We start from the raw sequence: 57671 nt of genomic DNA, 5'->3' as shown, positions 1-57671 counted from the left end.
CCATGCCGAGGCGGGGACTGCCTCCCGCGAAATGGTCATGCGGGTACTTCGTTCGAGGACCCCGATCCGCTACAGGCTCCGCGACGTAGGGCGTTCTATCGTGCACGGGTGGCTCACTACCTGCTCGTCATCGGCGACCGCGAGGCGCTCGGCTGGGTCCTGACCGCGCAGCGTATGGCTTTTCCCGGGTTCGGCCGTGCCGAGATTCGAGCACTCTCGCCCGGCGACGAACTGCTGCTGTACACCACACGCGGGTGCTTCAAGAACCCCACACGGGACCGGGGACGCGTGATCGCGGTGGGCACGGCCCGCACGGCGGTGGCGACGCTGGACGCGCCCGTCGAAATCGCTGGCCGGAGCTTCCCGGTCGGCTGCGATGTCGAGTTCCACACGGCCACGCGCTGGCCCGGCGGCGTGGAGCTTAGTCCCCTGGTCGGTGAGCTGGACGCCTTCGCCGACCTCGGGCGGAGCTGGAGCGTCCGGCTGCGCCGCCCCCTGGCGCGCCTCACCGACGGCGATGCCAAGCTGTTGCGCACGCAGCTCGAAGCGGCGGGTCCAGAGCCGCTCGAGCGAGTGCTCGACCAGTACACCCGCTGGTGGCAACCCGGGCGGTCTCGAACGTGAGGATCGCCTGCGTCAACGGCGTTGCTAGCGGTCCACCACGTCAAGCACCCCGTCAGCCAGCCCGTCACGCAGCTGTGCGCTGAGGACCTCGCTGAGCTCGGTCACCTCCCGGATCGTCGCACCGAATTCCCGCAGGGCACGGAAGGCCTTGCCCAGTCGGCGCTGTTCCTCGATCGGTAGCAACGGCACCCCGACCCGGCGAACGTCCAGCCTCCGTGCCCCCGACAGGGTCGTGCTGGCCGTCTCGACCACGCGGCGCGCGGTGAGCAGCCCGGCGAGGAAGTCGACATCCAACCGCTCCGGTTCCACCCGCAGCAGCGTGAGGTTCGGCCCCAGGAGGAGCCCTGCATGGTCGATGACCCGGATCGCCGACCGGTCCCCGGCCACGATGGTCGGGACGACGAGGTCACCCGGAAGTAGCGGGACGACCTCGCCGCCGGGCTGCCGGACCAGCCGCATGGTCGCGGGAGCCTGCATGGCGACGTCGCGCCCCGTCAGGACACATTCACCGCTCGCATCGGGCGAGTCGTCGAGCTCCAGCTTCGCGGACTGGTGTCGCACGGTGAGCGCACCGGCCTTGGCAAGCTCGCCGATCGTGAGGCTGGGGTGCGACTCCGGCCGTTTCGCCGACACGACGGGGAGAAGGCCCGGCACCGAACGCAGCAGGTGCCCCAGCCGTGCGCGCTGCTCGTCGAGCCTCGCAATGTCCACGGTCACAGGTGGTGCCGGGAGGTGCCGGGCCGGGGTGAGATCGACGTCCTCGTCGAGGAGGTCGATCGCCGGAACGACGTTCTGGCGGCCCGGCACGGTCTCCACGGTGCCGCCCGCGCGGAACGTGCGCCAGGGATCCAGCACCGCCGAGCGCAGCGCGGGCCAGTCGGCATCGCCGCGTTCCCTGCCGCCGTGACCGCTCGCGTCGACAAGGAGGACGGGGCTCCCCGCGTCGGCCTCCGCGGGCGCGCGGAGAAGCCACCCGTGCACCGGTATCCCGCTGGAGGGCAACAGACCCGCAGGCAACGCGAAGATCGCCCGCACCACGCCTCGCCGGATCAGCTCCTTACGGACGAGACGGCCGGAACGACGCGAGGCCACCGCCGCCGGGAGAAGGCAGACCACCACCCCACCCGGGCGGGCATGCGCCAGGCAGTGCTGCACCCACGCCAGCTCCGGCTCGTTCTTCACCGGGAGTCCGTACTCCCACCTCCGGTCGACGCCCAGCTCCTCGTAGCCCCAGTCCCGATAGCCGAAGGGTGGTTCACACAGCACCACGTCTGCCTGCGCCCCCGGATGCCCGTCGGCACGCAGTGCATCGCCGGGCACCACCGTGGCCGATGCATGCAGCCTCAAGCGTCCTTGCGCGAGGCCGGCCAGATCGGGATCGAGTTCCTGGCCGAGCAGCCGCTCCGCCCCGCGGGCGGCCGCTGCCAGCAGGAGGTTGCCCGGACCGCACGCTGGGTCGAGCACCGTCCCGTGCGCGTCCGCCAGCTCGGCCATGAGTTCCGCAAGCTCGACTGCCGTGGCCAGGTGCCGGCGTCCGAGCCGCGCGGCGTGCCGGGCGCACAGTTGCTCGACCACCGCGGCGCGTGAGCCGCCTTCGACGCGGGCGAGGTGTTGGCGCACCGGCTCCGGCAACGGGCCGGACTGGCGGGGATCGTGCAGGCGGACCAGCAGGTCACGGAGGAGTTGCGTGATCTCTTCGTCACCACGCCCGACCGACAACGACCGCCAGAGTGCGTCCTCGTCAGCGGGCGTACGCAACTTGCCCTGCTCGCGAAGCCACTGCTCGACCTCCCCGAGCCGGAACTTGGGGCTGGCCGACGTGCCTCCCGCCGGGTCCGGAAAGTCGGCATGACGGCGCCGCCAGTTGCTGACAGCCGCCCTGCCGACATCCGCCAGCCGCGCGACCTCGGCTGCGCTCACCAGTTGCTCGTCATCGCTCACGGCCTCTCCTTCCTGCCGCTGTGAACATACCATACTCGTGAATACATGTTGACTATGTTCACATCCAGTGCTTGACTCGAGTAGTTCACGGCAGTCCCATCAACGACCCGAGGACGTCCGATGAAGGAGAAGACCCTCGCCGAACTCGTCACCGCCGCTCAGAGCGGAGACGAAGAGGCGACGAACGAGTTGTTCACGAGGCTGTCGCCGATCATCGTTCGCTACTGCCGCGCACGGATCAGTCCGAACGGGCGCGGTCATGCCTCGGCCGACGATGTCGCTCAGGAGGTGTTCCTCGCCGTGTTGAAGGCACTGCCCCGATTCCAGGGCGCCGAGGAGGGCTTCGTGCCGTTCGTGTACGGGATCGCCGCGCACAAGGTCGCCGACCACTACCGGGCCACCGGACGGGACCGGACTCAGTCAGCCACCGAGCCGACCGACGAGCCGGATCCAAGTCCTGGGCCCGAGCAACGTGCGCTGACCAGCGATCTCGGCGCCCGCATGCGTACGCTGCTCGACCAGTTGCCGCCCATACAGCGCGAGATCATCGTGCTCCGGGTCGCGGTCGGCTGGACCTCGACGGAAACGGCCGCTGCCGTGGGCTGGAGTCCCACAGCGGTGCGCGTCGCCCAACACCGCGCCCTCGGGAAGCTGCGGCGCCAGCTCGGCCCCGGCTCGCTCGGAGACTGGTGACTGTGTGCTGACCAGGCCGCAACTTCCCCACACGAGGCCAACACACTCGCCGAACCGATACGTCTGTATGGCTCTACTGGTATGGTTAGCCATATGAAGACGACCGTGAACCTTCCCGACGAGCTCCTGCGGGAGGCTCAGGAGGTCGCGCGCCGCGAGCGCACCACGCTGAGGGAGCTGATCGAGACCGGTCTGCGTACCGTGGTCCAGCAGCGCGCCAGCGACACTCCGTTCACCCTCGAGGACGCCAGTGTCGACGGCCAGGGCCTGCAGCCGGAGTTCCGGGGTGCACGGTGGGAGGACATCAGGGACACGATCTACAGCCATCCGGCATGATCGCGGTCGACACCAACATCCTCGTCTATGCACACCGGCGCGATGCCGAGTTCCATGGTGCGGCGGCAGAGTGCGTGAAAGCGCTGGCGGAAGGGCGATCCGCGTGGGCGATCCCATGGCCGTGCCTGCACGAGTTCTTCGCGATCACCACGCACCCGAAGATCTACGACCCGCCGAGCACCCGGGAACAGGCCACCGCCCAGATCGACGCCTGGCTCGCCTCGCCGACCTTGTCCGTGCTGGGCGAACCCGCAGGCTATTGGCCTGACCTGAAGGCCCTCCTGAGCGCCGGACGCGTGATCGGCCCCATGGTGCACGACGCGCGGGTCGCTGCGCTGTGCGTGGCCCACGGCGTGCGGGAGCTGTGGTCGGCCGACCGGGACTTCAGCCGGTTCACCACCGCACTCCAGGTCAGCAACCCGCTCGTCGCGTAGCGTGCCCGGCCCTCAGGCCGGGGCGACGGACTCGATGTTGGCGACGGTGAAGTCGCGGTCGCCGTTGCGGAGGTAGCACCAGGATTCCAGCCAGCGGCCGAACAGCACACGGGGCTGGATCGCCCGGCGGGTCCGGGTGCCGTTCTTGTCCCGGTACACGATCGCCACGTCCCGCTCCTGATCGAGGGCGTCGGCGAGCAGGGCGAGCTCCGCGGCGCTCAGCCGCGGGTTCAGCTCGGCCAACTGCTCGAACGTCTCCCCCGGCCCGCCGTCCGATACCGTCTCGCCTTCGGGGTCGGCCAGCAGCCGGGCGGCGAGGTTAGTGGCGCTCACCCGGTCACGAGTGGCGCCCGGGCCTGCCCGACGCGAGGCCGCGGCCTCGTGTTCGGCGTTCTCCTCGATGATGACCGCACCCTCGGCGTCCTCGGCGACCGGCGCGAATCCGGCGGCACGCAACGCCGCCAGCACGTTGTCGAGCTCGTAGGGGCTCGAAAGCACCGTGGGCGCGAGCCGCGCCAGGTGGAGCTTGCCCAGCCTGCGCGTGTGCAGAATCTCGGTCACGGTCGCTTCGTCGGCCAGGACGCACGAACGCAGGCCGCGGACCCTGACCTGCCCGTGCCGCCGGGACACGTCGGCGATGAGGTAGTCCAGCGGTTGCGGCAGTGGCCGGTCGGACAGCACGGCAAGCTCCTGCCGCAGACTCTCGGCGTTCCAGCCAGTATCCAGGGCGTGCCGGACGGTCTCCGGAGTGAACCGCCAGATGCTCGCCGTCCCCCGCGTCTCGCACACCGCCGCCGCACCCAGCAACCGTGAGGCGCGCACGGTCAGCTGCCCGGACACCACGGCGGTGAGGTCCGACTGCAACACCACCGTGCACGGCGCCTCCGGCAGCAGCGACGCGACCCGGTCGGCCAGCTCCGCCACCGGATCGTCGGCACTCTCGTCGGCCACCGCCGCCAGCCGCTCACCACAGTCCGTGACGACGTCGCCGGCGAGCACACCGAGCAGGTGACCTTCCCGCACCACTGCCTCGACCTTCTGCCCCACCTCATCGGGCTCGTAGCCGTGCAGGGGACAGAACCAGTCGAGCTGCCGTCCCGCCGCGTCGAACGATCGGCCACCCGCCGCGGCGCGCACCAGCGCCCGGCGGATCATGCCCGCGCCCGACGCGAGCGGCAATGGCGGTGGCACCTCCTTGCCGTCGTCCTGCTCCCGGCTGGTCGGCGCGTGCTCCATGCCGAACCAGGCGGTGGCCAGTTCCGCCCACTGGCGGCTGGGCTCCTCCTCCCGCCACCGCGAAAACGCCTCGGTGGGCGCGTACCCCGCGTCGGTGTGCCCAAGCAGGCCAGCCGCATGCGCGACGTCGATGGCCAACAGCACCGTCTCGGCGGGCAGCGCCAGCCGGGCCGCCAACCGGGTGCGTTCCCGCGCGCCGACCCCGCCCTTCTTCAGCGCGGCGAGGGGCTTCGACCGCGCCGTGTCCAGCACGCTCGTCACCGCCCGCAGCACATCCTGTGCGGCGGCCTGCGCGGTGGCCAGCATCTCGGCGGGTGACATCGCCGCGCTCGGCAGGTCGAGCGGCCCGGTCAGCACCGGCGGCTCGAACTCGGCGAGCCACGCCGCGACCGCCACCTCGCGGGGCACTTCCCAGCGACCGTTGACGTTCAGCGCGAGCCCCGCGGCGGCCAGGAGGCGCTGCGGTCCGGCAGGACGCGGCGCCGGGAGGCTCCAGAAGGCCCCCGGCGAGCCGTGGCTCAGCACGTCGAGGCAGTCACGAGCAGGCCGCGGCAACCCCGCGACGACCCTCGCCACAGCCGGGGTGTCGGCCAGCGCGTCCGCGAGCCGCGCGATCAACTCCGGCTTCCGGAGGCCTTCCGCCTCGGCGCCCAGCGCTGCCGCCGCCACGCGCAGGTCCTCCACCCGCACCGACCGCGCGACGTCGGCGACCGGCCTGCCATCGCCCACCTCCGCGGACCAGTGCGCCGCCAACCGGTCCGGCAGCCGCACGGTCTCGCCGTCCAGCCAGGCCAGCCCGCGCTCGCACAGGTCGGTCACCAGGTCGGCCACGACCGGCTCGGGGGCGCCGAGCAACCGCGCCACCTTCCGGACCGTCGCCTCCCCGCCCAGCGCGGCCACGGCCTGCCCAGTCCGCACGCCGTCACGAGTCAGCTGCCGGAGCGCGAAGGCCAGTGACTCCGCCCCGCCCAGCCGCTCGGCCAGTTGCCCGAAGCCGCGCGGCACAGGCTCGATGCGCACGTCCGGGCGCAGGCGCAACAGCCGTGCCAGCCGTGTTTCGTCCAGGCCCGCCAGGTACTCGGCGAAGGAACCGCTCACCACGGGCCGCATTCTGCCGCAGGCGCGAGGTCAGGAACCTGGCAGCCGTTGCCAGGCCTTGCGCGTGAGGGCGTATTCCACGTCCCCGTGCTCGGCGCCCTCGATGGGCTCGGGCCACGGTTCGAAGAACGTGCGCACCAGGCGCAGGCCGGCCTTCTCCAGCACTCGCCGCGAGGCCGTGTTGATGGTCATCGTGGTCGCCACCACCCGGTCCACGCCGAGATCGGCGAAGGCGTGCCGGACCAGCGCCCGGGCCCCCTCGGTCGCATACCCCCGGCCCCACACGGCGCGGCGGAGGCGGTACCCCAGCTCGATGCCACCGCACAGGCCCACGCTGCTCGCGGGCCGCAGACTGAACCAGCCCAGGAACGACTCCTCGGCCGTCTCCATCGCGGCGTAGCGGCCGAATCCGTCCGGCAGCTCGTCGTAGTCGCGCAGGATCGCGGGGAGAGCGCGCTCCACGACGACGGCACGGGGCACCGGGCGCCCGTCGCCGATGAAGCGCATCACCTCCGGATCGCCGTGCAGGGCGGCCAGGGATTCCGCGTCGGCCTCGGTGAAGCGGCGCAGGCGCATCCGCGCGGTCGTCAGGTCCGGCACCCGGCGATTCCACCGCCGGAACGGTGCCGCCCGCAACCGGGTTCTGGTGCACTCGGCGGCCGCGCCGCACGATGGGTCCTGTGACCACGCCGTGGGAGCGGTACAAGGCCGTGCTGACCCGGTTGCTCGACGAGCACCCGGAGGCGGCGCTCGGCTTCGACGACCCGCGGGTCGATGAGGGCCGCGAACCGCCCTTCTCGCTCTCCCTCGCCGCATGGGCCGTCGACCTGGCCGAGGAGGTGCACGCCCGCTTCGGTGCCGAGGTGGACGTGGGCGTAGGCGCCATGCCGTGCCCCGCGCGCGAGATGCGGTTCGACGTCACGCCGTATCTCGACCCGCCCGCCCCGGTGGCCGCCACGGCGGAGCTCGGGTTCGCGTTGGACGGGCCGCTGTCGCTCCGGTCCGGGCACACCGTCCACCACGGCCTGCGGGTGACGAACCGCACGGGCGCCGAGCTGACGGTGTTCACCAACGGGCAGGTGACGGGGGCCGTGATCGATGCGCCCACCGACCGCGTCGTGGGTGGCTCCGTGGAGTTGCAGACACAGCCGCTCGTCACCTTTCCCACCCCTGCCGGAGCCACCCGGGTGGTCCCGCTCCTCGTCGGCACCGCCAGTTTCGACCCCGTGCTCGGCTACGCCGTCCCACCGGGCGAGTGGGCACTCCGCACGACCGTCGATCTGGGCAACGACCGACACGTGCGCACACCCCTGCTGCCGTTCACCGTCGTCGCCTGACGCCGCACGGCTCACCCGCCGACCCGCCCGCTGCGACCCAGGTCGAGGATGACGTCCGTCATCGCCTGCTCGGCGGGGGTCGCCGCGCGCGAGGCCAGCCGCGCGAGCAGGATGCGGCGGCTCGGTGCGTAGCCGTCGAGGCGCAGCACGCGCACGTCGGCACGCAGGTTGGCCAGCGCCAGCCTCGGCGCCAGCGCGATGCCGAGGCCGACGGCCACCATGGCCTGCGCCTCCTGGTAGTCGTTGGCCTCGAACGCGACCGACGGCTCGAACCCGGCGGCGTGCGCGGTGCGGGACAGCACCTCGGCCACCGGATGGTGGTCGCCGCGGATGATCCAGCTTTCCTCGGCGAGCTCGCTCACGTCCACCGACGTCCGGTCCGCGAGCCGGTGCGACTCCGCCACGACGAGCGAGGTCGGGTCCTCGGTCACCACCTTCAGCTCCAGCGAGTCCGTCGTGATGCGCGACCACTCGTACTCCCACAGGAACGCCAGCTCCACGCTGCGCCGGTCGAGCAGGTCGAGCAGCTGGCTCAGCCGCGCGCTGTGCACGGACAGCCGCACCCCGGGATACGCGCGGCGGTACCCGGTGACCGCGAGCGGCAGCAGCGACGAGGCGACGGTCGGGAACGTGCCGAGCCGCAGCGACCCCTCCCGCAGGCCCGCGATGTCGTCCAGCCGCACCCGCAGCGCCTCCAGATTGCGTTCAATGGCCAGCGCGTGCTCCACGACGACCCGGCCGGCCTCGGTGAGGCTCACGCCCCGGTGGTGCCGGTCGAGCAGCGGCTGCCCGACGTCGCTCTCCAACCGCCGGATCTGCTGCGAGATCGCGGACGGCGTGTAGGCCAGCGCGCTCGCTGCCGAGGTCATCGACCCGTGCCGCGCGACCTCGGCGAGCAGGCGGAGGCGGGTCAGGTCCAGAGTTGCGTGAAGCATGGCTTCATTGTGCATGTACGAATTGGCGCTTGTGCTTACCGCAAGCGCCGGAGAGTATGGCCACGCAAACCGCGTACAAATTGTATTCAATATTTCCCTGTGAGGTGGCCGTGCGTGTTCCGGCAGTGCTGATGCGTGGGGGGACCAGCCGTGGCCTGTTCTTCCACGACCGAGACCTCCCCACGGAGCCGGCCGTCCGCGACGCGTTCATCCTCGCCGCCTACGGCAGTCCCGACACCGACCGCCGCCAGGTCGACGGGATCGGCGGGGCGACGTCGAGCACCAGCAAGGTCGCCATCATCTCCGACGGCAGCCGCCACGGCGTCGACGTGCTCTACGAGTTCGGGCAGGTTGCGATCGACAGGGCACTCATCGACCGCCGCGGCAACTGCGGCAACCTCTCGTCGGGAGTGGGCCCGTTCGCGGTGGACGAGGGACTCGTCGAGCCCACGGAGCCGGTGACGCCCGTGCGGATCCTCAACGTCAACACGGGCAAGGTCATCGTCGCGCACGTGCCGACCCGCAACGGGCGGTTCGATCCCGCGGGGGACTTCACCGTTCCCGGCGTCCCCGGCACCGGCTCGCGGATCCGGCTCGACTACGAGGACCCGGCGGGCGCGGTCACCGGCTCGCTGCTGCCCACGGGCAGCCCGCGGGACGAGCTGACCGTTCCCGAGCTGGGCACGATCCCGGTGTCGCTGGTGGACGCCGCCAACCCGTTGCTGTTCGTGCGGTGGGAGTCGCTCGGTCTCAAAGGGACCGAGAGTCCCGACGAGATCGACTCCGACCCGGCGCTGCTCGCCCGGATCGAGGCGGTGCGCTCGCACGGGTCGGTGCTCGCGGGCATCACGGAGACACCCGAGGAGGCCACCGCGTACACGCCGTCGGTGCCGAAGCTGACCTTCGTCGGCGCGCCGCGAGACTACGTGCTCACCGACGGTGCACTGCAGAACGCCGGGGACACGACCGTGCGAGCCGCGATGATGTCGATGGGTAGGGTGCACCGGTCGTATGCGCTCACCGGTGGCATCTGCACGGCCGTCGCGGCCGGCATCCCCGGAACGCTGGTCGCCGAGGCGGCCGGTGGACCGAGCGGCGAATGCCACATCGGGCACCCCGCCGGGGTGCTGCCGCTGAGCGCCGACGTGCGGCAGGAGGACGGCGGGTGGCGCGTCGCTTCGGTGACCGGATATCGCACGGCCCGGCGGCTCATGGAGGGCACCGTGCTGGTGCCCGGCTCGTGGCTGGACAGCCGGCTCGATGTCGTGACGCAATAAGGAGGCACAGAGGATGAAACGGACAACGACGTTCGGATCCCGGGCCAGGGTCGTGGTGGCGACGATGGCCGCGGTAGGGCTCGCCGCCGGATGCGCGAACCCGCAGGGACTGGGCAGCGGCGGAGGCGAGGCCTCGTCGGAGATGCCGACCAGGACCGAGCTCGTGATCCCGTACTCGGAGGGCGGCGGCACCGACACCTGGGCCCGGTTCCTCGCCCCGTACCTGGAAAAGCACATCGAGGGCAACCCGGCCTTCACGCCGAAGAACGTGCCGGGAGGCGAGAGCATCACCGGCTCCAACCAGTTCGTGCAGAGCGGTGGCACCGACGGCAGCCAGGTGCTGGTCACCTCCGGCACCACGTACTTCCAGGCACTGCTGGGGCGCAGCGAGGTGCAGTTCGACTTCACCACGATGCGCCCGCTCATGCTCAACGGCACCGGCGGCGTCATCTACGCCTCGCCGAGCACCGGCCTCCGGTCGGCCAAGGACCTGGCCAACCCGGAGAAGCCGCTGACCTACGGCGGCATCAGCGCCACGGGCCTCGACCTGACGATGCTGCAGGCCTTCGACGTGCTCGGCACCAAGCTCGACGCCACGTTCGGCTTCGAGGGACGCGGCCCGGCGCGGCTGGCGTTCGAGCGCGGCGAGGTCAATGTGGACTACCAGACCACCTCGGCGTACCTGACGCAGGTCAAGCCGCTCGTCGACGCGGGCAAGGCGGTGCCGCTGATGTCCTTCGGCATGTCGAAGGACGGCAAGATCGTGCGCGACCCGAACGTGCCCGACCTGCCGACGGTGGAGGAGGTCTACCGGCAGCTGCACGGCAAGGCGCCGAGCGGCGAGGCCTACGAGGCCTACCGCGCGTTCCTCATCCCGGGCTACGTCTACCAGAAGGGCCTCTGGGCCAACGAGGGCACGCCCGAGAAGATCGTCCAGTCCTACTGGGACGCCGTCGACAAGATCAGCAAGGACCCGAAGTTCGCCTCCTCCAGCGAGGACGTGCTCGGTGGCTACCCGCTGTACTCGGGCAAGGAGGCCGAACAGGAGCTGCAGGAGGCCTTCCGGATCAAGCCGGAGGTTCGCGAGTACACGTTGGACATGCTGAAGAAGTCCTACGACGTCACGCTCGACGGCAACTGACGCTGCGGCCACCACCGCCGGTGAGCGGCGCCCCGGGCAACCGCCCGCCGCTCACCGGCGTGGCGCGACAGCACCTGTCTTCCCGTAAAGGACACCCGCCATGCTCGACGCGGCACTGAGCGCGCTCGGCGCTCTGCTCGACCCCACCACCCTGGCCTTCCTGGTCGCCGGTGTGCTGGCCGGCCTGGTCATCGGCATCATCCCGGGGCTCGGCGGCACCGGGGCGGTCGCCATCCTGCTCCCGTTCGTCTTCATCATCGAGCCGCACCAGGCACTCGCCCTCATCATCGGCGCGGTCGCGGTGGTGCACACCTCCGACACGATCTCCTCGGTGCTCATCGGCATACCCGGCTCGGCGTCGGCCACGGTGCTCATGCTCGACGGCCACGAGATGGCCAAACGCGGGCAGGGCGCCCGCGCGCTGGCCATCGCCTTCCTGGCCTCGATGGCGGGCGGTCTGCTCGGCGCCGTCGGGCTGACGCTGTCGATCCCGCTGGCCCGCCCGCTGGTGCTGAACTTCGGCTCACCCGAGCTGTTCATGCTGACGGTGCTCGGTATCTCGCTCGCGGCGCTGCTGTCCCGCGGCAACATGCTCAAGGGACTCGTCGCGGGTGCGTTCGGCCTGCTGCTGGGCGAGATCGGCGCGGCGCCCGCCGCCGCCGACTACCGGTTCACCTTCGGCACCCTGTTCCTCAACGAGGGCCTGGACCTCGTGGCCGTGGCGCTCGGGATCTTCGGCATCGCCGAGGTGGTGTCCCTCGTCGCCCGCAAGACCAGCATCGCGTCCGGCTCCGGTATCGGCTCCGGCTGGGGCACGGGCCTGCGGGATGTGCTGCGGCACTGGACGCACGTGCTCCGCGGTGCCTTCGTCGGCATCTGGGCGGGAGTGCTGCCCGGTGTCGGCGCGACGGCAGGCACCTGGATGGCCTACGGGCAGGCGCGGGCCACCGCACGCAGGAAGGGCAAGAACAAGTTCGGCAAGGGCGATCCGCGGGGCATCATCGCGCCGGAGAGCGCCAACAACAGCGTCGAGGCGGGCGATCTCATCCCCACCCTGCTGTTCGGCATCCCCGGTGGCGCCCCCGCGGCACTGCTGCTCGGGGCGCTGCTGGTGTTCGGCATCGAGCCGGGCCCGCGCATGATCACCGACCACCTCGACATCATCTACACCATCGTCTGGTCGTTCGCGCTGGCGAGCGTCATCGGCGCGGCGCTGTGCTTCCTGTGCAGCTTCCCGCTGGCCAAGCTGAGTTTCGTGCGGTTTCCCGTGCTCGCGGGCGGCCTCGTCGTGATCCTGTTCACCAGCGGGTTCCAGGAGTCGCAGCAGATCGCGGTGCTGCAGATCATGCTGGTGCTCGGCGCCATCGGCTGGCTCATGAAGTCGACCGGGTTCCCGCGCGCGCCGTTTCTCATCGGCTTCGTGCTGAGCGTGCCGCTGGAGCGCTACTACTACCTGACCGCGAACCTGTACTCGTTCTCGGACTGGGCGCTACGGCCCGGTGTGCTCGTGATGGCGGCGGTGCTGGTCATCCCGTTGGTGCTGGCCGCCGTGCGCTGGGCGAAGGCCCGCACCGCGCGGACCGCGGCGCGACCGTCGGCAGGCGCGCAGAGCCCGGCCGGGGACACGCCCGCCGACGAGGACGACAGCGACGCCGACGGCACGGCGGCACCCCCGGGGTGGACGGTGGCCGTCACCGGCGGGTTCCTCGTGGTGTTCGTGGGCGGATTCCTGCTGGCCCAGGGCTACAGCGAGAAGGCGCGGCTGGTGCCGACGCTGGTCTGCCTGCTCGGCGCGGCGCTCGCGGCGCTCGCACTCGCGGTCCAGGTGTACCGGCGGCGCGGAACCCCGCCCGACGAGACGCAGGCCAAGGCGTGGCGGGCCGAGCTCGGCTGGGTCGCGCGCGCGTTCGCGTGGCTGGTGGGCTTCGTCGTCCTCGTGTACGTGCTGGGCCTGCTGCTGGCAGCGCTGGTGTTCGTGCCGGTGTTCCTGTGGCGGGTCGCCCAGCTGCGGCCCCACGTCATCGCCACCTACACGGCCGTGCTGCTCGGCGTACTGCTGCTGTTGCAGGGCTTCGCCGACATCGCCCTGCCCGTCGGGTACCTCACGCCCGCGATCCTGGTGGCGTAGCCGGTGAACCGAACGGCAGGACCCGGCTGGTGGGCGGACGCGGGCCGGCTCGCGCAGCTACTGGCCGGTGCGGTCGCCGGTGCGGCGGTGTTCACCCTGCTGCGCATCCCGGCGGCCGTCCTCGTCGGCTCGGTCGTGGGCAGCGCCGTCGCCAACCGCCTCCGGGCTGGCACGTTCCGGCACCGGGCGGTCGGCAAGGGCGTCCGCACGGTGGCGCTCGTCGTGCTCGGCTCGGTGGCGGGCGCGCGGCTCGACGCCGCCACGGTGCACACGATCGGCCACCTCGCGCTGCCGCTGGCCGCCGGGCTCGCGCTGCTGCTGGCGCTGGAGGCCGCGCTCGCGGCCTGGCTCATCGCCCGCTACCGCATCGACCCGGTGACGGCGGTGCTGGCGTGCGCGCCGGGCGGAGTCAGCGAGATCGCGTTGACGGGCGCGGACCTCGGCGCCCGCATGGGCGTCGTGCTCGCCGTGCACCTGACGCGCGTGCTCGCCGTGGTGCTGGTGGTGCTGCCCGTTCTGGTCGCCTGGTCGGGGTCGCCGTGAGTGCCGGGCTGGTGATCGTGCTGCTGTCCGGTGCGGCGGGTGCCGCGCTGGCCCGCCTGCTGCGCCTGCCGTTCTGGCCGCTGATCGGGTCGATCGGCGGCGCGGCCACCGCCCGCCTTCTCGCCGGTGCGGAACTCGGCGTGCCCGTCCCGTGGCAGGTCGCGGCGCAGTTGCTCGCGGGCACGGTCGTCGGCCTGGCGATCCGGCCGGGAGTGCTGCGGGAGCTGCGGACCGTGCTGACGCCCGGGCTGGTCGTGGTGCTCACGGTGATCGGGCTCGGCGTCGGCTGGGGCGTCCTCATCGGACGGCTGAGCACGGCCGACGTCCCCACGGCCGTCTTCGGCATGGTGCCCGGCGGCGTCGGCGAGATGCTGGCGTCGGCGACGGCCGTGGGGGCGGACACGGCCGTCGTGGCGGCCATGCACATCGCGAGGCTCGTGGTGGTGCTGTCCTGCCTGCCGCTGCTGATCCGCCTCGCCAGGGCGTTCGCGAGGCGGTGGCACGATGACGGCTGAGGCCGCGTGGCGCGCGCCGTCACTCCCCCAGCATCACCGCGAGGCGGATCTCCCGTGCCCGCCGCATGTGAGCCTTGGCCACCTGCTCGGCGGCCGCGCCGTCGCGCTGCTCGATGGCGCGCACCACGGCGTCGTGCTCGGAGAGGACCTCGTCGGCCCTGCCGGGATGGCCGAGGGTCGACGAGGGCAGCCGGCGCACCGCGTGCTCCACCTGACCCAGGAACCGGCCCAGGTAGGAGTTACCGGTGGCGTCGCGCAGCGCACGGTGCCACTCCAGGTTCAGCCCGGACAGCCGCGCCGTGTCGGCCTCGGCCGCCGCGGCCTTCATCCTGGAGCCGATCTCGTCGAGCCGCTCCACCAGACCGGCCGGGCACCGGACGGCGGCCAGCCGCGCGGCGAGCCCCTCCAGGTTCTCCCGCACGACGTACAACGCGAGGACGTCCTCCAGCGACAGGGGTGCGACCGTGGTGCCGTGGTGGGCGGTCTTGACGACCAGGCCCTCGTCGGCGAGCCTGCGCATCGCCTCGCGCACCGGGGTGCGGCTCACCTCGAACGCCGCGGCGATCTCGTCCTCGCGCAGCCAGGTCGTGGGGGTCAGGAACCCGTCGAGGATGGCCTCCCGCAGCGCGTCCGTGACCGCGTCGGTCGTTCGCCCCCGGTGCACTCCCGGCCCGAGGTAACGCCGGAGGTCCTTGCCGTGGTTACGCCCCGTGGTCACGTCGACCACGATACCTGGCGCTCTCCGGTCGTCGGCAACTTGAGTACGAAACGTCCATCATTGAATGCAAACTGAATGCGAGGAGTCATGCAGTCTCGGAAGGTGATCGTCGTCGGAGCCGGCAACGCGGCACTCTGCGCGGCTCTCGCGGCGCGCGAGCAGGGGGCCGAGGTGCTCGTGCTGGAGCGGGCGCCGGAGCCGCTGCGCGGCGGCAACACCGCGTTCACGGCGGGCGCGATGCGGGTCGCCTACGACGGGGTCGAGGACCTCCGCCGGCTGATGCCCGACCTCACCGACGAGGAGATCGCCAGGACCGACTTCGGGGCCTACCCCGCCGAGTCCTTTCTGGACGACCTGGCGCGCGTGACCGAGTACCGCACCGATCCGGACCTGGCGGCGCTGCTCGTCGAGCGGAGCATGCCCACCCTGCGCTGGATGGCGGGCAAGGGAGTGCGGTTCGTTCCCATCTACGGCAGGCAGGCCTTCCAGGTCGGGGGCAGGTTCACGTTCTGGGGTGGGCTGACGGTCGAGGCCTCCGGCGGCGGGCCCGGACTGGTGGAGGCGCTGACCAAGGCTGCCGAGCGCGAGGGTGTGCGCATCGAGTACGGCGCGAGGGCGATGTCGCTGCTGCACGACAGCGGCGGCGTGCATGGCGTCACGGTCCGGCAGGACGGGCCGACCCGCGACGAGCGAGCCGACGCGGTGGTGCTGGCCAGCGGCGGTTTCCAGGCCAACACCGAGATGCGCACCAAGTACCTCGGGCCCGCCTGGGACCTGGCGAAGGTGCGCGGCACCAAGTTCAACACCGGTGACGGCATCCGCATGGCACTGGAGGCCGGGGCCAGCCCGGTCGGCAACTGGTCCGGCTGCCACGCCGTCGGGTGGGAGCTCAACGCGCCCGAGTTCGGCGATCTCTCGGTCGGCGACAACTTCCAGAAGCACAGCTATCCGTGGGGCATCATGGTCAACGCCAACGGCAGGCGCTTCGTCGACGAGGGCGCCGACTTCCGCAACTACACCTACGCCAAGTACGGGCGGCGCATCCTGGAACAGCCGGGCCATTTCGCGTGGCAGGTCTTCGACCAGCAGGTGAGCCACCTGCTGCGCGACGAGTACCGCATCCGCCAGGTCACCAAGGTCACCGCGCCCACCCTGGAGGAGCTGGCCCGCAAGCTCGACGGTGTCGACGCCGACGGCTTCCTCACCGAACTGGCCGCCTACAACGCCGCCGTCGGCACGGACGTCCCGTTCAACCCCAACGTCAAGGACGGGCGGCGCACCCACGGGCTGGCGGTGGACAAGACCAACTGGGCCAACCGCATCGAGCAAGGCCCGTTCGAGGCCTACGCGGTGACGTGCGGCATCACCTTTACCTTCGGGGGCGTGCGCATCAACACCGACGCCGAGGTCCTCGACACCGACCTGTCCCCCATTCCCGGGCTGTACGCGGCGGGAGAGCTGGTCGGCGGCATCTTCTACTTCAACTATCCCGGCGGCAGCGGCCTCACCAACGGTTCGGTGTTCGGCCGGATCGCGGGCACGGGGGCGGGTGCGCATGGCGCCTGAGCAGCCCGGCCGCACGCTGAGCGTCGCCGTGATCCGCGGTGACGGGATCGGCCCGGAACTGGTGGAGAGCGCGCTGACGGTGCTGCGCGCCGTGGCGCAGCGGCACGGGATCACCCTGGATGTCCGTGAGGAGCCCGCCGGGGCCGAGCACTACCGGCGCACGGGCCGGGCCGTCGATCCGGGTGCCCTCGAGCGGCTGGCCACCGCCGACGCGGTGCTCAAGGGCCCGGTGGGGCTTCCGGACGTCCGCCACCCGGACGGCACCGAGGCCGGGCTGCTCGGCGGTGTGCTGCGCACGGGGCTCGACACGTTCGCCAACGTCCGGCCCGTGCGGCTGCTGCCCGGGGTTCGTGGCGCGACCCGGCACGAACCGGGCGAGATCGACTACGTCCTCGTCCGGGAGAACACCGAGGGCCTGTACGCGTCGCGGGGCGCCGGCGTGGTGGCCCGCGACGCCGCCGCCGACCAGCTCCTGGTGACCAGGACGGGGACCCGGCGGGTCGTGCGGTACGCGTTCGAGCTCGCCCGCAGGCGAGCCGGCGGCGGCAGGCGGGCGCGACCGGAGGTCGTGTGCGTGGACAAGAGCAACGTGCTGCGCAGCTTCGCGCTGTTCCGCGCGGTGTTCGACGAGGTGGCCGCCGACTACCCGGACGTCGCCGCACGGCACCTCTACGCCGACGCGGCCGCGCACGACCTGGTGGCCCATCCGGAGCGGTTCGACGTGCTGGTGATGGAGAACTTCCTGGGCGACATCCTCAGTGACCTGGCCGCCGCCACCGTGGGCGGGCTCGGCATGTGCGGCGCGGCCAACATCGGCGACGGGGCCGCCTACTTCGAACCCATCCACGGCAGCGCCCCGTCCCTGGCCGGGCGGGGGCTCGCCAACCCGACCTCGCAGCTGCTCAGCCTCGCGCTGCTGCTGGAGCACACCGGCCACGACCCGGCCGCCGCGGCCGTGCGCGCCGCGGTCGAGCGCGCCTACGCCGACGGCGCCGTCGCACTGACCGCGGCCGGGTCACCGGCGACGGGCACCGCCTCGGTCACCGCCGCCGTGCTGGAGCGGCTGTGACAGCTCGGCCACCAGCCGTTCCGCCTGTATCCTGCGTGCCGGCGCCAGCTCGGTGGGCCGGTGGTCGCCGGGCGCTGCGTAGCCTCGGAGCACCCGCCTGGCGACCGCCTGGCGGTGCACCTCGTCCGGTCCGTCGTAGATGCGCGCCGCACGCGCCCGGCGGTACATGTCCTCCAGCGGCAGGTCCGAGGAGTAGCCCAGGGAGCCGTGCGCCTGCAGCGCTCGGTCGATGACGTCGTGCAGGACTCCCGCTCCCCAGAACTTGATCGCACTGATGTGCGTCGTCGCGGCACGCACACCGTGGGTGTCGATGACCCAGGCAGCCTGTAACGTCATCAGCCGCAACGCGTTCAGTTCGGCCCACGATTCGGCGATCCAGTTCTGCACAGTCTGTTTCTCGGCGAGCACCGAACCGTGCGAGAAACGGTACAACGCTCGCTCACAAAGCATGTCGAGCGCCCGTTGCGCCTGTCCGACCCAGCGCATGCAGTGGTGAATGCGACCGGGACCGAGCCTGCTTTGCGCGATCGAGAACCCAGCACCGCGTTCGCCCAGCATCGCGCCGCCCGGCACCCGCACGCCTGCCAACGTCATCTCGGCATGGTTGTCAAGGCGATCGGGCCGGGGTCGGGGGTCTTCCATCGAGCCAAGTTCTCGCTCAACGCTGAGCCCGGCCGTGCCGGCAGGCACGAGGAACTGCGACGCGCGCCAATGCGGTTGCGCGTCCGGATCCGTGACCGCCATGACGATGAAGAAGTCGGCGACGGACGCGTTGGTGATGAACCACTTCCGCCCGTCGAGCACCCAGTCCGCTCCGTCCTGTACCGCGGCCGTCGTGAGCAGCGTGGGATCGGCGCCCGCGTCCGGCTCGGTCATCGCATACGCGGACCGCATCGTCCCGGCGAGCAAGGGAAACAGGTAACGCTCCTTCTGTTCGGAGCTGCCGAAGCGTGCGAGGATCTCCGAGTTGCCGGAGTCCGGGGGCTGGTTACCGAAGACGTAAGGGGCGAGTCTCGACCGACCGATGACCTCGTGCATCAGGCCGAGCTTGACCTGTCCGAAGCCCTGCCCGCCGAGCTCGGGATCGAGATGGGCCGCCCACAGCCCACGTGCCTTGACCTCCCGCTGCAGCGGTGCGATGGCCGTGCGGAACGCGTCGTCGTCGAGGTCGAGCGTCTCCAGCGGAGCGATCGTCTCGTCGACGAACTCGCGCATCCACGCCAGCTGCTCGCCGAACTCCGGCTCGGTGCTGAACTCCCAGCTCATGCCAGCTTCTCCTGCACCTTGAACTTCTGCACCTTCCCGGATGTGGTACGGGGCAGCGGTGCTTCGGTGAGGACGAACCGCCTGGGAACCTTGTAGGCGGCGAGTTGTTCCTTGAGGTACGCGGACAGCTCCCCTTCGGCCACCGTCGCGCCGGCATGGCACACCACCAGCGCCTCACCGACTTCACCCCATTTCGCGTCGGGCCGCCCGACCACGGCCGCCTCCAGCACAGCCGGGTGCTGGGCCAGCACACGTTCGATCTCAGCCGGGTACACGTTGAGCCCGCCGGTGATGATCATGTCCTTGGATCGCCCGGAAATGTAGACATAGCCCTCGTCGTCGACGGTCGCGAGGTCTCCGGTGTGCAGCCAGCCGTTCACCAGTGCGCTCGCTGTCGCCTCCGGCCTGCCGTAGTAGCCCAACATGGTGGCCGGAGAGCGGCAGATGATCTCGCCCACCGTACCGGGCGGAACGTCCTGTTCCTTGTCGTCGACAATTCTGATCTCGGCTGCGCTGCAGGCCCGGCCCGCCGAACCGATCTTGCGGACAGCGTCCGGCGCGTCGAGATAGAGCATCATCGTGGGGAACTCGCTCATACCGTAAACCTGCAGCAGCGCGCAGGTGGGCAGCTTGCGCCGCGCGTCCTCGATCGCGGTGACGGGCACCGGTTCACCCCCACTGCAGATGATGCGCAGTGACGACAGGTCGTAGCTGTCGAAGGCCGGCTCGGCGAACACCCGCTTGAGCACGGTAGGCACCAGCAACGTCGAGGTGATCCGCTCCCGCTGCACGGTCTCCAGAAACCGCGTCGACTCGAAACCGGTACTGGGACTGAGCACGACCCGGCCCCCCTGCCAAAGGGTCGCCAGCGCGATGTCGTGGAACCCGGCCGCCCAGCACAGCGCCGGAACGACGAGAAAGACCTCGTCGGCGGTGACCCGGTAGTCCAGGATCTGGTGGAAGCTATTCCACAGCACCGTGGAATGCGTGTGCATCGCTCCCTTCGGCGTCCCCGTCGTCCCCGAGGTGTACTGCAGCAGGAACAAGTCGTCAGCCATCACCGCGGGGAGTGCGTCGGCAGAGGCAGGCGCCGCGATCAGCTCGTCGTACGACATGTCGGCATCGTCCGCGCCGACCCCCACATGGATCCTTTGGCGGGTATGCGGCACCGACGCGGCCAGCGACTGCTCGTAGACGACCCAGCGCGCGCCACAGTCGGATAGGATGTGTTCCACCTCGGGCTGCTTCAGCAGGTAGTTGACCGGCACCACCACACCGCCCAGCTTGGCGACGGCGAAGAACACCTCCGCCCACTCGAGCCTGTTGTACATGAGCACGCCGACCCGGTCACCCTTGGTGAAACCCTGAGCCAGCAGTCCGTAAGCCAGCCTCGTCGAGCGTTCGTCGAGCTGGTCGTAGGTCAGATCGGTGCCCTGAAAGGTGATCGCGACGCGCCGCTCGTTCACTCGCTGCGCAGTGCGCGGCTTGCGGATCAGCTCGGCCACGGTGAAACTGTCCATGTTGTACTCCTAGCGGATTCGCTTGAGCTGATGCTCGAGATCGGCACGCAAGACGGAGCGGATGTCTTGCAACAGCTCCTTCTCGGGCTCGCCTGCAGCCCACAACCCCGTGATGAGTTCCTCGGTCGCGGCGAGGATCTCGGAACGATCCGCGTCGCCGGAGACCGTCACCGGCCAACGGGCGATGCCGGATCGGAGCGCGGTCTCCGCTGCGGGAAGCCAGCTGTCGTCCTGGCGAATCTGCAGCGCGAGGTCACCCAGGATGCCCATAGCGGCGATCACCGAGGACCTGGCGCGATCGTCGCTCAGCCTGGGCAGCACGCGCGCCGCGAGCTCGGCGCGGATGGCGGAGACCATGCGATCAGGTTCGATCACGGGTACTCCAGTAGGTCCGCGACCATCCGGCGCATGGTTGGCATCGTGTAGTACATGCGGGCCAGCCGCAGATCGTCGGTTCCCCCCTGTTGGAACGACCGTCCGGCCTCCAGCCACATGACCGCGTGGCGCACCTGGTGATAGGTGATCCAGAACCGCAGCGTGGCCATGTCGACGGGCACCCCGCTGTGGTGCTCGTACCGTTCCAGAAACGTCTTCTCCGGCAGCAACATGCACGCCAGGTCGCTGCCCATACGGTTGGATGGGGCGCACACCCAGCCGAGGTCGTAACCGGGATCCCCCAGCGCCGCGAACTCCCAGTCGATCACAGCGCTGATCCGGGAACCGTCGAAGAGCATGTTACCGGTGCGGTAGTCCCCGTGCAGGAGCGTAACGCGGTCACTACACGGCGCGTTCGCACGGAGCCAGCCGATGCCATCCGCCAATATCGGCTCGGGCTCGAACCGAACCCTGCGCAGATACTCTTCGAGATCATCTACTTTGATCTTGGCGAATTCGCCGCCAGGCGGCTCCCCGAGAAAGTCGAGTCCGCAGGCACGCCAATCGACCGCATGGATGTCGGCAAGCACCTCGCAGAACCGCTCGCCAACGGGGCCCGTCCCCACGGTGGCGAGGAATCGCCTGCCATCGGGCGACCAGGGCACTACCGCCGTACCCGGCATCCATCGCACGACCGAGTACGCGTGTCCGAACAGCTCATCCGACCGGTCGAACCACAGTGGATCAGGAACCGGGATGCCGGTCTTCGCCAACGCGACGAGTAGGCGATGCAGCCGCTCCGGCTCGACCTCGTGACGTGCGACAGATCCTGGACGGAACAGCCGGACCACCACGCGGATCTCGTCACCGTTGCCCTTTCGCAGGACAAGCACACCGGTCTCGTCGGAGAGTCCCTCCCCTGCCAGCCATCTCTCGATCAGCCGGACCTGAGTGCCCAGCCGCTCACCGAACCGCTCTTCCACCAGGCCTACGGACGCATCGAGGATTCCCACGCACACTCCTCAGAAGATCGCCGCGTACATGATTTTCTCCTGCGTGGCTTCTTCCCGGCTGAACTCGGCCACCGTGCGCCCGAACCGGGCCACCAGGATGCGATCGGAGACCGACAACACCTCCGGCAGGTATGACGAGATGACGATGACAGCCTTCCCGTCGTCGGCAAGCCGCCGGATGAGCTCGTGGATCTCCTCGATGGCCCCGACGTCTACGCCCTTCGTCGGCTCGTCGAAGATCACGACCTCCGGCTGGGCCACCAGTGACTTGCCCACCACGACCTTCTGCTGGTTGCCACCGGACAGCTCCACGATCTTGGCGTCCGCGTTGATCGCCTTGATGCGCAGACGCTCGGTCCATTCCTTCGCTAGGCGATCCCGCTGCCGGCCGGACATCAGCCAGCGGCGCCTGCCCCTGCGCGAGGCCAGGTAGCCGAGGTAGAGGTTGTCCGCGATGGTCATCGTCTCGAAGAACCCGTCCAGTTTGCGGTCTTCTGTGATGTAGACGATGCCGTCGTCGATAGCCTGCTTCGGAACGCGGTAACGCACGGGCTTGCCATTCAGCAGGACGCGCCCGCCGTGCAGGCGGTTGCGCTTGAGCTCTCCAGCAATGATCTTCGCCGTCTCGGTCCTGCCGCTGCCGATCAGACCTGCGATACCGAGAACCTCACCCGCATAGGCCGAAAAGGACATGTTACGTACGATGTCGCCCAGGATGAGATTCTCGACCTCGAGCACCTTGCGGCGGCGAGCCGGCTCAGCCGTCACTGGTCTCGTCTGCGCCCGTGAACCGGTCAACGCACGACCGACCATGTACCGGACGATCTCGTCCCTCGTGGTACTCTTCGCTTGCAGTGTCGCGACTCGCTCACCGTCACGCAGCACCGTGACCCGGTCGGCGATCTGCAACGACTCCTCGATCGCATGCGAGACATAGATGATGCCGATCCCGGCCGCACGCAGGTCGCTGATGACGTCGAACAGGTGCAGCGTCTCCTCTGGTGTGAGTGCGGCCGTGGGTTCGTCGAAGATGATGGTCTGCGCTTGCGACCGCAGCGCCCGGGCGATCTCGACCATCTGCTTCTTCGCCGCACCGAGTGTCGACACGTATGCAGCGGGCTCGACCTGGAAATTCATCGACTGCAGCAGCTGCTGAGCGTTGATGTTGAGCGAACGGAACCGGGTGAGCAGCTTCTCGTGACCCAGCTCGATGTTTTGCGCGGCCGTCATGGTCGGCACCAGGCTGGTCTCCTGGTACACCATCGCGATCCCGTGTTCGAGGGCTTCGTGCGGGCGGCGGAACGCGACCGTCTGTCCTCCGACTCGCATCTCACCGCTGGAGTGCCGCACCGCGCCGGCGAGGATCTTGCACAGGGTGGACTTTCCCGCGCCGTTCTCACCGACCAGTGCGTGCACCTCACCGGCCCGCAGGCCGAAGTCGACGTCGCGGATCGCGTGCACTCCCCGATAGGTCTTGGTGACCTGGCTCAGCTCGACCAGCTGATCACCGTCGGACTCGCTCCTGGCATCGGCATGCTCCGCCACCGATCCACTCATCACGCCGGCACCTCCAGAACCCGGTCTCCCCCACGAACCGCCACCAGCAGGCGGCCCTCTGACTCACGCACGGACGTCACACCATGCCTGGCTCCGCCACCGCGGCTGTGTAGGCTGGACACCGGTTGAGCGCACTCGTCGAGCCGGACGACAAGTCCGTACGATCGCGGTGGTGCCCATGGCTTCACCACACCCAGCTTGCGGATCTGACCGCCCTGCAGTGGTTCGAGGCCGCTGTTCAACCCGCGCAGCGCGGGCCGGATCCAGTAGTCCGGCTCGATGGTGCGCATCATCTCGTCGACGTAGTCCCGCTGGGTGAGAACGAACTCGACAAGCTGGGTCCTCAGCGCGAACACCGCGAGCCAGTAACCACCGTTCGCCGCAGGGCTGATGCGCCCGGGATAACCTGGGAAGTTCTCCCGCAACACGGTTGGACGCGCCGGGTCCGACAGCGCAAACCTGCTCAGCCGATGGGCCCACGCTTCGCACACCAGCAACGAGTCCGCCTCCGGGGCCAGCGTGACCCCACTGGGGTACGCAAGCCCATCGGCGAGCACGGTGGTGGCGCCTGTGCGCGGGTCGTGCCGAACCAGCCGGCCGAGCCGGTTGCGCTCCATCAGGTCGCGGACCCAGTCTTGCCCGTGATGGCGGATCGAGCCGTCGGTGACATAGACCGTTCCGTCGGCGGCCACGGCCATAGCCGTCGGGCATCGGAGCGGATCTCCCGCCACTTCCGTGACGAGAGGCTCGACCTGGCCGTCGGTGGTGACGGCGACGATCCCGATACCGGCGACGCCGACCAGAATCCGTCCGTCTTGCGCGGCCGCGAGTGGCCCAGCGTCCCCGCCGAGCTCGGCTACGAGCCGCCGCTGCCGACCCTGAAGAAGGAAGAGGTTGTTGCCGCTGGTCACATAGAGACCAGAGGTCGAGGGCAGCACGTCCTCCGGCTCGGCGACCTCGGCGAGCTCCGGTTGCTGCTCAAGGGCGTCGTTCGGTGTCAAGCCGCCATCAAGCGGTGGCACAGCCGTGCCAGTGTGCCGACCGGGAAAGAGAAACTCCCTGACCAGCCGAATGCCTTCAACCGCGGACATCGTCCCTCCTAGTTCACGCTGACCGGACGGGCGGACGATTGCGGCCGTCGGTTGTCCACCTGTGCCGCCCCCGATCCGGACAGCTTGATCCGACCGACCCGGTTGTTCTCCAACCCACCGATATAGAGGTAGCCGTCGTGCTCGCGCATGGAGGTGATCGTGGCGTGTGCCTCGCCGCCCGGATCCCAATAGGTGTCGAGCACATCTCCGGCCTCGGACACCTTGACGACGCAACCATGGTTCATACTCGGATACAGCCACTCGTCGCGTGGGATGCGTTTCATCATTCGGCGCCGGAACGAGGGCATCCGCATCGCGAGGTCATAGGCGGGCGATCGCATTCCGTTGAGGGCGATCCAGTACCCGCCGTCCGACGACCGGTTGATGTTGTCCAGATAGCCGGGGAAGTTGTCCATGAAGATCTCGAGTCTGCCCTTGTTCGGTCCGCTGTGGTAGTACCGCAGAATCCGGCACAGCCAGGTCTGCGCGATGAGCAGCGACTCGCCGTCATGGCAGCTGCAGATGCCGTTCGGGAACACGAGGTCGCGAATCACCGTTCGAGTCGTTCCGGTAGCGGGGTCGTAACAGAGCAACCGCCCGTTGGGCCTGCCCTCGATGCCATCGAGAATCCAGTCGGCCATCCCGAAACGGGTCGTCGCTTCGCTGAAGTAGATCTTCCCGTCCGGCGTGATGTCCAGATCGTCCGCGAGACGCAGCCGGGAATCGTCCCGCAGCCTGGTCCAGTCACGATTGGTCTCGTCCGACAGCTTGCGGGGCGTGCCATCGGGCGAGACCGCGTACAGTCCCATGCCGCCGACGCAGACGACCAGATTCTCCTCGGCGTCGAAGCCAAGGCCGAGCGGATGCCCGCCGATACGCGCGAAGATCTCCTTGTGCTCGAAGTCCCGGCCGGAAAAGCGCAGGATCCATCCTTGCCGTGTGCCACAGTAGAGTCGCCCCTGGCTGTCCAGCACGACGTCTTCCGGCCCCTCGACCTCACCGACGCCGATCGCCTCCGCGCCGAGCAGCCGGTCGTTCACCTCGTACGCGCTCCCGGAACCGCGCCGGACGTCGGGGGCGGGACGGTATCGCAGCAGGGTGGGGTTCACATACGTCTTCTGAATGGCCTTACCGCGGTTCTTGCCCCACTTGATGTCGAGTCCGACAGCGACGATCAGCACGGCGGCCAGCGCGGTCTGGAGCACCTCGCCGCCGACGTTCATGAGCAGCAGCCCCTTGCCGAGCAAGCTGATCGTCGCCGCGCCGATGAACGCACGCCATACAGTGCCCTTGCCACCCGACAGGCTGATCCCGCCGAGGATGACCGCGGTCAGGACGTTCAGCTCCAGTCCTTCCCCCACCCGGGCACTCGCGCTGGAAAGCCTCGCGGCGTAGAAGATTCCTGCCAGGGCGCAGAGTGCGCCGGAGATCACGTAACAAAGCAGGAGCACCCGCTCCACCTTGATGCCGGCGTGCCGTGCCGCCCTTCGGCTCGCGCCAACCGCGGTGATGTGCCAGCCGATCCGGGAGCGGCTCAGCAGGACGTGCCCGATGAGCAGGACCACCACGAGCGTGACGAAGCTGAACGGAATGCCGGCCACCTTGCCTGTGCCAAGCCATTCCCACATCGGGTCGAGCACGAACACGGTCGCCGTCTGTGCGGAGAAGTTGAGGTCGAGCAGATTCAGGACGCCTCTGAAGACGATCAGCGTCACGAGCGTGGTGAGAAACGGCCGGGCCTTGAGATAGGCGACAATCCCGCCGTTCACGCCACCGAGTATCGCGCCCGCGAACAGGGTGAGCAGGAGCGCCAATGGAACCGGCACGCCACCGAGCGTGATCAGCAGGATCATCAGGATGTTGCACAGTCCGAACATCGAGCCGACGGACAGGTCAATGCCGCCGGAGATCATCACCACAGCCATACCGATGCACACGAGGGAGAGTTCGGCAAGCTCGGCGGCCGACGACAGGAGATTCTCGGGTGTCGCGAACCCCGGCGTGGCCACCGAGAAGAACACGACCACACCGACCAGCAGCGTCAGCGGGATCGCCGGTTCCATCCAACGCTTCTCGAAAAGCTCGGCGAACACCTGCTGTAACGCGATCTTGCGGCGGAGGTAGTGCAGCCGGGTGCCCAGAGTCTCGTTCTCCAGCACGTTACGTTCCGGCGGCCGACGCGGTCCGGGGCGTCGGGAGGTCACACTGGCCGTCATGGGGCCCTCTCTCGAATGCGGTACGGACGGTGGCGCCGGACGCCGCCGAGGTGTCCGGCGCCACCCGGAGGGTGATCAGCTGACAGTCAGGCCGTCGGTCCGGCCGTCATAGCACATGTTGGGCTGGTCCCAATTGGATCGATCGATCTTGACTAAGGGTGTGAAGTCGGCGATCCGGGCCGAACCCGGCTCCTTGCCGGACTGCAACAGATACTTCGCGATGGAAACGATGTCGGTGCCCTGCGTCGGCACCGAGTACCCGTAGGACTGGAAGAACAGACCGTCGCGCAGTGCCTGGCAGGTGATCGCGCTGTGATCCGACGTGAACACCTTGACCTGACCGATCTTGCCTGCCTCCTTGATCGCCGTGGCCGCTCCGTATTGCATCTGGTCCCAGAAGCCCCAGCTCGCGCACAGATCCGGGTGCTGCTGGATGACGGTCGCGGTGATGTCGTGCGCCTTGGTGCGGTCCCAGTTCGCCGCCTGGGTCGACACGATCTTGATGTCCGGATGCTGGTCGAACACTTCCTTGGCACCGGCCATCACGTCAAGCGTGAATCCCGAGGTCGCGTCACCCTGCACGATCTGGACCTTGTGTGAGGTGGACGTTGCCTCCCCACACTCCTTCACGATGTCGGTTGCCATCCGACGGCCCAGCTCGATGGTGTCAGCACCGACGAATGCGTCCGACTTGTAGTTCGAGACCATGTTGATCTGGATAACGTAAATCCCGGCCTCCTCGGCCTGCTGAATGAGCTTGGCCAGGACCTGGACGTCGAAGTTGTGCACTACGAGCACATCGGGCTTCTCGTTGATGAGGCTCTGTACCGCCTCCGCCTGCCGGGCCGTGTCCCAGTTCGGGTCGCGAACCACGTATTCCATGCCAGCCGCCTCGAAGCCACGCTTGAGCTGCCGGTTCCACTCCTCGGTCAGTGGAGTACCCAACCCGACAGGGACGAACGCCGCTTTTTTGCCCTTGGTGCTGGAGATCGAATGATCGCGCAGCTGCTGCGACGAGGCGTTCGGCGGGAGAGCACCGCCACCGCCGCCTTCCTCCTCCGAACTGGAGCCGCCACCGGTCGAACAACTCGTCACTGCGAACATCGCCGCCGCAGCGATGGCGGCCACTCGCAGGCTCGCCAAGTGGACCTTTCGCATGATGCAGGACCTCCTTGTCCTTACTCCGGTTCTTCGGTGTGCTCGTTGTCAGTCGCCCTGGCGGACGGTCTCCTCATCTCTTGGGTGCAACCGGTTGTCCAGAACCAGCGCGCTGAGCAGAATCAGACCTTTGACGATGTCCTTCTCATGGGTGTTCATGTTGAGGATCGTCATGCCGTTGAGCATCACGCCGATCAGCGCGGTGCCAACCACGACGCTGAGTACGCTGCCACGCCCACCGACCAGGCTGATACCCCCGACCACGACGACGAGCAGAACGTCATAGACCAGTGATCCGTCGATCACCTGGGTGTTGAGACCACCGACCGAGCCGGCCACCACGAGGCCACCCACGAAACCGATCGCGGCGCTGAGCATGTACTCGATCGTTGTGTATGGACGAACCGATACGCCGGTGAGCGCCGCGGCGCCGGCATTGTCGCCATGGGCATAAATGAACCGGCCGGTTCTCATCCGGCCGAGCATGAACTGAGCCAGCACGGCGACGACCAGAAAGACGAGGATTGGCACCGGTATTCCCAGCACCGCTCCCTGACCGAGCCAGCGCACGAACGTGCGGTCGCCCGGGAGCTCGGCGATCAGCCCATCGAGCACGGTCGTCCTAGCGAGGCCATACACGAGCAGACCCGAAGCCAGCGTCGCGAAAAGCGCGGGGATCTCGACGAATGCGATCAGAAATCCGTTGAAAACGCCCATCAGGAGTACGACACCAAGGCCGACAAGGAGGGCCACCGGGGTGCTGGCCTGGGTTTGCATGAGCTGGATGGAGATCGCCGTCGCGACGCCCATCGAGGCGACGATGGACAGGTCCATGCCTCGTGCGATCACGACGACCGCCATGCCGACACTGAGAATGCCAAGTGCCGAAACGCTACGCGCCAGATTCAACAAATTGTTCACACTGAGAAAGCCGTCAAGGACGAAGCTGAACACCATGAAGAGTGCCACGACCACGAGCAGGACGACCTGCTCTTGAGACAGTTGGACACCGCTTCGAGGACGAAACCTTGCCAGCACAGCACTCATGCTCACTCCATGGCCGACGACCTGTATCATCCGGCTTATGTACTGACCGAACGGTACACTACTGGCATCGTTCGTCAAGACTTCGATTCGCGCGCTTCGACCCCGTCAACCATTGGAGGGAGATCGTGTCGCAAAACGGTCTCGCCGCGGCACGCCGCGGCCCGTTGAGTGGTATCCGCGTCGTCGAGCTCGCCGGCATCGGACCGGCACCGTTCTGTGGCATGTTGCTCGCCGACCTCGGTGCGGACGTAGTTCGCGTGGACCGGCCCGGTGGCCGCCAGGCGGGCAATCCCCTCAGCCCGGAACTCGACCTGCTCAACAGGAGCCGCCGCTCGATCGCGCTCAACTTGAAGACGCCGTCCGGGGTCGCCGCGCTACTGCGCCTCGTCGCGGGAGCGGACGCACTGATCGAGGGCTTTCGACCCGGCGTGGCAGAGCGGCTGGGCTTCGGCCCCGAAGTGTGCACGCGGCGCAACCCCCGGCTTGTCTACGGCCGGATGACAGGGTGGGGACAGGACGGCCCCAACGCGGCCCGAGCCGGACATGACATCAACTACATCGCGCTGACGGGCGCCCTCGACGCGATCGGGCCGCCCGGACTGCCGCCGGTGGCTCCGCTGAACCTCCTCGGCGATTTCGGTGGTGGCGGCATGCTGCTCGCATTAGGCCTTGTCGCGGCGTTGCTGGAGGCTCGCATTTCGGGACGTGGCCAGGTCGTCGATGCGGCCATCGTGGATGGCACGGCGCTGCTCACGACCATGATTCACGCGATGCGTGCTCAGGGCATCTGGTCGGATGACCGCGGGAGCAATCTACTCGACGGCGGGGCCCACTTCTACGGCGTCTACGAGTGCGCGTGCGGCGGCTATCTCAGCGTCGGCGCGATCGAGCCCCAGTTCTACCGGCGGTTGCTCGATGGGCTCGGCCTGGCCGGGGATCCCGAATTTCAGGCGGGCCACACGGACCCGGCACGCTGGCCGACGTTGCGCGCCCGGCTTCGAGAGCTGTTTCGCACCCGCACAAGGGACGAGTGGTGTGCTCTCCTGGCGGCTGACGACACCTGTGTCGCGCCGGTCCTGCCGATGGCCGAGGCACCCCAGCATCCTCACAACCGGCAGCGAGGTACCTTCACCGAACTGGGCGGGATCGTGCAACCGTCCCCCGCTCCACGATTCAGCCGCAGCGGCGAGACCGCCCCGAACCGCCCTCCGCTGCCTGGGCAGCACACCGGGGAGGTCCTGGCGGAGGCCGGATTCACCGAGGAGGAAATCGAGATGCTCGGCGGTGCGGCGGCGCGATGAACGCGCGGCTCCCGGTCGTTGCCGCCGCCGATCGCAACGTTGCGGCGACCCCCGCGACCGGGAGCCATGGCGTCAACGTTTTGTACCGGCGAAGTCGTCGGCCCACCAGTGGCCGTCGAGGAACTCCCGCGCGGTCACCAGGTGCTGGATCGTCGGGGTACCTTCTTCGAGCCAGTTCAACCGGGCGTCGCGGTACAGTCGTTCGACGGGATGAGCCCGGGTGTATCCGATACCGCCGTGCACGAGCAGTGCCCGGTCGGTGATGCGGCCGACCGCCTCCAACCCGAAGAGTTTCACCATCGAGGCCACGGCCGGGATGCGCTCGCCGGCGTCCCATTTCGCCGCCGCGTCGTCGAGCATGAGCCGCAAGGCCTGCAGATCCATGGCCATCTCGGCCAGGTAGCGCTGCACCGCCTGCCGCTGCGCGATCGGCTTGCCGAAAGTGATGCGCTGTCTGGCGTGCCGCAGAGACAGTTCGAAGGCGTACTGCCCGGTGCCGAGCGAGCTTGCCGCGATGAACACGCGGCTGATCTCCAGTGCCCGTTCGAGGTTGTCCTGTCCGTCGCCCTCCTTGCCGACGAGGTTGGTGACGGGCACGCGCACATTGGAGAAGGTCAGCCTGCCGTGTTCGCCTCCCTTGCAGCCCATGGTCTCCGGGAGCGGCTCGATCGTCAGACCGAGGCGGTCGCGTTCCACCAGGATGGAGCTGACCTCGGTGTCCGAGGTCTTGGCGAGGACGAGGAAGTGCGAGGCCAGGTCGGAGTTGGTGATCAACCACTTGTGGCCGTTGATGACGTAGTCGGCACCGTCACGGTAGGCACGCGTGCCGAGGTCGGCGCCGGTACCGTAATCCGGCTCCGTGAGCGCGAAGGCCACGGATTTCTCGCCCGACGCTACGCCGGGGAGCAACGCGGCTTGCTGCTCGGCGTTGGCGAGCTCACTGATGGCATGACCGAACGAGTTGTGCACGTGCACGATGACCCGGACTCCACCCTGGATCTTGGCGAACTCCGCGATGATCGGCAGGTACTGCCGAATCATGAGGCCGTGCCCGCCGAATCGCTCCGGCACCAGGAATCCGAAAGCACCGACCCGCCGCAGCGCGGGCATGATCTTGTCGTACGGCAAGGCCTCCTTGTTCTCGATCTCCTGCTCCAGCGGAGCCAGTTCCTCCCAGATCACACTGAACACATCGTCTTTGAGCTTCCGGTACGCACGATCGTCCACGAGACCTCCTGATTGACCGATCAGTACATTAGTGCCCATCCGGCGCATCCGGCAAGACGAGAAGGGCCCGCACTCACGACAGCGCATGCGGGTCAGCGACAGCGTGCTGACTGGTCGGTATTCTGGGTTGACAGGGCGGGCCGGCCGGCCAGGGAAACGAGAGGCGTGATCATGCCACGACAGCGGGACGAGAGCGGCGAATCCACCCACGAACGGATCCTCCGGGTGGCTGCCGAGGTGTTCGCGAGAAAGGGTTACCACGGCGCAGGGGTTGCCGAGCTTGGCGAAGCCGCGGGACTGAAGCGAGGCGCGCTCTACTACCACATCGGATCGAAGGAGGATCTACTCTACGACCTCTCGAAGCGGCACGTCGAGGAAGCGCTTCAGCGGGGTCGCGTGGTCGTCGACTCGGACCTGCACCCGGTCGACAAGCTACGCGCACTCGCGCGCGAGCACGTGCAGACAATCGCGGCGCGCCGCGACGAAGTCATTGTGGTGCTGCGGGAGATGCACGCACTCACCGGCAAACGGGCACGTCAGCTCGGCAAGCTTCGCGACGAGCACCAGAATCTCTTTGCCCGCGTGCTTGAGGAAGGTGTGGAACAGGGCGTGTTCAGGTCGGCCGACCATGTCACCGTGCTCGGCGTTCTCGGCATTCTCAACTGGAGCTACGTATGGTACGACGCGGAGAAGGGCCCCCTCACGCCCGACCAGGTTGCCGATCGGCTCATCGACATCGTCATTTACGGTGAGCTTGCGTCCCCACGTTCGGCCGGCCGAAACGGTCGTCAGCTCGAAGCCCCAGCCCCCGTTCAGCGGTAGTCGACCACCACCCGCACCGATCCGGCCCGCTTGTCCCTCGTCTCGGCGAGCGCCGCACCGAAGTCGTCGATCCGATAACCGCGACTCACGCTACTCGCCAGGTCAAGGCGTCCCGTCGCGACGAGGTCGGCCAAGGCGGCCACCTCGCTCGCCGTCGCACCGAAACTGCCCCGCAGCCGGAGCTCCCTTCCCACAAGCGTCTCCTGGCGCAGGCCGAGTGTGAGCCGGTCAGGCGCGATCCCCACGACCACGCAGGTACCCTGCGGCCGCAGGCAACGTAACGCGGCGTCGACGATCCCAGGACTTCCCACGAACTCGAAGGCTGCATCGGCACCGTCACCCGTCTCGCCGCGCACGGTGCGCGGGACCCCGTCACCGGGCTCCAGGGTCAACGCGGCACCAAGTTCCACTGCTTTCTCCCTCGCCCGGCGCCTGGGATCCACTCCGATCACCTGACACCCGAGCACACCCACCAGCAACTGGACGGCATGCAGGCCGAGCCCGCCCAGCCCCAGCACGACGACTGTCTGCCCGCGGGCCACCCCACTGCGCACGATCGCGTGGTACGGCGTGGCGACCGCGTCGGTGAGAATCGCGCCGATCTCGGAAGGCACGCCGCCGGGCAGAGCGACGGCACATTCGGACGGCACGGCGAGCAGCCCGGCTTGCGCGCCGTCAAGATCGACGCCGAGAACGCGCCGGCGAGGACACGCCTGTGCCTCTCCCTCCACGCACAGCCCGCACTTGCCGCACCCCACGTACGGCACCACGGCGGCCCTCGTACCGACCAGCGACTCGTCGGCCCCCGGTCCGGCCGCCACGATCACGCCTGCAGCCTCATGCCCGATCACCACCGGATACCGTGCCGCTGTCACCCCGTCGACCAGGTGCACATCCGAGCCGCAGACACCACACACCTCCACCGCCAGCAGCACCTCACCCTGCCCGGGCCGTGGTGCCGTGAGCGCCGCGATTTCCCATCGGCCCGGGCCCTGGAGACGCACTCCACGATTGTTCGGCATTCCGCCTGTCGCCCTCATGGCACCGCCTTGACATTGTCGATCGCGTACTCGAGCATTGTACCGATCAGTCAGTATATGAGGAGACCATGGCATCCGAAGCAGTCATCGTCGACGCCGTGCGGACCCCGTCCGGAAAGGGCAAGCCGGGTGGAGGGCTGTCCGGTACGCACCCTGTCGATCTGCTGGCCCACGTACTCGCCGAGCTCGTCAACCGCACCGGGGTGGACCCGGCCGTCATCGATGACGTCATCGGTGGCTGCGTGTCCCAGGGGCGGGAACAGGCGGCGAACATCACGCGCAACGCCGTACTGGCCGCGGGCTTTCCCGAACACGTCCCGGGAACGACGGTCGACCGGCAGTGCGGATCGAGCCAGCAGGCAATGCACTTCGCCGCCCAAGGCGTGCTCGCGGGCGCCTACGACGTCGTGGTCGCATGCGGGGTCGAGTCGATGAGCCGCGTGCCCATGTTCAGCCAGTACGCCGGAGCCGACCCCTATGGACCCCAGGTGGCGCGGCGGTACCCTCCTCACCTCGTCGAACAGGGGGTTGCGGCCGAACTGCTCGCGCGGCACTACCGGCTGGGCCGCGACGAGCTCGACTCCTACTCTGCCCGTTCCCATCAGCTCGCGGCCGTGGCGCGGGACGCGGACAGGTTCTGCCGGGAAATGGTTTCCGTGGGCGAGCAGCGGACCGACGAGACCATACGGGACACGACAACAGTTGCGGGGCTCGCCGAACTGCCGCCCGTATTCCCCGACGAGCAGGTGGCCGAACGGTTCGGCGCGATCGACTGGCTGATCACCGCAGGGAACGCCTCGCCGCTGACGGACGGTGCCTCGGCCGCTCTGATCACCTCGTCCGAGGCCACACGGCGGCTGGGCCTGCGGCCACGTGCGCGATTCCACTCCTTTGCGGTCGTCGGTGACGATCCGGTACTCATGCTGCGCGCCGTCGTCCCCGCGACCCGGCTCGCCCTCAAACGCGGCGGCCTGTCCGTTGGCGACATCGACGCGTTCGAGGTGAACGAGGCCTTCGCCCCCGTGCCCCTGGTGTGGCAACGGGAAACGGGCGCGACGCTCCAACGGGTGAACCGGCATGGCGGTGCGATCGCGCTCGGGCATCCGCTCGGCGCATCCGGCACCAAACTGCTGGCCACCCTTCTCGGGGTACTCGATGCCTGCAACGGCCGCTACGGGCTGCAGACGATGTGCGAGGGTGGCGGCATGGCCAACGCGGCGGTGATCGAGCGGATCGCCGATGGCTGACACCAGGGTCGCGCTGGTGACCGGCGGCTCGCGGGGCATCGGCGCCGAGATCACCCGGCAACTCGTCGCGCGGCGACTGAACGTCGTCTACACCTACCGGTCGGGCAGGCGCGAGGCCGCTGCCCTGGCCGCGGAGCTGGGGCCGTCCGCCTGTCCCGCGCATTTCGACCTCGGCGACGCAGCCTCGGCCGAGGCGCTGGTCGAGGCTGCCCTGTCGCGCTGGGGCCGGCTGGACAGCCTGGTCCTGAATGCCGGCATGTGGCAGGGTGGCAGACTGGAACGAGTGAACCCAGCCGTGTGGGCAAGCGTGATCGAGACCAACGTCGTCGGCTCGGCCCAGGTAGCGAGAGCGGCGCTGCCCGCCTTGTGTGGTGGGGACACGGCGAGCATCACCGTGGTCTCCTCGGCGGTGGGCATCGTGGGCTTTTCCGGCGACACGGCGTATGCGAGCGCGAAGGCCGCGCTGGTGGGATTCGCGAGATCGCTCGCCAAGGAGGTCGCCCGCGACGGCGTCCGGGTGAACGTACTGGCGCCGGGATTCGTCGCTACCGACATGACGGCCGAGATACCCGAGCGCTCCCGGGAACGGATCCTCGACGACCTCGTACTCCGTCGTCCCGGCACCGCACAGGAGGTGGCCACGGCGGCGGTGTTCCTCGCCGAGGACGCTACCTACTGCACGGGCACTGTATTGAGCGTGGATGGCGGCTGGACACTCTAGCTGCGCCGAGCAGGGCGCGCGGGACACGGTTCCAGCACCGGCGATGAGTTTCGGCCGCCAGGCGAGTCTGTCCATCGTCACGACGACGAGAGACGAACCAGGAGGAGGAACACGTGCCCCAGCTACTGCGGGTCCAGAACTTCACCGTCTCGAGCGACGGCGTCGGCGCCGGTGAGAACCAGAGTCTCGAGAGGCCGTTCGGCCACGTCGATCCCGGGGACCTGTTCGCCTGGGCGGGCGCCACGGCGAGCTGGCCCAACCGCACCGATCCCGGGGGCAGCCGGGGCCTCGACGACTACTTCACCCGGGACTTCGCGCACAACATCGGCGCCGAGATCATGGGCCGCAACAAGTTCGGGCCCCAGCGCGGTCCCTGGAAGGACCACGAGTGGCGCGGCTGGTGGGGTGACGAACCCCCGTTCCACACCCCGGTGTTCGTCCTGACCCACCACCCGCGCCCCTCGTTCACGCTCTCCGACACCACGTTCCACTTCGTCGACGGCGACCCGGCCACGGTGCTCGAGCAGGCGCGGGAAGCGGCGCGGGGCAAGGATGTCCGGCTCGGCGGCGGGGTCACCACCATCCGGCAGTTCCTCGACGCCGATCTCGTCGACACCATGCATGTGGCGGTCTCACCGGTGAAGCTCGAGTCGGGACTGCGGCTCTGGGAGTCGCCGGACGAGCTGCGCGACCGATTCCACCTCGAGGTCGTGCCCAGCCCGAGCGGGGTGGTCCACCACCTGTTCTGGCGGCGGTGACCCGTTGTGATCGAAACTCGCAGACAACCACCCGATCCGGTGACTCGTCGCCGAACATGAACCGATGTTGGGAACCGGCTCACGGCCGGATCGGCGGCCTGCTAGGTTCTCGGCAGATCCAGACGCGGAGGAAAGGCGCGGTGATGTCGAGCCAACAGCTCCCGAGCACCGGGCGTTCCCGCACGCCCGTCCGGGGTCGTCGGCTGACCGTTGCCGCCCGCCTCGGTGACGCGCCGTCCTCGTCTGGACCTCTTTCCACGATCAGACGCTGAGCCCGTCCGGCGCCAGGTCGCCGGCCGGGTGGCGTTGACCGTGTCCCTGTCAGTCCAACACTCCCTGGGAGACAACCAGTATGAGCCCGGTGCAGACGCTGCACGACTTCGCGCAGACCCTCCTGAGCGACCCCCAAGCCCTGGCCGAGTTCGACGCCGACCCGCAGAAGGCGTTGACCGCCGCCGGTCTGGACGACGTGACCGCCGCGGACGTGCACGAGATCCTGCCCATGGTCACGGAGAGCGCCCCCGCCTCGCTGGACGGCGCACCGGACTCCTTCGCCGCCGCCAACGACGTCGCCCGCACGCTGGACGGCGCGCCGCTGCCCGACCTGAGCGGCGTGTTCGGCGCGGTCAGCGACGCGGCCAGCGCGACCGGGCTGAACACGGTGACCGACGGGGTGCTCAACACGGCGTCCGACGTCGTGGACGGCGTCGCAGGCGCCACCGCGGGCGTCCCGGTGGCCGGGCCGCTGGTCGAGGCGGGTGCCATCGACCTGCAGCACACCGTCGCCGGTGTCGGTGAGCACCTCTACGACGGCAAGCTCGTCGGTGCCGCCGTCGACGGCGTGACCAACCACCTCGGCGATTCGCTGCTGGCGAGCACCGCCGTCGACACCGTCAGCGGCCTGCCTGGTGTCGGCGAGCCCCTCGGCGGGCTGGTCGACGAGGTCCGGCACGCCGGTGCCGACGTGCTCGGCGGCGTCAACGAGGCCATCGGCTCCACCCCGATCGGCGACCCGAACGCCCGGCTGCTCGCCGGCGACTTCGGCGCGGCGGGCGACACCTTCGACACGCTGGACCACGCCACGGCCGCCGTTCCGGCCGCGCCCGCGGTCCCGACCGCACCGGCGCTGCCCGCCGTGGACTCCCTGCCTGCCGCCGACCAGCTGCCCGCGGTGGACTCCCTGCCCGCGGCCGACTCCCTGCCCGCGGCCGAGGACGTCGCGGCTCCGGTCACCGACACCGTGGGCGACCTCGCCCCGCAGGCGCCGGTCGCGGTGCCCGACCTGGGCGACGTGCCCGGCTCCGTGGCCGACGCCGGTGCGCTGCCCGCCCCGGCCGAGGTGCCGGACCTGGCCGGCCAGGTCGGCTCGGTCGCCAACGAGGTCGACAACCACGTGCACGACCTCGGTGGCGGCGCGCTCGGCGGCATGAACCTGCCCGCTGCCGACAGCCTGCCCACCGGCGACGCGCTCGACCTCGGCCTGTGAGCTGACAGCGCGCCACCAGCGGTCTCCGGGCCCTCAGCCATCGCGGCTGGGGGCCCGGTTCGCGTTGTGCCGCGTCGAGAACCGGTCACTTCCTGACCGGTTCCGCTGCGAGGATGGACCCCTGCCAGGCACCGGTACCGAGCAGGAGGATCCGATGACCGTGCTGGACACCCGGGCGCTCAACCGCGCGACGCTGGCCCGGCAGTTGCTGCTCGACTGCGCCGACCTGTCCACACGCGACGCCGTCGCGCACCTGTGCGGCCTGCAGGCGCAGGAGCCGCAGGAGCCGTTCGTCGGGCTCTGGTCGCGGTTGCGCGCGTTCGAGCCCGCGGCGCTGTCGGGCCTGCTGACCGGGCGCCGGGTGGTGCGAACCCACCTCATGCGCCGCACCGTGCACCTGCTCACCGCCGAGGACGTCCTGGCCTGGCGGTCGCGGCACGAAGGCATGCTGCGCCAGCGCGTGCTCGGGGTGTACCGCCGCGAACTCGACGGGATCGACCTCGACACGGTCGCCGAGGCGGGCCGGGCGCTGCTGGCCGACGGCGAGCCGCGCTCGGCCGCCGAGATCGGGCGGGCGCTGGCCGAACGCTGGCCGGCGGCGGGGCCGCGGGCGCTGGCCGAAGTGCTGTTCGACGTCGTCCCGGTGGTGCAGCTTCCACCGCGCGGCCTGTGGCGCACGCGGGCGGGAGTGCGCCTGATCCCGCTGGCCTCGTGGCTGGGGCGCGAGGCCGACCCGCCGTCGCCCGAGGGCTGCGACCCGGCCGCGCAGGCCATGGCCCGGCGCTACCTGGCCGCCTTCGGGCCTGCGGCCGTGGCCGATCTGCGTGCCTGGAGCGGCCTGGCCGGGCTCCCGGCCGCCGTCGCCGCGATCCGCGACGAGCTGGTGAGCTTCCGCGACGAGCGCGGCCGGGAGCTGCTCGACCTTCCCGATGCGCCGCGCCCCGACCCGGACACTCCCGCGCCGGTGCGGTTCCTGCCCGCCTTCGACAACGCCATCCTCGGCTACGACGACCGCAGCCGGATCATCGACGACGCCCACCGCGGCATTTCGGTCGCCGGGGAACGCGCCGTGCTCGTCGACGGCCGCGTCGCCGCGACCTGGACCATCCGGGACGGCACGGTGGTCGTCACGCCACTGCGCCGCTTCACCCGGGCCGATCGCACCGCCGTCGCCGAGCAGGGCCGCGAACTGGCCGCATTTCTGTCCGAAGGGGACAGTCATCGCGTCACGGTCGCCGCGTCGCCACGCTGACCGATCGAACCGATGCCGCGCCGCAGCCTGCTGGCACATCCGGTCACCCAGCACTCGGCTGTGCAGTCACCCGTTTCAGAGGAGGCACATACTGAACGCGGTTGGCAAGATACGACCTACGCTTCGCGTCGTGGAGCAAGGAGGGGGCATGGCGCGAAGCCGGCCGACGGCCGCCGATGCCCCCAGTGGCGGCCGTCGGCCACTCCGCATACCGTCGAGCCGAGCCTGGCGTCGGGTCAGCGATGCCTGCGACGTGCGCGACGCCGCGCGCCGACCATCGGCCGAATCCTGCCGATGCTGACTCCGACCGCACCCGCGAACGGCGTCCCGTTGTCGTCCACCGCGAGGATGCGGGGCAGGAACAGCGGCGGCCCGGTGCCGTCGATCTCGACGACATTGGCGCCGGCCGCGAGTTCGGACAGCGCCCGCAGTGCCGTCATCGCCTCGTCCAGATCCGACTCCGTATTCGCGGAAAGCCCTTCCACCAGAACGTCGAGCGTTTCCTCAGCGGGGCCAACGTCGATGTTCACGCAGGCATGCCGGGGGAAGGCACCCCTCCTCCGCAGTTCGCGCACGGACTCGGCGACGTGGACCGCCACGGCGGGCAGCGATCCCCGGGTGGCGAAGTAGTCACTGCCGACGACGCACAATGCCGGCGAAGTGTGAGTCGACGAACCATGCCTGGCCATGAAGCCGCCTTTCTGGACGAACTGCCGAGTACGAGGGGCCGCCGTCAAGGACCAGGACGGTCGTGATCGCTGCGGAGAACAGCAACTTGCAGTTTAGCCAATTGTCCGCCGATGGATATTCCCGTCAAGCAGGAGTTCGTGACAGGGCCCCCGGAGTCCCCGAACGTGTGAATCCTCCGCGGAAAAGCCCGAATCCACCTGCGTGGCAACGATTTCCGCTCCGGGCACAGCATTTTCTCCGTGGACCACACGAACCAGGTGATTCCGGATGCACGCGATGTCGGCCGGTGGCCGTCAGTGAGAGAAAGCGTGTCGCCGCACCGTTGTCCGGACCGACTCGTCCACAGCAGGTGAATCCGGCGGGAATGCCTGCCGTCGCAGCCTCCCCAGGGTAATCCTCAGTGGGCGACGCCGCATCGGCCGTCGCCGGTACGGCGCGGCCTGTCGTCGGCGGCGACGCGGGAGGTACCCATGACACGGATCTTGCTCGTCGGACGGTCCGCACCTGGCTCCGTCGGAGAGACGCGGCGGACGCCACACATCTTCGTCGTCCCCGGCGAGACACCGAGCAGGCTGACCGCCTACTGCGGAGCGTCGTTCGCACTGAGCGAGCTGGAGCAGGTCCACGGCAGCCAGGCGGGCATGCCGTGCGAGCGTTGCCTGCTGCTGGCCTTCTCGCCTCCCGCCGCACCGCCGTCGCAGACGGGGTGAGTGCCCCGGGCCGCCCTCCGCCCGGGGCACTCACTGCCCCCCTCGGCCACGCTGCCACCGCGGCGTGCCGTCTCTCAGCACTCCCCCGAGGAGACCTCGTCGCGAGCTGTGAACGAGCGTGTGCGCCCGGCAGGATCACCGTGCGCCGCGAGATGTGCCACGGCGGACGCATCGTCGATGACGTCACGGGCGACGTCGGCGATCCTGCGTCGGTGGCGGCGCGCCATGGAGCGAATCATCTCGAACGCACTGTCCACATTGCTACCTCGCCGCGCGGCGAGGATGCCTTTCGCCTGCTCGATGGTGATCCGGGTTTCCAGGGCGGTCTGCAATTGGCCGGCGAGAGTCTGAGCCGCACCGAGACTACGCCGCGCCATCAGCGCGGCCGCAGCCGTATCGGCGAGCGCCTGGCCGATGACGCAGGTGCGCTCGTCGAGGAGCCCCGCTCCGTGCCACAGCAGCGTCAGAGACCCGACCCGCTGCTCGCGCAGCCGCAGCGGCACCGCGTGCGCGGCCGCGAATCCGTCGTCGACGGCACCGAGAGTAAACCTGGGCCACCGCGTTTCCGAACGGAGGTCCGGCGAGCCAACGGCCTCACCGCGGCGCAGGGCCTCCTCGGGCGGCCCCTCGATGGCGATCGCGCGCCTGCCACCCACGACGTGGGTGCGTTCGGCGGTCGCCGAGATGCGCCCGTGCTCACCGGTCAGCAGCACGAGTGCCGCGTCGATTTCCAGAATGCCGACGGCGCGGCATGCGAGGTCCTCCGCATAGGTCCGCTCATCGAAATCCGGCCTCAACGTGTCGGCGAGCCCGGCGAGCACCGTGGCCAGGCGTTGATCGGCAGCCATCAATGGCCCTCCCCTTCCTGACGTTTCCAGACATGTACTTATCGCCGCGCCAGGACGGAACGACACCTCACCATCCTGCGTTCACCTGCTTCAGGCGAGAATCCGGAGTCGAGGCACCCGGCCGCTTTCACCAGCGAAAGCACGGTTTTGGTGACAGCCGAATCGAGCCGAAGGGCCCCTCGGGTACCTGGTGTGCATCCACGGTGCCATTGGGCACGGCGCGAAGCACGTCATCCGTGAACGGGCGGTACGAGCGCGAGCACCTGGCGATCTCAGGCGTTGCTCCGTTTCGAGGCAGGCACGATCGTGTTCACGAGGGAATGGACATTCTCGACCAGGTCGCGCATGACGGCGTCGCGTTCGTCCTTGCGCAACCGGCGAGGATCACGGATGGCGTCGTCGTCCGCCGTGGTGTAACACACGATCCCGCGCCGTCGGGCGACGAGCGGCACGAGGGCCCGTGCCCGTTGCACCGGCGGACCTGGCAGCGCGTGCAGTGGCACCCCGGCGAGCAGCCGGTTCCATTCCCGTAGGCAGAAGGCCCTGCGGACGGCGGTGGGGTCGAGTTCGGCGACGAACGACCGGTGCGGGCGTTCCACGGTCAGCACGAGGTCGGCCCCGCGCACCGCGTCCACCGAGATGGCGCGGCTGCGGAACCGGTTCGCAAGCCGTTCCAGCCGCCAGGTGACGAGGTCCTCGCGCAGTACCGGATCCACTGGTTCGCCGGCCACCGCGCGGGTACCGGCACTCGACACCGCGAACCGGGCCGCGGCCGTTCCGAGTCGCGCGGCGAGCAGGCGCCGCGTGAGCAGCTCCGCGAACGGGGAACGGCACACGTTTGCCGAGCAGACGAAGAGGATGCGGAACTCGGCAGGTCGGCATCCTGTCGTGGTCGTGAGTGGTCCGCTCACCGCACACTCCTGCTGCCGTTCAGACAGTCGGTCACCGAAAGCCACGCGGTCGCCTCGTCCCGGCTCACTCCGTGCCCGTTGGCGTCCGGGTCGCCGTCCGCCACGGCAGGCATGGGCTGCGTCGGGTGCGAGTCCACCGGCTCACTGACCGCGACGCCCGGCAGGTGGCCCTGGTGGTGACACGACTCCGCGGCCTTCGCCTGTGCGGCCATGGTCACCACCGTGCCCAGCACGGGGACCGCGACGCCGTCGAGCGCGTCGAGCGCGGAGGTGAGCCTGCCACGGACGGTCGTTCCCTGCCGTACGACGAGCAGTGCTCCGTCGCTCCGCGCGCCCAGGACTGCCGCGTCGGTCCCGGGATGCACGGGTGGCGCGTCGAGCAGCACGAGGTCGTAGCGCCCGCGCAAGGTGCCGAGCAGGTTCCGCATCTGCCGGGAGGCCAGCAGCTCGCTCGGGTTGGGCGGGATCGCTCCGCTCGGGAGAACGTCCAGCGGCCACGATCCCCACGGTTGCAGCGCGTCGTCGAGGCCGGCTCGCCCGACGAGTACGGTCGTGACACCGACGGCGCCCTCCAGACCGAGGTAGTCCGCGACACGCGGCCGCCGGAGGTCCCCGTCGACGATCGCCACACGGGTTCCCGCTTGTGCCGCCGCGATCGCCAGGTTGCACAGGGTCGTCGTCGTTCCGTGCCCGGAGGCCGCGCCGGCCACTGTGAGCATCTTGTGTGGCCGGTCGATGCCGACATAGCGCAGGTTTCCCCGGATTCTGCGGAAGGCTCCGGCTCGCAGGACGTCCGCACCCTCGTGCACGATCAGCGGCTGCCGCGGCGCCGCGGGATCGTGCGGAACGACGCCGAGGTTCGGCGCGCCGGTGATCCGGTTCAGCTGCTCCACGGACCTGACCTTGGTGCTCAGCCTGCCGAGCAGCAGGGTGCCTCCACCGCCCAGGAACAGACCTACCAGCATCCCGATGCCGGCGTTGACGACCGGACGTGGGCCGACCGGACCCGACGGCAGCCCCGCCGCGTCGACAACCCTGGCCGTGACGGGCGAGCCGCTTCCGGGAACCGGGTTCTCCAGCTCGGCGATGAGTCGCGCGAGTGCCTGGGCAGCCGCGTTGCCGAGTTGTTCCGCGCGATACGGCGAGCGATCGGTGGCCGTCACGTCGATCAACGCCGTGCCCGGTGGCGAGGTCGCGGTGAGCTGCCCGGCCACGGCACGGGGATCGGCGTCGAGCCCAAGTGCGTCCGCCACCTGCCTGCCGATGGTCTCCGTGCTCACCAGATGTGGATAGGACGCCACCCGGTGTTCGGCCACGGGATCTGCGGATGCGGAACCGGCGGCCACATACACGGTGGCGCTCGCCGCGTACTCGCGTGGGCTCAGCGTCGCGAGAACGAGGGCGCAGCCTGCGCCGAGGACGACACCGACGAGAAGGGGCTTCCAGCGCTCGCGCACCGCCCGCAGACGGTCGTGCACGGTCACGCTTCACCTCCGGCCATTGGGGGTCAGCACAGTGTTGGCCGGCGAGGACCTGGCCGGACGTCGCGAGGAACAGGCAGGGGCAGGGCGATGGGGATGCCGGCCTGCCGGGTGGGCCTACCGGGCGGGCACCCGCGTCAGCAACCGGCCAGCGGGATGGGTCTTGGTCGCCACGGCACCGGCGCCGATGAAGGTCCCCGCACCCACGTGCACACCGCTCAGCACGCAGGCGTTGCTGCCGACGGTCACGTCACGCTCGAGCACCACGTTCCCCGCGAGATTCGCACCCGGCAATACCGTCGTGTACTCGTGCACGATCGTGTCGTGACCGACCGTCGCGTTGGAATGGACCTGGGTGTGCGGCTCGAGCCGCACACCCGTCGAGATGAAGGCGTTGGCGAGCACGACGCAGCCGGGCCACACGACGACATCGTGGGCGATCACCGCGCGCGGGTGGACGACCGCCATCGGCGTCGAGCCCATGCTCTCCATCCTGCGCCGCAGCCTGCGCCTGCCGGCGGGGTCGGCGACCGCCACGACGTAGGAACCTCCAACGGTATCGGCGAGGCGGCGCACCACAGCGCCGTGCACCTCACCGGCGGCGAGATGGTCGTCCGCGAACACGACGTCGGCCGCTGTGACGCCGTTCTGGAACAGCGCGTCGAAGACCTCGCGCCCGAGGCCGCCCGCACCGACGATGTGGATCGGCGCGACACCGAGGGTGCCGTCGCTCATGATGGTCGCGCTCCCCTCCGGCGGTCGTTCGGGCTGGACGCCTGCTCTCCTGGAGCAGTTCGTCGCACCCTGACACGCCGACGGAACGCCCGCCTCACCTCTCGCGGGTGATTGCGTGACTACGCGCTGGAATATTCACGCCGGAGCTCGCCCGGTCGCCGGACCCACGCTCGCGTGTCCCCTTTCAGGGGTCACTCTCTTGAGTGGCAAGAGATCCCGGCGTGCGCGGGACCTTTACCACGCGCCCGGCTCTTCTACTCTCGGTACGCGTGGTGGGGGATGCGAGAGACAGGCTTCGTGCGCCGACATCGGCACCGAAGCTCGCCGTGCCGCCGCTGCCGAGCGGTCACGTGCACCGGGCGCGGCTGGAGGACCTGCTGTCCCGAAGACCCGGCGGCGGGCAGGGCTCGCCACTGGTCACCCTGGTGTGCGCACCGGCGGGATTCGGCAAGACCACGCTGCTCGCGAGCTGGTTCCGCGCCCGACGGCGCGCCGGGGCCGCGGCCGCCTGGATCAGCGTGGACGCCCACGACAACGATCCTTTCGTCCTGTGGTCGGCGATTCTGAACGCGTTGGAAACGGGCCACCCGACGGACGAGAACCCCGCAGCGGTGCTGCCCCGGCCGCCGCAGCGGGGTGAGGAGGATCGGTTCGCCGCCGAGCTGGGCGACGCGATCACGCGGCAGGGCCGCGAGATCTGGGTGGTTCTCGACGACTTCCACCGTCTCACGGAGTCCTCGCCGTTACGCAGCCTGGAGTTGCTCCTGGAACGGTTCCCCGCGGGATTGCACCTGGTGTTCAGCAGCAGGTCCAGTCCGCCCCTGCCACTGCATCGCTTCCGGGTGACCGGGGAGCTGCGCGAGATCCGCACCGCCGACCTGCGCTTCGACGAGTCCGAAGCGGCCGCCGTGCTACGCGGACACGGTGTCTCACTCGACCAACCCGAACTGGTCCGTCTGATGGCGAGGACCGAGGGCTGGCCCGCCGGACTGCGGCTTGCGGGCCTCGCGCTGTCGGAATCGCACGACCACCCGGCGACGATCGGCTCGTTCGTCGAGACCGATCGAGCGGTCGCGGATTACCTCGTGGGTGAGGTGCTGTCCGTGCTCACTGCCGATTATCAGGAGTTCCTCCTGCGCACCAGCGTGTGCGACACCTTCACCGTCGAGCTCGCGAGCGTGCTGACCGCCCGAGACGACGCGGGCGCCCTGCTGCACAAGCTCGAACAGTCCTACGGCCTGGTGTCCCGCTGCAGCCCGCACAGCCCGTGGTTTCGCTACCATTCACTGCTCCTGGACTACCTCCGCGCGGCGCTGCGGCGGCGGTCACTGGCCGAGGCCCGCGAACTCCACCGCACGGCCGCGGTCTGGTTCAGCGCCAACGACGAGGCGCTGACCGGGCTCCGGCACGCGATCAGCGCCGCGGACGAAGAACTCATGGTTCGCCTGGTGGTCGAGAAGGGACCCGCGATCGTCCTCAGCGGTCAGATGTGGACACTCCGGCGGCTCGTGGAAGAGCTCCCTCGCCGGGTCGCCGAACGCGATGACGTGAGCGCCATACTCGCGGTGGCCGACCTGTCGGCCGGGGACCGCCGGACCGCCGAGGAGCGGATCACACGCCTTGCCATGGTGAGCGGGCACGACGAGCGAGCGCTCGACCTCCGGCTCGTCGCCCTCGTCCACCACGCCCGCCTTACCGGGCGGATGTCGCCAGAGGCCGAACGACTCGGTGAACGACTCGACGACATCGCCGATCCCGATCTCCGGATGCTGGCGCTGGTGAACCGCGGCACCGTGCTGTTCTGGCTCGGCTGGCTGCAGCGCGCCCATACCGATCTGACGAGAGCACTGCATCTGGCGCGGCGGCGCAGCTACGACTACGCCGTCCTGCACTGCCTGAGCCATCTGGCCGGGCTGGCCGGTGCCGACAGCGACTACCGCAGAATGCGGGCCACGGCCGAGGAAGCCATCACCTTCGCCAGGGAGCGAGGCATCGCCGACAGCCCGGGAACCAGCATCGCCCACGTGGCCGCCGCGTGGGGAGCGTACCTGGCCTTCGACGACGACACCGCGGAACGCGAGGCTGAGACCGCCCTCCGGACGCTGGGCGCCAGCAACGACCGAACCGTGGAACTGGCGGCGCGCTCCGCCGTGGCGATCGTGCGGTTCACCCGGGAACCGCACGACGCGCTGATCGCCATGCGGGAGTGCTGGAACGCCGTCGATCCGCGCGAGCACGCGCAGCCGGCCCTGGTGGCCTACGCGAGCAACGCCGAGCAGAGGATGGCGTTGCGGCTCGGCAGACCCGACTGGGCCGCCGAGGTCGAACGCCGGGCGTCGTCGTGGATCGGGCGCAGCGGAGATCACCTGCTCCTGCGTGCGCGGATGCATGCGCTGCACGGCCGCACGACAACGGCACGGGCGCAGCTGGAGAAGGTCTCCAGCGGTGAGGTCGGCTGCCTCGTACTGACCTCGGAGATCGAGGCACACCTGTTGGGCGCGTTGCTCGCCAGCCGCGCCGACGACCGCCACGCCGCGGGTGTGGAACTGACCACGGCACTGGAGAAGGCCGCTGCCGGCCGGGTCCTTCGCCCCTTCACGGAGGCAGGCCCTGACATCCGAGCTCTCGTGGCGGCCCATTCCGGGCGGCTCGGGTGGGCCGAGTCTTTCGTCGGCGACGTCCTGGCGGCCATGCCGGCGGCGTCGGCAGGAGCCAACCTGAGTCCCCGCGAGGTGGAACTGCTCCGCGAACTGCCTTCGATGAGCACGCTGGAGGAGATCGCAGGCAACCTCTACGTGTCGGTCAACACCGTGAAGACCCACCTCCGCAGCATCTATCGCAAGCTCGGCGTGACCACCCGCAGGGAAGCCGTCTTCACCGCTCGGCTCCGCGGCCTGCTGTGAGCTCGCCTCCGCCTCATGGCTGCGCGCCGCCGGGCGACGACACGGCCCGCAGCAGTGCGTAGACCGCCTGGTTGGCCGGTGCCGGTACGGCATCCGGTACTAGCAACGCCGTCCTCTACCTGGCCTCCGACGAGTCGCGTTACGTCACCGGCACCACCCTGGTGATCGACGCCGGCGCGACCCATCCGTTCAAGATCGGGCACCAGGTGTGAGGACGATCCTCCCGGCTCGGGGCAGCCAGCGCAGCGCCAGGACGGCAAGCCCGGCATGCAGCACGGCGGCCACCGCCGCGGCGGCGTGCAGGCCGGCGACGAAGGCCTCCTTCGCCTGCTGGGCAGCACCGGGCAGGATTCCGGGAACCTGCAGCGTTTCGCCCAGCGTGGCGGCGAGGCCCGGTCCTCCGAGCCGGAAGACCAGCGCGGCGAGCGAGCCCAGCAGCGCGATACCGAGTGCGTTGCCGATCTCGTTGCTGGTCTCGGCGATCGCGCCCGCCGCGCCCGCCCGTTCGGCGGGAACGGCGGCGACCGCGGTGTCGGCGACGACACTGAACGAGATGCCGTAGCCGACGCCCGCGATCATCGTCGAGGCGACGTACCAGCCGATCCCGCCGGAGACGCCGGCCCGGAGCAGCAGGAGCAGTCCGGCGGCGATCGCGAGGTGGCAGGCGACGAGGGCGGTCCGTTTGCCGAGGCGAGCCACCAGAGCGGGCGTCGCCAGGCACAGGACCGTGAGCACCGCCGCCCCAGGCAACGCCAGCGTCGCCGCCCGCAGGACGGGCAGGTCGCGGACGGACTGCAGGTAGATCCCGGCCAGGTAGGCGGCCGCCGACCACGCCGCCAGAGGCAGCAGGCCCGTGACGATCGCGAGGGTGAAGACGCGGTCGCGGAACAGGGAGAACTCGATGAGCGGATGATCCAGCCGCGACTGGCGGCGGGCGAACCAGCCGAGCACGCAGACCCCGGCGACGGCCGCGGCGACGGGCAGCACCGAGAGCCCCTCGGCGGCGGTGCGCTTGATCCCGTAGATGGTGAGCAGCAGGCCGCCCGCGGAGAGCCCGATGCTCACGAGGTCCACCCTGCCGGGCCGCCGCGCCCGCACCTCGCGCAGCAGCACCGGTGCGCACGCCAGGAACACGGCGATGACGGGAAGGTTGACCAGGAACACCGAGCCCCACCAGAACCGTCCCAGCAGGAACCCGCCGACGATCGGGCCGATCGCGAACCCGGCCGCGAACGCCGCGGCGAAGATCCCGATGGCCTGGGCCCGCCGCCGCGGGTCCGGGAAGAGCTCGCTCAGCACGGCCAGGGCCGAGGGCAACAGCGTCGCGCCGGCCACGCCCATGAGCGCGCGCACGGCGATGAGCAGCTCCGCGCTCGGCGCGAACGCCGCGCCCGCGGACGCGGCGCCGAAGACGGCCGCGCCGATCGTCAGCAGCCTCAACCGGCCGTAACGGTCGCCGAGGTTGCCGAACGCGATCAGCAGGGCTCCGACGGCGAACCCGTAGACGTCCAGGATCCACATTGCCTGATCGGCGGTCGGTGCGAGGGCCTGGGTGATCCGGGGCATGGCCAGGAACAGGATCGAGCCGTCCATGGAGACCAGGAGAACGGGGCCGAGGATCACCAGGAGCCCGAGCCAGGCACGCGGGCCCGGCGGCGGGAACGGATGCTGTCGGTTCATGCCGACGACGATCGGGACGCGCGTGCCCGGCGGCCATCCCCCTGCCGCGGGTACACCCGGCAGGTGCACCCACCGGCGGCGCGCAGTCCGTAGGCTCGGGGCGTGGAGAGCCTGGGAGCGTTCCTGAAGAATCGTCGCGATCGGGTCACGCCCGCGGAGATCGGTCTCCGCACCTACGGCACGTCCCGCCGGGTCCCGGGGCTGCGACGGGAAGAACTGGCGCACCTGGCCGGGGTGAGTGCCGGGTACTACACGCGCCTGGAGCAGGGCCAGGCCGAGACCGCCTCCGCGCAGGTGCTCGACGCCCTGGCCCGGGCCCTGCGGCTCGACCCGGTCGAGACCGTCCACCTGCACAACCTCGCCCGGCAGCCCGCGATGCCCGCGCTCGCCGAACCCGGCCACGAACACCCCCACGCACGCGTCCTGGCCCTGCTGGAATCGCTGGGCGACACGACGCCCGCGCTCGTGCTCGGCAGGCGCGGCGACGTGCTGGCCTGGAACCGCACCGGCCACGCGCTCCTCGCCGAGCACGTCGACGCCGAGGCACCACGGGACCCGGCGCGCCGGCCGTCGATCCATCGCCTGTTCTTCCTGGACCCCCTCACCAGGGACCTCTACCGCAACTGGGACGAGCTCGCCCGGCTGCACGTCGCCTACCTGCGGCTCACCGCGGGCCGCTACCCGACGGACGCGCGGCTGGCCGGGCTGATCGGGGAACTCACGATGCGCAGCGACGAGTTCGCGGCGCTGTGGGCCGGCGGCGACGTCGCCGACTGCACCGTCGGGACGATGCACCTGCAGCACCCCACCGTCGGTGCCGCGAGCGTGGACTTCCAGGTGTGGCTGCAGCCCGACAGCCCCGATCACCGGCTCGAGATCTACACCCCCAACGACCCGGGCTCCGCCGACGCGCTGCGCATCCTGGCCCACCAGAGCGATCCGGAGGCGGCCCCGGCCGCGGCGCCACAGCACTGAGCCCGTCGCCGAGCCGAAGGCCACCGTGGCTGACTATCGTGTACCCAAGGTGCCCCTCGGCTCGTTCCCCGGGCCAGGGCGCGCGGTTTCCGTTCACGCCCGGCCGGGCAACAACTCTCCGGCGGGGTGCGCCGTCAGGGTCCCGACCTTCCTTTCCTGGTCCCAGTTGGTGAGGTACACAGTGGACCCGTCCGCGGAGATCGCGACACCGAGCGCGGTCTGTCCCGGCGGCAGGTTCAGGTCCCGCTCCGGCCCGGCCAGCGCGTGCGCTGCCGTGTCGAGCACGTCGATGCTCGACCCGTCCGTCATCGTTCCGGAGGGGTTGACGAGCAGAAGCCGGTCACCGTCGCGCGTGATCGCGATCTGGCCGATGTCGCAGCCGACGACGGCCTCCCGCAACACCGCGCTCTCCCCCGCGCTGAAGGCACCGGCGGGCTGCGGCTGCGCCGTCGCGTCGACCGAGAGGACCGCACAGCCCGTCGTCGTCACGTAGAGCAGGCGGCCGCCCGGGGCCACGACGACGGACTGGGGCGTGTTGTCGCCGAGGAAGAGCCACGTGTCGAGCGCCGCGTGCCTGCCGACGTCGAACAGGCGCAGGCCGCGCATCGCAGGATCGGCGAGGAACCCGATCCCCCCTTCGGGATGGATCGCCACGCCGTCCGGCTCGGGCAGGGCGCTGCCGCCGAGCTGTCCGGGCCGGAGCGTGTTCGTGGCGACGTCGATGATCCGCAGGTCGCCCTCGATCGACCCGCCGACGTAGACCGAGCGGCCGTCCGGCGCGACGGCGATCGCCTTGGGAATGGTGAACGACCTCGTTGCGGACGGCTTCGCGGGCAGCTCCACGGTGGCGACCACCGTGCTGCCCGCGAGGTCGACGACGCTGACCGAGCCGGAACCCTCGTTCAACACGAAGGCCCGCCGGCCGTCGGGGGTGACTGCGACCCGCGTCGGCAGCTCGCCGACCTCGATTCCGGCCGGTTCCTCTGGCGTCATGGGGCGAGCTCCTGCCACGTGGGAAGCCCCCATCGTTCCCTGCCAGGGCCGGGGCGCGCAACCGCGGCGCACGGCGGGGAGCGCGGCGCCCGCGAGCGGCCTGGCGTGGTTCAGCCGCCGGCCAGGCCCGCGAGCACGATGGCACACAGCCGGGCCCACGCGTCCACGATGTCGGACTCGGCGAGCTCCAGCGGCGGCCGGCCCAGGGTCCACGTCGACCGGCGAACGTTGACCAGCGCGCCCACCAGATGCACCGCGACCGCGTCCAGCCCGTCCGGATGCGCGAGGGCCGCGCCGCTTGCGTCCAGCCAGGCCCGCAGGATCTCGGCCATCGCCCGGTAGCCCGCATCCGAGACCTCCCTGCGAAACCGGTCGCGCAGCTCCACCAGCCGGTCGCCGTCGCGTTCGAAGACCTGCGTAATCAGCTGCTGGCGGTCCATTTCGGAGAGAATGAAGGCACCGAGTTCCTTCGCCGACGCCGCGCCCGCCTCCGCTCGGCCCGCGTAGAGCGAGCGCGCCTCGGCGACCGAGCCGAGATGAGCCTCGACCGCGGCCGCGAGCAGTGCCTCCTTGCTCGCGAAATGGCGGTACAGAGCGCCACGCCGCGGGACGAGGCCGACCGCCTGCTCGATGTCGCCCACCGAGACGGCGGTGAAACCGTGCTCGGCGAACAGCCGGATACCGGCATCGAGCAGCCGATCACGCGTACTGCCCTTCGCCCCGGCGGCCACTGCCCGTCGTGTCATGCCAACCCCTTGCCCCGCGTGTAATCGCTGGTTTACATTACCAGTAATCCACCGATTACAGGAGGCCGTGATGGACACGAGGCTGCTGACGCTGAACGGCGGTGACGTCGAGTACGTCGACACCGGCGGGGACGGACCGGCGGTGGTGTTTCTGCACGGCGCCCTCATGGACGAGCACCTGTGGCTGCCGGTGGTCGAGCGGCTGGCTCCCCGGCTGCGCTGCGTGGTCCCCGTCCTGCCGATGGGCGCCCACCGCGTGCCGCGGCCGGACGGGGCCGACCTGAGCCCCCGTGCCCTCGGCACGCTGGTCGGCGACCTCGTCCGGGCACTGGGCCTGCGGGACGTGACGCTGGTCGGCAACGACACCGGCGGCGCGATCGCGCAGCTCCTCGTCGCCGACGATCCCGGCGTCGCCGAGCGGCTGGTGCTGGTCTCCTGCGACGCGTTCGGGAACTTCCCGCCCGGCCTGCCTGGCCGGACGATGGCGCTGGCGTGCGCTGTGCCCGGCGGCCTGCGGATGGCCATGGCGTCCCTGCGGATCTCCGCGCTGCGCAGGCTACCGATGACCTTCGGCTGGATGACCAAGCGGCCCATTCCGGCCCCGGTCTTCGACCGCTGGCTCGACGCCTTCGCTGCCGACCGGCGGGTCCGGCGCGACGTTCGCGCGCTGATGAAGCAGGTCGATCGGCGCCAGCTCGTCGAAGCCGCGCACCGACTCCGCGCCTTCGACGGCGACGCGCTCGTCGTCTGGGCGGCCGAGGACCGGGTGATGCCGCTCGACCACGCCCGGCGGCTCTGCGGCGCGCTCCGGAACGCCCGGCTCGAACTGGTCGAGGATTCCTACACGCTCGTCCCCCTCGACCGGCCCGAACGGCTGGCCGCCCTGATCGCGGCGTTCGTCCCATCGCCGTCGGGTCCGGCCGCCGACGTCTCCGCCCCGTCATGACCGCCACCCTCCTCCGCGACGGGGCCGGCGGGCAGACGTCGCCGCGACGCCTGCCCGGCCTCGTCTCCGTGTTGATCGCCGACGAGCAGGACCTCGTCCGGCTCGGTCTCCGCGCCCTCCTGGCGGCGGCCGACGACTGCACCGTCGCCGGGGAGGTGGCCGACGGCCTGGCCGCCGTGCGGGAGGCGCGGCGCATCCGGCCCGACGTCGTCCTCATCGGCAACCGGCTGCCCGGGATCGACGGCATCGAGGCGACCCGCCGGATCACGGCCGATCCGGACCTGGCGGCCACGAACGTGGTGGTCCTGGCCGCCTCCGGTTTTCCCGACGACGTCACCGCGGCGATCTGTGCCGGGGCACACGGTTTCCTGCACAAGAGCACCTCGCCCGCGGACCTGCTGACGGGCATCCGCACGATCGCCCGCGGGGGCGCGTCGCTGGACCCCTCGGCCACCAGGACGCTGATCGAGCGGTTCCTCGACGGCGCACCGCGTGTCCGCGTGCCACACCCGCGCATCGGGGACCTGACCAGGCGGGAACGCGAGGTCGCGATGCTCGCCGCCCAGGGGCGCAACAACGGCGAGATCGCCGCGCAGTTGTTCCTGAGCCCGGCGACGGTCCGCACCCACATCGGCCGCGGGATGACCAAGCTCGGTGCCCGCGACCGTGCCCAGTTCGTCGCGTTCGTCTACCAGTCGGGCCTCGTGTGACGGCTGACCGGCCACGGCACCAGCGGGTTCAGCGGGCCGGTGCCGGTGCGGCCCGGTCGCGGACCACCGTCGTGACCACCCGGTGCACCAGCCACTCCAGCGGGCCGCGCCGCGCCCACCGCCGCCACAGCAGGGATCCGGCGAGCATCACCGCGATCGCCGCGGCGAGGTGGAGCAACGACACCGCCGACGGCGTGCCGATCAGCGCCAGGTAGCCGAAGTGCCCCGCGTACCAGGTCATGGTCATGCCCCCGGCGGCGGTGAGCGGCGACAGCACGGTGCCGGTGCGACGGCGCTCGAAGAGCAGCAGCATGCCGCCGAGCAGGGTCATCGCGACCCCGACCATGAAGGCGATGCCGAGCGGGCTCGTCGCGTACAGGCCGTCGGTCGGCATGCCCAGCAGGGTCTGCCACGGCAGTGGCGGCGGCCCGGATCCGGCCGGGGGCGCCGCCATCGCGGCGGCGACGTGCCGGGCGGCACCGAGCCCGTGCCAGACCACCACGTAACAGGCGTAGGTCGCGACCGCCACGCCGAGACCGCTGAGCAGCAGCCGCACCCGCACCGCGTGGTCGTGCAGATCCAGCCTGCCGAGCGCGAGACCGGCGAGCACCAGCGGGATGCCGTAGGCGGTCTGGAACCCGCCGCCGGTGAGCGTGAGCTGCATCAGGTACTCGTCCCACTGGCCAGGACTGGTCAGCACGGCCAGGCCGGTCGGCGCGTCGATCATCATCCACTCCGGGTGCGTGGTCACGACCCACCACGCGTAGCCGGTGACGAGCGGCACGGCGATGCCGGCGGCGGCGAACAGCGGGCGCGGGCGCAGCCGGGTCAGTGGGACCAGGAGCAACAGCAGGACGGCGTAGTAGCTCAGCACCGACGCGCCGAACTCGTCGATGACAAGGCTGATCGCGAACAGCACGAGCGCGCGGACGGCGACCCGGCGCCGTGCGACGGAGGCGTCCCGGCCGGTGTACGGGCGGCTGCCCCCGGTCATCAGTGCCACCGACAGCCCGGCCAGCAGCACGAACAGGCTCATCGCCCGCGACGAGGTCTGCTCGCTGATCCACCGCAGCACGCCCGGCGCGTCGGCGGGCGGGCCCGCGTGCAGCCAGCCGGTGGCATGGAAGTGCGCGACGAAGACGCCGATGATCGCCAGCGCACGGACGGCGTCGACGCCGGCCAGCCGCCCCGGCGGCAGGCGGTGCCCCGGTTCCGGTGAGGGCGCGTGGCCTGGTGTGAGTATCGGTGATGCGTTCATGGCCGACACGCTGCCGGTCCGGCGTCCGGACCCGGTCCCGGCACTGTCGCGATCGTGTCGCAGCCGGGCCGAGCCGGGCGAGGTCAGCCCTGCGGCAGCACCGGGCAGTGCCGGGGCCCGGCCGCCGGGCCGTGGAGGAAGTCGAGCCGCACCCTGGTCGCGGGCGAGCCGCCGGACTGCTGGTGCACCGCCAGCGCCGTGCACGCCAGTTGGTCGAGGCCGATCTCCCGCCGCACGTCGGCCCTGTCGATCGGCAGCCCGACGGTGATCACGTCGCCGGAGGTGGCGATGGGAAGCTCCAGCGCGACCTGGCTGGTCCCGGCGTAGGAACGCAGTCCCGGCCCGGGGCTCGTGGTGGTGAGCAGCATCTTCATGGCCTGGCCGATCGTGCTGAGCCGGTCGCCGCGGCGCTGCACCACCAGGCCGCCCTCGTCGTCCACGAAGTACACCGGCGTGCCCGGGGCAAGCCCCGTCGGCGCCTGCCCGCCGCCGAGCACGCCGCTCGGGCCCACGCCGCACCCGGCCAGCGCCAACGCCGCGGCGGTCAGCGCCGCCCCGAGCACCCTGCGGATCATCGGCCCTCCCCCGCCCACCTCGGCAGGCTCACGGCGAACCGCGCGCCAGCTCCCTCTGCGGTGCCCGCCGAGATCGTCCCGCCGTGCAGCTTCACGTTCTCCGCGGTGATCGCCATGCCGAGACCGCTGCCCTCGGAGCGGGTCCGCGCGGTGTCGGCCTTGTAGAAGCGGTCGAACACGTGCCGGGCCACGTCGTCCGCGAGGCCCGGACCGTGGTCGATCACCTCGAGATACACCCGCTCGTCGTCGCCGCGCAGCCGGACGACCACGGGTGGCGCGCCGTGCCGGAGCGCGTTGCCGACCAGGTTGGCCGTGATCACGTCCAGCCGCCGCCGGTCCAGCAGGGCTCCCAGCTCGGCAGGGGCGTCCAGCTCCACCTCGCCGAGCCAGCCACGGGCGCGCAGGCAGTCGTGCACGGCGGCACGCACCTCGACCTCCTCGGGCCGCAGCGTGGCCGCGCCCGCGTCGAATCTCGACACCTCGATCAGGTCCTCCACCAGCCTGGCGAGCTTGCGTGTCTCGGCCACGGCGAGCCGGGCGGGCTCGCGTGCGTCGCGCGGCATCTGTTCCACCTCGGCCTCCAGCACCTCGGCGACCGCGGTGAGCGTGGTCAGCGGCGTGCGCAGCTCGTGCGACACGTCCGCGACGAACCGTCGCGCGTCGGCCTCCAGGCGGGCCAGCTCGCCGACCGAACGTTCCAGCGACGCCGCGGTCTCGTTGAACGTCTCGGCCAGTTCGGCGAGTTCGTCGGTGCCGCGGGGACGCAGCCGCGCGCCGAGGTCGCCGCTGCCGAGGCGGCGCGCCGTGGTGCGCAGCTCGCGCACCGGCCGCAGCACTCCCCGCGCGGCGAGCAGTGCCAGCAGCACCGCGATCGGGAGGGCCAGCGCGCTGGTGCGGCTGGCGTTCGCGGTCAGCGCGTCGATCTGCTGCTGCACGCGGCTGATGTCGCGCACCGCGTAGATCTCGACGCCCGACGGCCGCTGCGCGCCGCTCAGGTCGGTGACCAGCACCGGCGCGCCGATCACGAGCCACGGCCTGCCACCGGACTCGACCCGCTGCAGCACGAGCTGTTCGGTCCGCCCGGTGGCCGACCGCAGGGCGGGCGTCACGAGGTCCACGGCGGGGCCGTTCGCCGAGCGCAGGGCGCCGTAGGTCACCAGCGCGGATCCTCCGATCGTCGTCCGCAGCCGGTCGAGCGCGGCCTGGCCGGGCGGGTACGGCATGCTGGGCGCCGTCGCGGTCACCGTGCGCTCGATCTCGCCCGCGATGCGGCTCTGGGTCTCCTCGACGAGCGCGGTGCCCGCCGACGCCGCGCTCGCCCACGCGGCCGCGGCAGCGCCGGTCACGGCGACCGCGACGAACGCCAGGATCAGGCGGGGACGCAGCCCGCCCAGGACCGACGTCACCCGTGCGACCGGCGTCATACCGGCCCGAACCGGTAGCCGAAACCGCGGACGGTCTGCACGAAGACCGGCCGGGACGGCTCGTCCTCGATCTTGGCGCGCAGCCGCTGGACGCAGTTGTCCACCAGCCGGGAGTCACCGAGATAGTCGTGCTCCCACACGAGCTCGAGCAGCTGCCTGCGGCTGAGCACCTGGCCGGGTGAGCGGGACAGCTCGAGCAGCAGCCGCAGCTCGGTGGGGGTGAGCGAGACCTGCCGCTCACCTTTGGACACCGTCAGCGCGGCCCGGTCGATCGTGAGGTCGTGGTGCCGCTCGCGCGCGCCGTCGCCTGCTGGTGTTCCCCGGCGCAGCACGGCGCGGATGCGGGCGTCGAGCACCCTCGGCTGCACCGGTTTGACCACGTAGTCGTCCGCGCCTGCCTCCAGCCCGCCGACGACGTCGAGGTCGTCACCGCGAGCGGTGAACATGATGATCGGCAGGCTGCCGCCCGCGCGGATCCGCCTGCACACCTCGAAGCCGTCCATGCCGGGCAGCATCAGGTCCAGCACCACGACGTCGGGTGGCGCGCCGTCCACCACCCGCAGCCCCTCCTCCCCGGTGCCCGCCTCGCCCACGTCGTGCCCGTGCCGGCCGAGCGCCAGCGCCAGACCGCGGCGGACCGCCCGGTCGTCCTCGATCAGCAGTACCCGTGCCACGGGGCCGATTATCGGTGCCCGAACCCGCGGCCGCCCGGGCGCCGCCCGCACTGCGACACGATCAGGACATCGCGGCGACGACGCCACCACATCGCGCACCGAGTGTCGGTGGCATGCGACCGAAGCTCACCAGAACCCGCGGCGTCACCCGCCCGTTCGCCGCCGCCGTGCTCGCCCTCACGGCGGCCGTCGCGGCGTGCACGGCCGTCGCGGCGCCACCGGAGCGGGGCAAGGAGCTGTACCTGACCTTCGACGACGGGCCGGGCGGGGCGACCGCCGCGATCCTGGACGTGCTGCGGGCCCACGACGCGAAGGCGACCTTCTTCGCCGTCGGGAAGAACCTCGCCGCCCGCCCCGGTCCGGCGCGGCGCGCACTCGCCGAGGGCCATGCCGTTGCCGCACACACCTGGAGCCATCCGAACCTGACCGGCCTCGGGCCCACCGCGCTCGCCGGGGAGCTGGACCGGTCGGTGGCGGCGGTGCGCGACGTGGGTTCGGACAGCCGGTGCCTGCGACCGCCGTACGGCGCCATCGACGACCCGGTCCGGCAGGCGCTCCGCGCGCGCGACCTGCGGCCGGTCCTGTGGAACGTCGACTCGTCGGACTGGCGCCGGCCGGGTGCCCGTGCGACCGCCGACCGTCTCGTGCGCGACGCCTACCCGGGGGCCGTCGTCCTCCTGCACGACGGCGGCGGGGACCGCTCGGAAACCGTTGCCGCGCTGCG

At 70.3% G+C, this 57671-nt stretch carries 55 protein-coding genes (2 of these 55 running past the window's edge); 26 read left to right on the top strand and 29 right to left on the bottom strand.

Translation table 11 applies throughout. From position 1 onward, the window contains the following. Positions 1-39, bottom strand: partial view of a hypothetical protein gene (locus tag BAY60_RS17075; protein ID WP_211330347.1) — the start only. 552 nt of this gene lie to the left of the window's left edge; 39 of the gene's 591 nt are visible here — the first part of the coding sequence; the start codon lies at positions 37-39; its stop codon lies beyond the left edge, outside the window. Between the two features lie 69 nt (positions 40-108). On the opposite strand from BAY60_RS17075, the gene BAY60_RS17070 reads away from it, so the two are divergent. Beyond that, positions 109-624: a hypothetical protein gene (locus tag BAY60_RS17070; protein WP_112281898.1), complete on the top strand. Its 516-nt coding sequence runs from the start codon at positions 109-111 to the stop codon at positions 622-624. A gap of 24 nt (positions 625-648) precedes the next feature. On the opposite strand, the gene BAY60_RS17065 is transcribed toward BAY60_RS17070, so the two are convergent. Beyond that, positions 649-2565, bottom strand: coding sequence for an N-6 DNA methylase (locus BAY60_RS17065; protein ID WP_342769773.1), 1917 nt, complete (start codon positions 2563-2565; stop codon positions 649-651). A gap of 120 nt (positions 2566-2685) precedes the next feature. On the opposite strand from BAY60_RS17065, the gene shbA reads away from it, so the two are divergent. The 3 genes from shbA (at position 2686) to BAY60_RS17050 (ending at position 4028) form a co-directional block, all read left to right on the top strand. Next, positions 2686-3258, top strand: coding sequence for an RNA polymerase sigma factor ShbA (gene shbA / locus BAY60_RS17060; protein WP_112281896.1), 573 nt, complete (start codon positions 2686-2688; stop codon positions 3256-3258). Between the two features lie 93 nt (positions 3259-3351). Next, complete coding sequence (locus BAY60_RS17055; protein WP_245992561.1) at positions 3352-3594, top strand: type II toxin-antitoxin system VapB family antitoxin; 243 nt, start codon at positions 3352-3354, stop codon at positions 3592-3594. Next, positions 3591-4028 carry a type II toxin-antitoxin system VapC family toxin gene (locus tag BAY60_RS17050; RefSeq protein WP_112281894.1) on the top strand — a complete coding sequence of 146 codons (438 nt, stop codon included), beginning with the start codon at positions 3591-3593 and terminating at the stop codon, positions 4026-4028. The genes BAY60_RS17055 and BAY60_RS17050 overlap by 4 nt, the downstream gene beginning before the upstream one ends. A gap of 12 nt (positions 4029-4040) precedes the next feature. On the opposite strand, the gene BAY60_RS17045 is transcribed toward BAY60_RS17050, so the two are convergent. After that, complete coding sequence (locus BAY60_RS17045) at positions 4041-6374, bottom strand: helicase-associated domain-containing protein (protein WP_245992559.1); 2334 nt, start codon at positions 6372-6374, stop codon at positions 4041-4043. Between the two features lie 18 nt (positions 6375-6392). Further along, a complete protein-coding gene (locus BAY60_RS17040; RefSeq protein ID WP_112282435.1) occupies positions 6393-6938 on the bottom strand; it encodes a GNAT family N-acetyltransferase in 546 nt (181 codons plus the stop codon). Between the two features lie 104 nt (positions 6939-7042). Between BAY60_RS17040 and BAY60_RS17035 the strand changes: the two genes are divergently transcribed. Then, positions 7043-7699, top strand: a complete 657-nt coding sequence (locus BAY60_RS17035; RefSeq protein WP_112281893.1) for a hypothetical protein — start codon at positions 7043-7045, stop codon at positions 7697-7699. Positions 7700-7710: 11 nt separating this feature from the next. Here BAY60_RS17035 and BAY60_RS17030 read toward each other — a convergent pair whose 3' ends face one another. After that, a complete protein-coding gene (locus BAY60_RS17030) occupies positions 7711-8634 on the bottom strand; it encodes a LysR family transcriptional regulator (RefSeq protein WP_245992557.1) in 924 nt (307 codons plus the stop codon). A gap of 110 nt (positions 8635-8744) precedes the next feature. Between BAY60_RS17030 and BAY60_RS17025 the strand changes: the two genes are divergently transcribed. From BAY60_RS17025 to BAY60_RS17005, 5 genes are all read left to right on the top strand, one after another. Further along, positions 8745-9911 (top strand): 2-methylaconitate cis-trans isomerase PrpF family protein, encoded by a 1167-nt coding sequence (locus tag BAY60_RS17025; protein ID WP_112281891.1) that lies wholly within the window; start codon positions 8745-8747, stop codon positions 9909-9911. 13 nt (positions 9912-9924) lie between these two features. After that, positions 9925-11052, top strand: coding sequence for a Bug family tripartite tricarboxylate transporter substrate binding protein (locus BAY60_RS17020; RefSeq protein ID WP_112281890.1), 1128 nt, complete (start codon positions 9925-9927; stop codon positions 11050-11052). Positions 11053-11152: 100 nt separating this feature from the next. Continuing rightward, on the top strand, positions 11153-13180 hold the full coding sequence (locus BAY60_RS17015) for a tripartite tricarboxylate transporter permease (protein ID WP_112281889.1): 2028 nt from the start codon (positions 11153-11155) through the stop codon (positions 13178-13180). A 3-nt stretch (positions 13181-13183) separates the two neighbouring features. Next, positions 13184-13723 (top strand): AbrB family transcriptional regulator, encoded by a 540-nt coding sequence (locus BAY60_RS17010; protein ID WP_112281888.1) that lies wholly within the window; start codon positions 13184-13186, stop codon positions 13721-13723. Next, positions 13720-14238 (top strand): AbrB family transcriptional regulator, encoded by a 519-nt coding sequence (locus BAY60_RS17005; RefSeq protein ID WP_170160438.1) that lies wholly within the window; start codon positions 13720-13722, stop codon positions 14236-14238. The genes BAY60_RS17010 and BAY60_RS17005 overlap by 4 nt, the downstream gene beginning before the upstream one ends. Positions 14239-14257: 19 nt before the next feature. Here BAY60_RS17005 and BAY60_RS17000 read toward each other — a convergent pair whose 3' ends face one another. After that, entirely contained in the window at positions 14258-14956 is a 699-nt protein-coding gene (locus tag BAY60_RS17000; protein WP_112282434.1) for a GntR family transcriptional regulator, read from the bottom strand. Positions 14957-15043: 87 nt separating this feature from the next. Here BAY60_RS17000 and tcuA point away from each other — a divergent pair, with 87 nt between their 5' ends. Both tcuA and BAY60_RS16990 read left to right on the top strand, forming a co-directional pair. Continuing rightward, positions 15044-16522, top strand: a complete 1479-nt coding sequence (gene tcuA / locus BAY60_RS16995; RefSeq protein ID WP_112281886.1) for an FAD-dependent tricarballylate dehydrogenase TcuA — start codon at positions 15044-15046, stop codon at positions 16520-16522. Beyond that, positions 16512-17591: an isocitrate/isopropylmalate dehydrogenase family protein gene (locus tag BAY60_RS16990; protein ID WP_112282433.1), complete on the top strand. Its 1080-nt coding sequence runs from the start codon at positions 16512-16514 to the stop codon at positions 17589-17591. Before tcuA ends, BAY60_RS16990 begins: the two co-directional genes overlap by 11 nt. Here BAY60_RS16990 and BAY60_RS16985 read toward each other — a convergent pair. From BAY60_RS16985 to BAY60_RS16945, 9 genes are all read right to left on the bottom strand, one after another. Beyond that, a complete protein-coding gene (locus BAY60_RS16985; protein WP_112281885.1) occupies positions 17538-18857 on the bottom strand; it encodes an acyl-CoA dehydrogenase family protein in 1320 nt (439 codons plus the stop codon). The genes BAY60_RS16990 and BAY60_RS16985 overlap by 54 nt on opposite strands. Beyond that, entirely contained in the window at positions 18854-20362 is a 1509-nt protein-coding gene (locus tag BAY60_RS16980; RefSeq protein WP_245992554.1) for a class I adenylate-forming enzyme family protein, read from the bottom strand. The genes BAY60_RS16985 and BAY60_RS16980 overlap by 4 nt, the downstream gene beginning before the upstream one ends. Before the next feature lie 24 nt (positions 20363-20386). Continuing rightward, complete coding sequence (locus tag BAY60_RS16975) at positions 20387-20752, bottom strand: hypothetical protein (protein ID WP_112281883.1); 366 nt, start codon at positions 20750-20752, stop codon at positions 20387-20389. Further along, positions 20749-21765 (bottom strand): phosphotransferase family protein, encoded by a 1017-nt coding sequence (locus tag BAY60_RS16970; protein WP_170160437.1) that lies wholly within the window; start codon positions 21763-21765, stop codon positions 20749-20751. The genes BAY60_RS16975 and BAY60_RS16970 overlap by 4 nt, the downstream gene beginning before the upstream one ends. A gap of 9 nt (positions 21766-21774) precedes the next feature. Further along, positions 21775-23226 carry a sugar ABC transporter ATP-binding protein gene (locus tag BAY60_RS16965; protein ID WP_245992553.1) on the bottom strand — a complete coding sequence of 484 codons (1452 nt, stop codon included), beginning with the start codon at positions 23224-23226 and terminating at the stop codon, positions 21775-21777. Between the two features lie 95 nt (positions 23227-23321). After that, positions 23322-24413, bottom strand: a complete 1092-nt coding sequence (locus BAY60_RS16960) for an SMP-30/gluconolactonase/LRE family protein (RefSeq protein WP_112281880.1) — start codon at positions 24411-24413, stop codon at positions 23322-23324. An 8-nt stretch (positions 24414-24421) separates the two neighbouring features. Further along, positions 24422-26629: an ABC transporter permease gene (locus tag BAY60_RS16955; protein WP_112281879.1), complete on the bottom strand. Its 2208-nt coding sequence runs from the start codon at positions 26627-26629 to the stop codon at positions 24422-24424. A gap of 75 nt (positions 26630-26704) precedes the next feature. Further along, complete coding sequence (locus BAY60_RS16950) at positions 26705-27787, bottom strand: sugar ABC transporter substrate-binding protein (RefSeq protein ID WP_112281878.1); 1083 nt, start codon at positions 27785-27787, stop codon at positions 26705-26707. A gap of 48 nt (positions 27788-27835) precedes the next feature. After that, on the bottom strand, positions 27836-28834 hold the full coding sequence (locus BAY60_RS16945) for an ABC transporter permease (RefSeq protein ID WP_112281877.1): 999 nt from the start codon (positions 28832-28834) through the stop codon (positions 27836-27838). A gap of 125 nt (positions 28835-28959) precedes the next feature. Here BAY60_RS16945 and BAY60_RS16940 point away from each other — a divergent pair, with 125 nt between their 5' ends. Further along, entirely contained in the window at positions 28960-30135 is a 1176-nt protein-coding gene (locus tag BAY60_RS16940; protein WP_112281876.1) for a CaiB/BaiF CoA transferase family protein, read from the top strand. Between the two features lie 72 nt (positions 30136-30207). On the opposite strand, the gene BAY60_RS16935 is transcribed toward BAY60_RS16940, so the two are convergent. Further along, positions 30208-31362: an acyl-CoA dehydrogenase family protein gene (locus BAY60_RS16935; protein WP_245992551.1), complete on the bottom strand. Its 1155-nt coding sequence runs from the start codon at positions 31360-31362 to the stop codon at positions 30208-30210. A 171-nt stretch (positions 31363-31533) separates the two neighbouring features. Between BAY60_RS16935 and BAY60_RS16930 the strand changes: the two genes are divergently transcribed. Beyond that, positions 31534-32184 carry a TetR/AcrR family transcriptional regulator gene (locus BAY60_RS16930; RefSeq protein ID WP_245992656.1) on the top strand — a complete coding sequence of 217 codons (651 nt, stop codon included), beginning with the start codon at positions 31534-31536 and terminating at the stop codon, positions 32182-32184. Here the strand turns inward: BAY60_RS16930 and BAY60_RS16925 are convergent. Continuing rightward, on the bottom strand, positions 32175-33188 hold the full coding sequence (locus BAY60_RS16925; protein WP_170160436.1) for a zinc-binding dehydrogenase: 1014 nt from the start codon (positions 33186-33188) through the stop codon (positions 32175-32177). The two genes, BAY60_RS16930 and BAY60_RS16925, sit on opposite strands and share 10 nt — an antisense overlap. Before the next feature lie 104 nt (positions 33189-33292). On the opposite strand from BAY60_RS16925, the gene BAY60_RS16920 reads away from it, so the two are divergent. From BAY60_RS16920 to BAY60_RS16900, 5 genes are all read left to right on the top strand, one after another. Further along, on the top strand, positions 33293-34471 hold the full coding sequence (locus tag BAY60_RS16920) for an acetyl-CoA C-acyltransferase (protein WP_112281873.1): 1179 nt from the start codon (positions 33293-33295) through the stop codon (positions 34469-34471). Then, positions 34464-35192, top strand: a complete 729-nt coding sequence (locus tag BAY60_RS16915; protein WP_112281872.1) for an SDR family NAD(P)-dependent oxidoreductase — start codon at positions 34464-34466, stop codon at positions 35190-35192. The genes BAY60_RS16920 and BAY60_RS16915 overlap by 8 nt, the downstream gene beginning before the upstream one ends. 113 nt (positions 35193-35305) lie before the next feature. Next, a complete protein-coding gene (locus tag BAY60_RS16910; protein ID WP_112281871.1) occupies positions 35306-35950 on the top strand; it encodes a dihydrofolate reductase family protein in 645 nt (214 codons plus the stop codon). Between the two features lie 352 nt (positions 35951-36302). Further along, complete coding sequence (locus BAY60_RS16905) at positions 36303-37436, top strand: IniB N-terminal domain-containing protein (RefSeq protein WP_112281870.1); 1134 nt, start codon at positions 36303-36305, stop codon at positions 37434-37436. Positions 37437-37590: 154 nt separating this feature from the next. Beyond that, positions 37591-38688: a winged helix DNA-binding domain-containing protein gene (locus tag BAY60_RS16900; RefSeq protein WP_112281869.1), complete on the top strand. Its 1098-nt coding sequence runs from the start codon at positions 37591-37593 to the stop codon at positions 38686-38688. 236 nt (positions 38689-38924) lie between these two features. On the opposite strand, the gene BAY60_RS16895 is transcribed toward BAY60_RS16900, so the two are convergent. Next, positions 38925-39218, bottom strand: a complete 294-nt coding sequence (locus BAY60_RS16895) for a hypothetical protein (protein WP_146771028.1) — start codon at positions 39216-39218, stop codon at positions 38925-38927. Positions 39219-39848: 630 nt separating this feature from the next. Between BAY60_RS16895 and BAY60_RS16890 the strand changes: the two genes are divergently transcribed. Next, the gene (locus tag BAY60_RS16890) at positions 39849-40088 is read left to right on the top strand and encodes a hypothetical protein (RefSeq protein WP_112281867.1); all 240 of its coding nucleotides are present in this window, start codon (positions 39849-39851) and stop codon (positions 40086-40088) included. Positions 40089-40162: 74 nt separating this feature from the next. Here BAY60_RS16890 and BAY60_RS16885 read toward each other — a convergent pair whose 3' ends face one another. The 4 genes from BAY60_RS16885 to BAY60_RS16870 form a co-directional block, all read right to left on the bottom strand. Continuing rightward, the gene (locus BAY60_RS16885) at positions 40163-40936 is read right to left on the bottom strand and encodes an ANTAR domain-containing protein (RefSeq protein ID WP_112281866.1); all 774 of its coding nucleotides are present in this window, start codon (positions 40934-40936) and stop codon (positions 40163-40165) included. 272 nt (positions 40937-41208) lie between these two features. Then, positions 41209-41847, bottom strand: coding sequence for an arsenate-mycothiol transferase ArsC (locus BAY60_RS16880; protein ID WP_170160435.1), 639 nt, complete (start codon positions 41845-41847; stop codon positions 41209-41211). Beyond that, positions 41844-43331 (bottom strand): tyrosine-protein kinase domain-containing protein, encoded by a 1488-nt coding sequence (locus tag BAY60_RS16875; protein WP_112281864.1) that lies wholly within the window; start codon positions 43329-43331, stop codon positions 41844-41846. The genes BAY60_RS16880 and BAY60_RS16875 overlap by 4 nt, the downstream gene beginning before the upstream one ends. A 114-nt stretch (positions 43332-43445) precedes the next feature. Beyond that, positions 43446-44063 carry an LbetaH domain-containing protein gene (locus BAY60_RS16870; protein ID WP_112281863.1) on the bottom strand — a complete coding sequence of 206 codons (618 nt, stop codon included), beginning with the start codon at positions 44061-44063 and terminating at the stop codon, positions 43446-43448. Between the two features lie 269 nt (positions 44064-44332). Between BAY60_RS16870 and BAY60_RS16865 the strand changes: the two genes are divergently transcribed. Both BAY60_RS16865 and BAY60_RS16860 read left to right on the top strand, forming a co-directional pair. After that, positions 44333-46966 carry a winged helix-turn-helix domain-containing protein gene (locus BAY60_RS16865; RefSeq protein ID WP_170160434.1) on the top strand — a complete coding sequence of 878 codons (2634 nt, stop codon included), beginning with the start codon at positions 44333-44335 and terminating at the stop codon, positions 46964-46966. Between the two features lie 71 nt (positions 46967-47037). Further along, positions 47038-47178, top strand: a complete 141-nt coding sequence (locus tag BAY60_RS16860; protein ID WP_245992549.1) for an SDR family oxidoreductase — start codon at positions 47038-47040, stop codon at positions 47176-47178. Here BAY60_RS16860 and BAY60_RS16855 read toward each other — a convergent pair. Continuing rightward, positions 47156-48646: an MFS transporter gene (locus BAY60_RS16855; RefSeq protein ID WP_112281861.1), complete on the bottom strand. Its 1491-nt coding sequence runs from the start codon at positions 48644-48646 to the stop codon at positions 47156-47158. The genes BAY60_RS16860 and BAY60_RS16855 overlap by 23 nt on opposite strands. A gap of 102 nt (positions 48647-48748) precedes the next feature. On the opposite strand from BAY60_RS16855, the gene BAY60_RS16850 reads away from it, so the two are divergent. Next, the gene (locus BAY60_RS16850) at positions 48749-49621 is read left to right on the top strand and encodes a helix-turn-helix domain-containing protein (RefSeq protein WP_112281860.1); all 873 of its coding nucleotides are present in this window, start codon (positions 48749-48751) and stop codon (positions 49619-49621) included. Between the two features lie 93 nt (positions 49622-49714). Here the strand turns inward: BAY60_RS16850 and BAY60_RS16845 are convergent, their stop codons facing one another. Continuing rightward, on the bottom strand, positions 49715-50614 hold the full coding sequence (locus BAY60_RS16845) for a YncE family protein (protein ID WP_170160433.1): 900 nt from the start codon (positions 50612-50614) through the stop codon (positions 49715-49717). A 110-nt stretch (positions 50615-50724) separates the two neighbouring features. After that, positions 50725-51360 (bottom strand): TetR/AcrR family transcriptional regulator, encoded by a 636-nt coding sequence (locus BAY60_RS36780; RefSeq protein WP_170160432.1) that lies wholly within the window; start codon positions 51358-51360, stop codon positions 50725-50727. A gap of 70 nt (positions 51361-51430) precedes the next feature. Here BAY60_RS36780 and BAY60_RS16835 point away from each other — a divergent pair, with 70 nt between their 5' ends. Continuing rightward, positions 51431-52306 (top strand): alpha/beta fold hydrolase, encoded by an 876-nt coding sequence (locus tag BAY60_RS16835; RefSeq protein ID WP_112281858.1) that lies wholly within the window; start codon positions 51431-51433, stop codon positions 52304-52306. Next, a complete protein-coding gene (locus BAY60_RS16830) occupies positions 52303-53016 on the top strand; it encodes a response regulator transcription factor (protein ID WP_112281857.1) in 714 nt (237 codons plus the stop codon). The genes BAY60_RS16835 and BAY60_RS16830 overlap by 4 nt, the downstream gene beginning before the upstream one ends. A gap of 28 nt (positions 53017-53044) precedes the next feature. Here BAY60_RS16830 and BAY60_RS16825 read toward each other — a convergent pair whose 3' ends face one another. The 4 genes from BAY60_RS16825 to BAY60_RS16810 all read right to left on the bottom strand — a co-directional run bounded on the left by BAY60_RS16825 (position 53045) and on the right by BAY60_RS16810 (position 56947). After that, entirely contained in the window at positions 53045-54274 is a 1230-nt protein-coding gene (locus BAY60_RS16825) for a DUF418 domain-containing protein (RefSeq protein WP_112281856.1), read from the bottom strand. Between the two features lie 83 nt (positions 54275-54357). Then, positions 54358-54849, bottom strand: a complete 492-nt coding sequence (locus tag BAY60_RS16820; protein WP_112281855.1) for a GerMN domain-containing protein — start codon at positions 54847-54849, stop codon at positions 54358-54360. After that, a complete protein-coding gene (locus BAY60_RS16815) occupies positions 54846-56273 on the bottom strand; it encodes a sensor histidine kinase (RefSeq protein ID WP_112281854.1) in 1428 nt (475 codons plus the stop codon). Before BAY60_RS16815 ends, BAY60_RS16820 begins: the two co-directional genes overlap by 4 nt. Continuing rightward, entirely contained in the window at positions 56270-56947 is a 678-nt protein-coding gene (locus BAY60_RS16810) for a response regulator transcription factor (RefSeq protein WP_112281853.1), read from the bottom strand. The genes BAY60_RS16815 and BAY60_RS16810 overlap by 4 nt, the downstream gene beginning before the upstream one ends. A 113-nt stretch (positions 56948-57060) precedes the next feature. On the opposite strand from BAY60_RS16810, the gene BAY60_RS16805 reads away from it, so the two are divergent. Next, positions 57061-57671, top strand: partial view of a polysaccharide deacetylase family protein gene (locus BAY60_RS16805; RefSeq protein WP_112281852.1) — the 5' portion only. The gene runs 61 nt beyond the window's last position; only the first 611 of its 672 coding nucleotides appear in the window; it begins with the start codon at positions 57061-57063; its stop codon lies off the right edge, out of view.

The sequence above is a fragment of the Prauserella muralis genome, from assembly GCF_003202285.1.
Taxonomy (GTDB): Bacteria; Actinomycetota; Actinomycetes; order Mycobacteriales; family Pseudonocardiaceae; genus Prauserella_B; species Prauserella_B muralis.
This window is presented reverse-complemented; position numbering and strand designations above follow the sequence as displayed.

Coding starts and splice junctions, on each gene's coding strand:
- shbA (WP_112281896.1), top strand. CDS start 2,686: ATGAAGGAGAAGACCCTCGCCGAACTCGTCACCGCCGCTCAGAGCGGA.
- BAY60_RS17055 (WP_245992561.1), top strand. CDS start 3,352: ATGAAGACGACCGTGAACCTTCCCGACGAGCTCCTGCGGGAGGCTCAG.
- BAY60_RS17050 (WP_112281894.1), top strand. CDS start 3,591: ATGATCGCGGTCGACACCAACATCCTCGTCTATGCACACCGGCGCGAT.
- BAY60_RS17045 (WP_245992559.1), bottom strand. CDS start 6,374: ATGCGGCCCGTGGTGAGCGGTTCCTTCGCCGAGTACCTGGCGGGCCTG.
- BAY60_RS17040 (WP_112282435.1), bottom strand. CDS start 6,938: ATGCGCCTGCGCCGCTTCACCGAGGCCGACGCGGAATCCCTGGCCGCC.
- BAY60_RS17030 (WP_245992557.1), bottom strand. CDS start 8,634: ATGCTTCACGCAACTCTGGACCTGACCCGCCTCCGCCTGCTCGCCGAG.
- BAY60_RS17020 (WP_112281890.1), top strand. CDS start 9,925: ATGAAACGGACAACGACGTTCGGATCCCGGGCCAGGGTCGTGGTGGCG.
- BAY60_RS17015 (WP_112281889.1), top strand. CDS start 11,153: ATGCTCGACGCGGCACTGAGCGCGCTCGGCGCTCTGCTCGACCCCACC.
- tcuA (WP_112281886.1), top strand. CDS start 15,044: ATGCAGTCTCGGAAGGTGATCGTCGTCGGAGCCGGCAACGCGGCACTC.
- BAY60_RS16990 (WP_112282433.1), top strand. CDS start 16,512: ATGGCGCCTGAGCAGCCCGGCCGCACGCTGAGCGTCGCCGTGATCCGC.
- BAY60_RS16985 (WP_112281885.1), bottom strand. CDS start 18,857: ATGAGCTGGGAGTTCAGCACCGAGCCGGAGTTCGGCGAGCAGCTGGCG.
- BAY60_RS16960 (WP_112281880.1), bottom strand. CDS start 24,413: ATGTCCGCGGTTGAAGGCATTCGGCTGGTCAGGGAGTTTCTCTTTCCC.
- BAY60_RS16955 (WP_112281879.1), bottom strand. CDS start 26,629: ATGACGGCCAGTGTGACCTCCCGACGCCCCGGACCGCGTCGGCCGCCG.
- BAY60_RS16950 (WP_112281878.1), bottom strand. CDS start 27,787: ATGCGAAAGGTCCACTTGGCGAGCCTGCGAGTGGCCGCCATCGCTGCG.
- BAY60_RS16945 (WP_112281877.1), bottom strand. CDS start 28,834: ATGAGTGCTGTGCTGGCAAGGTTTCGTCCTCGAAGCGGTGTCCAACTG.
- BAY60_RS16930 (WP_245992656.1), top strand. CDS start 31,534: ATGCCACGACAGCGGGACGAGAGCGGCGAATCCACCCACGAACGGATC.
- BAY60_RS16920 (WP_112281873.1), top strand. CDS start 33,293: ATGGCATCCGAAGCAGTCATCGTCGACGCCGTGCGGACCCCGTCCGGA.
- BAY60_RS16915 (WP_112281872.1), top strand. CDS start 34,464: ATGGCTGACACCAGGGTCGCGCTGGTGACCGGCGGCTCGCGGGGCATC.
- BAY60_RS16905 (WP_112281870.1), top strand. CDS start 36,303: ATGAGCCCGGTGCAGACGCTGCACGACTTCGCGCAGACCCTCCTGAGC.
- BAY60_RS16900 (WP_112281869.1), top strand. CDS start 37,591: ATGACCGTGCTGGACACCCGGGCGCTCAACCGCGCGACGCTGGCCCGG.
- BAY60_RS16890 (WP_112281867.1), top strand. CDS start 39,849: ATGACACGGATCTTGCTCGTCGGACGGTCCGCACCTGGCTCCGTCGGA.
- BAY60_RS16885 (WP_112281866.1), bottom strand. CDS start 40,936: ATGGCTGCCGATCAACGCCTGGCCACGGTGCTCGCCGGGCTCGCCGAC.
- BAY60_RS16870 (WP_112281863.1), bottom strand. CDS start 44,063: ATGAGCGACGGCACCCTCGGTGTCGCGCCGATCCACATCGTCGGTGCG.
- BAY60_RS16855 (WP_112281861.1), bottom strand. CDS start 48,646: ATGAACCGACAGCATCCGTTCCCGCCGCCGGGCCCGCGTGCCTGGCTC.
- BAY60_RS16845 (WP_170160433.1), bottom strand. CDS start 50,614: ATGACGCCAGAGGAACCGGCCGGAATCGAGGTCGGCGAGCTGCCGACG.
- BAY60_RS36780 (WP_170160432.1), bottom strand. CDS start 51,360: ATGACACGACGGGCAGTGGCCGCCGGGGCGAAGGGCAGTACGCGTGAT.
- BAY60_RS16835 (WP_112281858.1), top strand. CDS start 51,431: ATGGACACGAGGCTGCTGACGCTGAACGGCGGTGACGTCGAGTACGTC.
- BAY60_RS16830 (WP_112281857.1), top strand. CDS start 52,303: ATGACCGCCACCCTCCTCCGCGACGGGGCCGGCGGGCAGACGTCGCCG.
- BAY60_RS16825 (WP_112281856.1), bottom strand. CDS start 54,274: ATGAACGCATCACCGATACTCACACCAGGCCACGCGCCCTCACCGGAA.
- BAY60_RS16820 (WP_112281855.1), bottom strand. CDS start 54,849: ATGATCCGCAGGGTGCTCGGGGCGGCGCTGACCGCCGCGGCGTTGGCG.
- BAY60_RS16815 (WP_112281854.1), bottom strand. CDS start 56,273: ATGACGCCGGTCGCACGGGTGACGTCGGTCCTGGGCGGGCTGCGTCCC.